This is a genomic window from Bifidobacterium pullorum DSM 20433 (assembly GCF_000771405.1).
In the GTDB taxonomy this organism is placed as follows: Bacteria; Actinomycetota; Actinomycetes; order Actinomycetales; family Bifidobacteriaceae; genus Bifidobacterium; species Bifidobacterium pullorum.
In genome coordinates this window covers 57672-115342 of sequence record NZ_JDUI01000008.1, presented here as the reverse complement: position 1 = coordinate 115342, position 57671 = coordinate 57672, and the positions used below count along the sequence as shown (strand labels likewise).

General features: G+C 64.3%; 40 protein-coding genes and 1 tRNA gene (2 of these 41 cut by a window edge). 31 read left to right on the top strand and 10 right to left on the bottom strand.

Going from position 1 to position 57671, the window contains the following annotated elements; all coding sequences use genetic code 11:
* The 9 genes from OU11_RS04965 to OU11_RS04925 all read left to right on the top strand — a co-directional run.
* Positions 1-40, top strand: the final stretch of a protein-coding gene (locus tag OU11_RS04965) for an SNF2-related protein (RefSeq protein WP_033514862.1). 3770 nt of this gene lie to the left of the window's left edge; only the last 40 of its 3810 coding nucleotides appear in the window; its start codon lies off the left edge, out of view; the stop codon is at positions 38-40.
* A 308-nt stretch (positions 41-348) separates the two neighbouring features.
* A complete protein-coding gene (locus OU11_RS04960) occupies positions 349-1491 on the top strand; it encodes a glycoside hydrolase family 172 protein (RefSeq protein ID WP_169743497.1) in 1143 nt (380 codons plus the stop codon).
* Positions 1492-2329: 838 nt separating this feature from the next.
* On the top strand, positions 2330-3913 hold the full coding sequence (locus OU11_RS04955; protein ID WP_081963461.1) for an extracellular solute-binding protein: 1584 nt from the start codon (positions 2330-2332) through the stop codon (positions 3911-3913).
* Between the two features lie 33 nt (positions 3914-3946).
* Positions 3947-4912, top strand: a complete 966-nt coding sequence (locus OU11_RS04950; RefSeq protein ID WP_033514856.1) for an ABC transporter permease — start codon at positions 3947-3949, stop codon at positions 4910-4912.
* A gap of 12 nt (positions 4913-4924) precedes the next feature.
* On the top strand, positions 4925-5881 hold the full coding sequence (locus OU11_RS04945) for a carbohydrate ABC transporter permease (RefSeq protein ID WP_033514854.1): 957 nt from the start codon (positions 4925-4927) through the stop codon (positions 5879-5881).
* Between the two features lie 130 nt (positions 5882-6011).
* The gene (locus tag OU11_RS04940; RefSeq protein WP_033514852.1) at positions 6012-6689 is read left to right on the top strand and encodes a YesL family protein; all 678 of its coding nucleotides are present in this window, start codon (positions 6012-6014) and stop codon (positions 6687-6689) included.
* An 80-nt stretch (positions 6690-6769) separates the two neighbouring features.
* Positions 6770-7936, top strand: a complete 1167-nt coding sequence (locus tag OU11_RS04935) for a substrate-binding domain-containing protein (RefSeq protein ID WP_081963460.1) — start codon at positions 6770-6772, stop codon at positions 7934-7936.
* 86 nt (positions 7937-8022) lie between these two features.
* Positions 8023-9849, top strand: a complete 1827-nt coding sequence (locus tag OU11_RS04930; RefSeq protein ID WP_033514850.1) for a GH32 C-terminal domain-containing protein — start codon at positions 8023-8025, stop codon at positions 9847-9849.
* A 327-nt stretch (positions 9850-10176) separates the two neighbouring features.
* Positions 10177-11097 (top strand): zinc ribbon domain-containing protein, encoded by a 921-nt coding sequence (locus tag OU11_RS04925; RefSeq protein WP_161782761.1) that lies wholly within the window; start codon positions 10177-10179, stop codon positions 11095-11097.
* 163 nt (positions 11098-11260) lie between these two features.
* Here the strand turns inward: OU11_RS04925 and OU11_RS04920 are convergent, their stop codons facing one another.
* A complete protein-coding gene (locus OU11_RS04920; RefSeq protein WP_033514847.1) occupies positions 11261-12304 on the bottom strand; it encodes a Gfo/Idh/MocA family protein in 1044 nt (347 codons plus the stop codon).
* Positions 12305-12544: 240 nt separating this feature from the next.
* On the opposite strand from OU11_RS04920, the gene OU11_RS04915 reads away from it, so the two are divergent.
* Together OU11_RS04915 and OU11_RS04910 are read left to right on the top strand one after the other, a co-directional pair.
* The gene (locus OU11_RS04915) at positions 12545-13024 is read left to right on the top strand and encodes a very short patch repair endonuclease (RefSeq protein ID WP_081963458.1); all 480 of its coding nucleotides are present in this window, start codon (positions 12545-12547) and stop codon (positions 13022-13024) included.
* 60 nt (positions 13025-13084) lie between these two features.
* Positions 13085-14056 (top strand): Ppx/GppA phosphatase family protein, encoded by a 972-nt coding sequence (locus OU11_RS04910; protein WP_033514845.1) that lies wholly within the window; start codon positions 13085-13087, stop codon positions 14054-14056.
* A 200-nt stretch (positions 14057-14256) separates the two neighbouring features.
* On the opposite strand, the gene OU11_RS04905 is transcribed toward OU11_RS04910, so the two are convergent.
* The 3 genes from OU11_RS04905 to OU11_RS04895 all read right to left on the bottom strand — a co-directional run bounded on the left by OU11_RS04905 (position 14257) and on the right by OU11_RS04895 (position 16770).
* Positions 14257-14332, bottom strand: a tRNA-Arg gene (locus OU11_RS04905).
* Positions 14333-14435: 103 nt separating this feature from the next.
* Complete coding sequence (locus tag OU11_RS04900) at positions 14436-15749, bottom strand: dicarboxylate/amino acid:cation symporter (RefSeq protein ID WP_033514843.1); 1314 nt, start codon at positions 15747-15749, stop codon at positions 14436-14438.
* Positions 15750-16104: 355 nt separating this feature from the next.
* The gene (locus tag OU11_RS04895) at positions 16105-16770 is read right to left on the bottom strand and encodes a 5-formyltetrahydrofolate cyclo-ligase (RefSeq protein WP_188599640.1); all 666 of its coding nucleotides are present in this window, start codon (positions 16768-16770) and stop codon (positions 16105-16107) included.
* A 165-nt stretch (positions 16771-16935) separates the two neighbouring features.
* Here OU11_RS04895 and OU11_RS04890 point away from each other — a divergent pair, with 165 nt between their 5' ends.
* From OU11_RS04890 to OU11_RS04885, 3 genes are all read left to right on the top strand, one after another.
* Positions 16936-17976, top strand: coding sequence for an endonuclease/exonuclease/phosphatase family protein (locus OU11_RS04890; protein ID WP_052122659.1), 1041 nt, complete (start codon positions 16936-16938; stop codon positions 17974-17976).
* 205 nt (positions 17977-18181) lie between these two features.
* The gene (locus OU11_RS09420; RefSeq protein ID WP_081963456.1) at positions 18182-18445 is read left to right on the top strand and encodes a hypothetical protein; all 264 of its coding nucleotides are present in this window, start codon (positions 18182-18184) and stop codon (positions 18443-18445) included.
* Positions 18442-18804 (top strand): hypothetical protein, encoded by a 363-nt coding sequence (locus OU11_RS04885; protein WP_033514841.1) that lies wholly within the window; start codon positions 18442-18444, stop codon positions 18802-18804. The genes OU11_RS09420 and OU11_RS04885 overlap by 4 nt, the downstream gene beginning before the upstream one ends.
* Before the next feature lie 167 nt (positions 18805-18971).
* On the opposite strand, the gene OU11_RS04880 is transcribed toward OU11_RS04885, so the two are convergent.
* Together OU11_RS04880 and xseA are read right to left on the bottom strand one after the other, a co-directional pair.
* Positions 18972-19286 carry an exodeoxyribonuclease VII small subunit gene (locus OU11_RS04880; RefSeq protein ID WP_033514999.1) on the bottom strand — a complete coding sequence of 105 codons (315 nt, stop codon included), beginning with the start codon at positions 19284-19286 and terminating at the stop codon, positions 18972-18974.
* 69 nt (positions 19287-19355) lie between these two features.
* Entirely contained in the window at positions 19356-20618 is a 1263-nt protein-coding gene (xseA, locus tag OU11_RS04875; protein ID WP_052122655.1) for an exodeoxyribonuclease VII large subunit, read from the bottom strand.
* A gap of 463 nt (positions 20619-21081) precedes the next feature.
* Between xseA and nrdD the strand changes: the two genes are divergently transcribed.
* From nrdD to OU11_RS04860, 3 genes are all read left to right on the top strand, one after another.
* The gene (nrdD, locus tag OU11_RS04870; RefSeq protein WP_033514839.1) at positions 21082-23466 is read left to right on the top strand and encodes an anaerobic ribonucleoside-triphosphate reductase; all 2385 of its coding nucleotides are present in this window, start codon (positions 21082-21084) and stop codon (positions 23464-23466) included.
* Between the two features lie 82 nt (positions 23467-23548).
* Positions 23549-24277, top strand: coding sequence for an anaerobic ribonucleoside-triphosphate reductase activating protein (nrdG, locus tag OU11_RS04865; RefSeq protein WP_081963454.1), 729 nt, complete (start codon positions 23549-23551; stop codon positions 24275-24277).
* Between the two features lie 88 nt (positions 24278-24365).
* Positions 24366-25190 carry a C39 family peptidase gene (locus OU11_RS04860; protein WP_081963453.1) on the top strand — a complete coding sequence of 275 codons (825 nt, stop codon included), beginning with the start codon at positions 24366-24368 and terminating at the stop codon, positions 25188-25190.
* 58 nt (positions 25191-25248) lie between these two features.
* Here OU11_RS04860 and OU11_RS04855 read toward each other — a convergent pair whose 3' ends face one another.
* Positions 25249-26121 carry a D-hexose-6-phosphate mutarotase gene (locus OU11_RS04855; RefSeq protein ID WP_033514835.1) on the bottom strand — a complete coding sequence of 291 codons (873 nt, stop codon included), beginning with the start codon at positions 26119-26121 and terminating at the stop codon, positions 25249-25251.
* Between the two features lie 194 nt (positions 26122-26315).
* Between OU11_RS04855 and OU11_RS04850 the strand changes: the two genes are divergently transcribed.
* The 5 genes from OU11_RS04850 (at position 26316) to OU11_RS04830 (ending at position 37404) form a co-directional block, all read left to right on the top strand.
* Positions 26316-31121, top strand: a complete 4806-nt coding sequence (locus OU11_RS04850) for an acyl-CoA dehydratase activase-related protein (protein ID WP_052122653.1) — start codon at positions 26316-26318, stop codon at positions 31119-31121.
* Between the two features lie 171 nt (positions 31122-31292).
* The gene (locus tag OU11_RS04845) at positions 31293-31919 is read left to right on the top strand and encodes a TetR/AcrR family transcriptional regulator (RefSeq protein WP_033514833.1); all 627 of its coding nucleotides are present in this window, start codon (positions 31293-31295) and stop codon (positions 31917-31919) included.
* Positions 31920-32247: 328 nt separating this feature from the next.
* On the top strand, positions 32248-33576 hold the full coding sequence (locus OU11_RS04840; RefSeq protein ID WP_033514990.1) for an MFS transporter: 1329 nt from the start codon (positions 32248-32250) through the stop codon (positions 33574-33576).
* A gap of 127 nt (positions 33577-33703) precedes the next feature.
* Positions 33704-35824, top strand: a complete 2121-nt coding sequence (locus tag OU11_RS04835; RefSeq protein WP_033514831.1) for a beta-galactosidase — start codon at positions 33704-33706, stop codon at positions 35822-35824.
* A gap of 398 nt (positions 35825-36222) precedes the next feature.
* The gene (locus tag OU11_RS04830) at positions 36223-37404 is read left to right on the top strand and encodes a glycoside hydrolase family 5 protein (RefSeq protein WP_152597084.1); all 1182 of its coding nucleotides are present in this window, start codon (positions 36223-36225) and stop codon (positions 37402-37404) included.
* Here the strand turns inward: OU11_RS04830 and OU11_RS04825 are convergent.
* Positions 37395-38069 carry a TetR/AcrR family transcriptional regulator gene (locus OU11_RS04825; RefSeq protein WP_051917013.1) on the bottom strand — a complete coding sequence of 225 codons (675 nt, stop codon included), beginning with the start codon at positions 38067-38069 and terminating at the stop codon, positions 37395-37397. The two genes, OU11_RS04830 and OU11_RS04825, sit on opposite strands and share 10 nt — an antisense overlap.
* Positions 38070-38143: 74 nt before the next feature.
* Between OU11_RS04825 and OU11_RS04820 the strand changes: the two genes are divergently transcribed.
* From OU11_RS04820 to OU11_RS04795, 6 genes are all read left to right on the top strand, one after another.
* A complete protein-coding gene (locus tag OU11_RS04820; RefSeq protein ID WP_033514825.1) occupies positions 38144-40477 on the top strand; it encodes a glycoside hydrolase family 3 N-terminal domain-containing protein in 2334 nt (777 codons plus the stop codon).
* Positions 40478-40492: 15 nt separating this feature from the next.
* Positions 40493-41557 carry an alpha/beta hydrolase gene (locus tag OU11_RS04815; RefSeq protein ID WP_223224077.1) on the top strand — a complete coding sequence of 355 codons (1065 nt, stop codon included), beginning with the start codon at positions 40493-40495 and terminating at the stop codon, positions 41555-41557.
* 282 nt (positions 41558-41839) lie between these two features.
* Positions 41840-42442, top strand: a complete 603-nt coding sequence (locus OU11_RS04810; protein ID WP_052122650.1) for a MarR family winged helix-turn-helix transcriptional regulator — start codon at positions 41840-41842, stop codon at positions 42440-42442.
* Positions 42439-44265, top strand: a complete 1827-nt coding sequence (locus OU11_RS04805; protein ID WP_033514823.1) for an ABC transporter ATP-binding protein — start codon at positions 42439-42441, stop codon at positions 44263-44265. Before OU11_RS04810 ends, OU11_RS04805 begins: the two co-directional genes overlap by 4 nt.
* A 59-nt stretch (positions 44266-44324) precedes the next feature.
* Entirely contained in the window at positions 44325-46343 is a 2019-nt protein-coding gene (locus OU11_RS04800; RefSeq protein WP_033514983.1) for an ABC transporter ATP-binding protein, read from the top strand.
* Between the two features lie 214 nt (positions 46344-46557).
* Positions 46558-47589, top strand: a complete 1032-nt coding sequence (locus OU11_RS04795) for a LacI family DNA-binding transcriptional regulator (protein ID WP_033514821.1) — start codon at positions 46558-46560, stop codon at positions 47587-47589.
* Between the two features lie 200 nt (positions 47590-47789).
* On the opposite strand, the gene OU11_RS04790 is transcribed toward OU11_RS04795, so the two are convergent.
* Together OU11_RS04790 and OU11_RS04785 are read right to left on the bottom strand one after the other, a co-directional pair.
* A complete protein-coding gene (locus OU11_RS04790; protein ID WP_081963451.1) occupies positions 47790-48815 on the bottom strand; it encodes a DUF559 domain-containing protein in 1026 nt (341 codons plus the stop codon).
* Between the two features lie 334 nt (positions 48816-49149).
* On the bottom strand, positions 49150-49737 hold the full coding sequence (locus tag OU11_RS04785) for a TetR/AcrR family transcriptional regulator (protein WP_033514819.1): 588 nt from the start codon (positions 49735-49737) through the stop codon (positions 49150-49152).
* Positions 49738-50097: 360 nt separating this feature from the next.
* On the opposite strand from OU11_RS04785, the gene OU11_RS04780 reads away from it, so the two are divergent.
* The 3 genes from OU11_RS04780 to OU11_RS04770 form a co-directional block, all read left to right on the top strand.
* Positions 50098-52338 carry an exo-alpha-(1->6)-L-arabinopyranosidase gene (locus tag OU11_RS04780; protein WP_033514817.1) on the top strand — a complete coding sequence of 747 codons (2241 nt, stop codon included), beginning with the start codon at positions 50098-50100 and terminating at the stop codon, positions 52336-52338.
* Positions 52339-52881: 543 nt separating this feature from the next.
* Positions 52882-56211 carry a mupirocin-resistant isoleucine--tRNA ligase gene (gene ileS / locus OU11_RS04775; protein ID WP_033514815.1) on the top strand — a complete coding sequence of 1110 codons (3330 nt, stop codon included), beginning with the start codon at positions 52882-52884 and terminating at the stop codon, positions 56209-56211.
* A 102-nt stretch (positions 56212-56313) separates the two neighbouring features.
* Positions 56314-57671 carry the 5' portion of an elongation factor G gene (locus OU11_RS04770; protein WP_033514813.1) on the top strand. It continues 916 nt past the right edge of the window, so 1358 of the gene's 2274 nt are visible here — the first part of the coding sequence; it begins with the start codon at positions 56314-56316; the stop codon falls past the right edge of the window.

The window sequence follows — 57671 nt, the reverse complement described above, 5'->3', positions numbered from 1 at the left end:
ACTGACCCGCGAGGACCTGCTCGCGCTGCTAGGCGGCTAGCGGCGACAGCGGAGCATGGGGCGCGGGCCGAAATCCAGGGGCGCGGGCCGAATCCGGGGCACTGCCCGGAATCCGGGAGCGGTGCCGTTGTCTGGGGATGCCGCTTCGCTTGGAAATCGAATGGTCGGGTGGGGCTACGGCGTCAGCCCTGCGCCTGGCGATTCATGCTGGTCGCCCCGCCTGTGGAATCGAATGGGCGGGTGAGGCGGGACGGGCGTGGCGTCGGACACATGCCTGTATGATGGTGTCAAACCGGTTCGATGCAAGTGTCGGAACGTTTGGGCAGGGTACAAGGAGGTCTTTGCGCCATGGATACGCCAATAGGAATGCCGCCGTTTGCTATGGGCATACCGTCGGGAGCGTTGGATATGTTGACGATGCCTTCAAGCGGGCGGAGCCGTTGCATCAACGCGGAGAACCCCACCGGGGGAAAGGGTCGTGCCGCCATGGCCGCCAGCGCGTTGGGGCCCTCGCGCAAAGGCAGCCCGTGCATCCAGACCATCGCCGCCGGACAATCCGTAACCCTGATGGATGTGGAGGGTCCGGGCGTGATCCGGCATATCTGGATGACCGTGACCGACCGCACCAGCCCCACCGGCCCGGACGTGCTGCGCAATCTGATTCTGGAGTGCTATTGGGATGGCGAGGACACCCCGTCGGTGGTCTGTCCCGTCGGCGACTTCTTCTGCTGCGGGCATGCACAGGCCTGCCGGGTCAATTCGATTCCGGTGATGGTCAATCCCAATCGCGGGTTCAACTGCTACTGGGCCATGCCGTTCCGTCATGCGCGCATCGTGCTGCGCAACGACCATAACGAGGACGTGCCGGCGTTCTTCTACCAGATCGACTACACGGCGTATGACGAGCTGCCGCAGGATATGATGCGCTTCCACGCGCAGTGGCGGCGCGAACGACTCACCGAACCCGGCCGCGACTATGTGGTGCTCGACGGTGTGCGCGGGCGCGGCGCGTATGTGGGCACGTATCTGGCGCTGACCGCGTTGGAAAGCCGCTGGTGGGGCGAGGGCGAGGTCAAGATGTACATCGATGGCGATGACGAATACCCCACCTGGTGCAGCACCGGCACCGAGGACTACTTCGGCGGGGCGTGGAGTTTCGCCGCGTTCGATGAGGCGGGGCATATGCGCGAGCAGACGTACACCGGGCCGTATATGGGGTTCCCGTTCTATTCGCAGCGTCTGGTGGGGCGAGAAAGCGACTATTGGGATGTGGCGACGCCGGTGATGCGCGGCCTGTACCGCTGGCATATCCCCGACCCGATCTATTTCGAGCATGATCTGCGGGTCGAGCTCCAGCAGATCGGAGTCGATGAGTCCGGGCTGTTCGAGCGCAGCGACGACGTGGCGAGTGTGGCCTACTGGTATCAGGGCGAGCCGCACGCGCCGTTCGCCGACACCATCCGCGACCGGGCATGGCGTCGCCCGCGTTGAGCGGTGGCTGTGACACCGGGAGCGTGCGGGGCTACAAGCCGAGGTGATGCGGCTTATGTGTGATCGGTGACTGTGATTGCGCCGTGGTACGGTACGGAAGCTTTTGGGCGGGGCTATCGGCGTTCTGTACCACGGAAGTGTGGTACAGAATCCGATTAAGCATGTTGGAATGGTTCCGTACCGTACCACGCCGAAATGTTGGCATCAAGGTTGTTGGGATTCTGCCGTTTTCTGATGCAGGGGCTGTTTGTGGTACGGTACGGAACCGTTGCGGCGGGATTATCGATGCTGCGTACCAAAGCAGCGTGGTACGGAATCCGATTAAGCATGTTGGAATGGTTTCGTGCCGTACTGTTATGCTGTGTCAGCGTATTGCATGGCGCTGCAGTGGCGTTCCGCGTTGCACTGCGGCGCCGCAGTCGTGCATGCACCTGGACCGAGGCTGATAAGCCAGTCGGTGCCATCTGGTGCTGTTCAGGCGGATACCGTCCAGCCGTATGTTGTTCGGCCAATGCTGTCTGGACGAGTGCTGTTGAGACGGGTGTCGTCCAGTTGTGCGGTCCAGCCGGGGCGTCGTTCGGGCGTTGTCATCTAGGCGGGGTGACATGTCAGTGACTGTAGCTTGGAATGCATTGAAACAATCGTTTGCCATGGATGCGACACACCGTCAGCAAACGATTGACGGCAAACGTTTGCCAACTTATACTGACAGACATCGGACGGCACAGGAGCCACGGTGCAACCTCATCCACAAGATATGCTTCCGTCGGTTCCTGTCGGCCCGATACGGTTCCATCAGTACGAAGGAGAGAACATGAGACACAGTGGTCTCCGCGGTATGAAAACCGCAGTGGCGGCGGCGGTTGCCGCGGCCATGACTATGCCTCTGACGGCCTGCGGGGGACAGGAACAAGCGACCGTCGACGAGAACGGCAAGCCGATTGTCCGCATCATGGTCCGTCGCAACGTGACCGACAATCCCATCGAGGATATGGGATATGACGACGAACTCGAAGCGGCGTGCGATTGCACCATCGAATGGTCGGAGGTCGACGACAATTCGTGGGGCCAGCAGAAGGCCCCGCGCATGGCCGCGGGGGAATTCCCCGACATCGGCCTGACGTTGTATGACTACACCGACATCAGCCGCTTCTACTCGGAGTTCCTGGATCTGGCCCCATATCTGGACCAGATGCCCAATGTCGAGAAGTATTTCGAGGACCGTCCAGTGGCGCTCAAAATGGCGCAGGACGGCGACAAAATCTACAATATCCCCTCCGACCGTGGCAAAGGATACCGCGTCTCGGCCACGCACATGTTCATCAACAAGACCTGGCTGGACAACCTCGGTCTTGAGGTGCCGACCACTTGGGATGAGTTGGAAGATGTGCTGGAGGCATTCAAAACCGAAGATCCGAACGGCAACGGCGAGGCCGATGAGGTGCCGATGAACATCCGCAGCCTAGGCTTCGGTCTGTGGAGCGCGCTCGTGCTGCTCAATTCCACGGGCATCGCCACCAGTTTCATGGGTGCATCGGCTTCCGGCCAGGGTTTCTATGTGGAGGATGGCGAAGTCAAGAGCTACTACACCTCCGAGAACCTGAAGGATGTCATGACCTTCCTGCACGAACTCGTGGAGAAAGGGCTGATCCCCAAGGATTCGCTGACTCGCGACGCCTCGCAATACGACGCGCAGACCATCGGCGATGGTGAGACCGCCACCACCGGCGTCTCGATCGGCTGGTCCACCAACAGCGAATACGGTCAGCTGGCCGATCAGTACATCACGCTGCCGCCGCTCAAACAGGATGCCTCGATGCCCGACAGCGAGGTCAAATGGGACTATTCGGCCGACGCCACCGAATTCGCCTACTCGGTCACCGTCTCGCCCGACGCCCCGAACCTTGACGCCGTGCTCAAGGTCATCGATGCGATGTACGGCGAACGGCTGTCCGTCGAAGGCTACTTCGGGTCCATCCCCGCCGTGGTCAGCGACGATGGCGACCACCAGTACACCATCAATCCGGATGTGGCGTACGCCGAGTACACCGACACCCGCGCCGTCGCGCTGCAGGACCGTTTCGGCGGGTACATCCCCGACGACGTGACGATGATCAACGATACGAACGCCGAATACGTGACCGCCAGCGATGAAGCCTGCAAGGAGGCGCTAGCCAACGTCGACCCGACCGGCGACGTCATCCCGATCTACGTGCGTCCGGACAGCTCCGACATGGAGACGCTGCAGAACAACAACACGTCGATCGGCAACTATGCGAACAACATGATTGCCCAGTGGTTCCAGAACGGCGGCATCGACGAGCAGTGGGACGAGTACGTCGCCAAGCTCAATACGCCCAGCCTGGGACTGCAGGACAACATTGATATCTGGCAGAAGTACTACGACGAGGCCGTCAAGTGACCGCGCCGGGTCAAGAGCGATAGGGAGACCAACATGAACACACGCCATTCCGCGACGGTCGCGGCCGTCGCCCCTTCCTCGGGCGTCGAGCCCCGCAAGCCGGGTCTGCTCGAACGTTTCACCGACCACTTCCAGCGCTACTGGCAGCTGTGGGTGCTTTCCGCCCCGGCTCTGGTTTTCGTGGCGATCTTCGCCTATGTGCCGATGTGGGGCATCCAGCTGGCATTCCGCAAGTTCGATTCGGCCAGAGGCCTGACCGGTGGCGAATGGGTCGGCCTGCACTACTTCGAACAGTTCTTCACTTCGCCGCTGTTTGGTGAGATCCTGTGGAACACGTTCCGCATCAGCCTGTGGACGCTGGTGACCGGCTTCATCTTCCCGATCATCCTGGCGCTGCTGATCAATCAGATCGGTTCGTCCAAGGTCAAGGGCTTCGTGCAGACCGTCACCTACATGCCCCACTTCATCTCCACGGTGGTCATCGTCTCGATGCTCAACATCTTCCTGGACCCGAACAACGGCTTCATCGGTAAGCTGTTCGGCGACGAAAGCCTGCTGGGCAGCACCACGGCCATCACCGCCGTCTACTGGATCTCCGAGGTCTGGCAGCATTGCGGCTGGAACTGCATCATCTATCTGGCAGCGCTGAGCTCGGTGGACCCTTCGCTGTATGAGGCGGCGAAGATCGACGGCGCCGGCCGCTTTCAGCTGATCCGCTACGTGGACTTCCCGGCGATCCTGCCCACGGCCGGTGTCTTGCTCATCCTGCAGATGGGTTCGGTGCTCAACGTCGGCTTCGACAAGATCTACCTGCTGCAGAATTCGCTGAACATGCCGGCCACCGAAGTCATCTCGACCTACACGTTCAAGATCGGTATCCAGAGTGCCCAGTTCTCGTACTCCACGGCCATCGGCCTGTTCAATACCATCGTCAACTTCGTCTTCCTGATCACGGCGAACGCGATCTCGAAGCGTGTGTCCAATTCGAGCATCTTCTAAGGAGCGTTTCCGATGAATGCATCAACTACCGCCAATGTCGCGCCGCTTGCGCCGCGCGCCTCGGGAGACGACATCCCCTGGAACAAGAAGCAGCGCCAGACCCGCACCGCCGGCGATTGGATCGTCGACATTATCATCTGGGCGCTGGTCGCCGTCGTCGTCATCGCCGTGCTGTACCCGCTGTGGTTCATCATCATCTCCTCGATCTCGGATCCGAACGCCGTGGCCGGCGGACGGGTGAGCTGGCTGCCGGTGGATGTGACCTTCGCCGGGTTCCAGCGCATCTTCGAGGAGTCGAGCATCTGGGTCGGCTACCGCAACACGCTGATCTACTCGATTGTGGGCACCGCGGTGAACATGATCGTCACGATTCCGGTCGCCTTCGCACTGTCCCGCGCCGAGTTCAAGCCCCGTCGCGTGATCCTGTTTCTGTTCACCGTCACGATGTTCTTCTCCGGCGGCCTGATTCCGAGCTACATGCTGTACCGTGACCTGGGCATCCTCAACACCTGGTGGGTGTTCATCCTGCCCGGTGCCGTGAGTGTGTACAACGTGATCGTGGCCCGCTCGTTCTTCGAGACCTCGATCCCAGAGGAACTGCATGATGCCGCCCAGATCGACGGCCTGAGCTACTTCGGCTACTTCTTCAAGATCGTGGTCCCGCTGAGCTCTGCGATTCTGGCGGTTATCGGCCTGTACTACTTCGTCGGCCACTGGAATGACTTCATGACCGGCTTGATCTACATCATCGATCAGGATAAGAAACCGTTGCAGAACGTGCTGCAGCAGTTGTTGCTGGTCAACCAGACCACGTCCACCGCGTCCGTCGGCGTTTCCGACGCGCAGCGTGCGGCCGACCAGATGAAGTTCGGCATCATCATCGTCTCCACCCTGCCCCTGTTGGTGCTCTACCCATTCCTGCAGAAGTACTTTAACAAGGGTGTCATGCTCGGCGCCGTCAAGGGCTGAGCGCCGCGGCGGGGAGTGCCGTATCCCCGCCGCAGCGGTCCCGCCGCCGTCCGTTCTACTTTGCCATGTGTCGGACGGCGGCCGGACCTCGTCATCGGGAATGCAACGTGGCATCGAAAGGTCATCCATCATGCTTGGTCGGTTTTCCATCGGATATGAGCGCGTATGCCGTGCCATCCTCATCGCGTTCACGATCAACATCGCCGCCGTGGCGCACACGCTGCTTGGGCTGATCTTCGCGGGACTGTTCCCCTCAATCGGCGCCATGTGCGGCTTGTGGCGCACATGGCTGCTGGAACCGTCTGATCGGGCTTGGAGTGTACGCGAGACCTGGATCCGGTTCCATCGCGAGTGGAAAGCTCAACTGAAATCCGCCAACCTGCTCGGCTGGCCGATGGCTGTGCTGTGGGGGCTGTTCCTCTACGACTATTGGATTGTCAACTGGCATGATGCGGGCATGGTCGGCTATGCCTGTGCGGGCATCCTGCTGATGGCGATTGTGGTTTACGGCCTGTTCTCCATGCTGGTGTGGGTTGTACGGGCGAATTTCGCCGAGACGAACCGCTGGTGCGTGCGCATGACATTGCAGATGCTGCTGGCCCGTCCGTTGTGCTCGCTGGCCTTGTTCGCCGCATTCGTATTGTCTGTGGCCATGTGGGTGCGCTGGCCGGGCATGCTGGTGGTGTTCGGGCTGTCGCTGCCGATGCTTGCCGGAACGGCGTGTGTGTACTGGTTCGGGCGATTGCCGGGTATGGACGTGCGCGAGAGCGAGTCCTACCGCCGACATCATGCCGTGACCGCACAGTGAAGCGTTGCGAACGGGAATGGCTTACAATGAGTGCCATACTGACGCGCCCCGCGTCGGTGCGGGAACGAAAGGGGCCGCTGATGGTCACGATGAAGGAAGTGGCCCAGGAGGCGGGCGTGTCCATCGCCACCGTATCCCGGGTGCTCAACGGCAAGGACCGTGGGCGCATCAAACCCGAAATCGCACGGGAGATCAAACGCATCGCCGAGGACCTCGGATACAAGCCCAATCTAGTCGCCCGTAATCTGAAAACCCGCAGCAGCCACATCCTCGGGTTCGTCAGCGACGAGATCGCCACCACGCCGTTCGCCGGACGCATCATGCTCGGCGCGCAGGATGCGGCGCGGGAACTCGGGTACATCCTGCTGACGGTCAACACCGGCAACGATGCGGACCTCGAACGCCGCCAGATCGGTGTCGTCAAACAATATGGCGCAGACGGCTTCCTGTATGCGATGATGTACCATCGCAAGGTCGAGGTCCCCGAGCAGCTCGACGGTTTGCCGGTGGTCATCGTGGACGCCGAGGACGAACACGGCGAACGTCCCTCGATCTGCCCGGACGAGTACGGCATCGGCTATACGGCCACCCGGCGTCTGCTGGATGCCGGATGCCGGCGCATCGCCTATTTCGGCGCGGATGTGCCGATCGTGGCGCAGGGCGAACGTCTGGCCGGCTACCGGGCCGCGTTGGAGCAGTCCGACGTCGGATTCGACGATCGGCTGGTGTTGGCCATCGACGAGCACGATCGCCACGGCGAGGTGCCCAGGCTGTTCGACGCGCTGCATCCCGATGGCGTGTTCTGCTTCAACGACGTGCGGGCGCATCTGGCCTACGAGCAGGCCGATCGGCTTGGTCTGGCGATCGGGCGGGACCTGTCCGTGGTCGGCGTGGACAACCAGCCGTTCATCGCCGGCATCCTGAATCCGGCGCTGACCTCGGTGGAACTGCCGCACTATGAGATGGGATACTGGAGCGTACGCAAGCTGGTCTCCCTGATCGAACGCACCGAGGGCGGCACTATGCCGGAACCGTCCGCCGTGGAAGGCGGTTCCTCGATGCTCGCCGACCTGAACCTCATGCTGCCGGCCGGCATCCGCGCGCCGCTGCCGCCGTTGACGGATGATCGGGCGCAGGTTGCGTGCGTGCTGGTGGAGAAGGATTCCGTGGCTCCGCGGGACTGGCTCCGCGGCTCTTCAAACAACCCATACAGACCTTCGTGTCGCCCTGTGGCGAGGGTATACTGATGTCAATACGGCAAACGATTGCTGTTAAACGGGGCATGGCATATCCGACGGCCGACGCCGTCGCCGACCAATGAAAGGACCCAAACATGAACGCAATATCGCAGTCGGCCGATTCCTGCACCTTCCCGGCCGACGGCTACACCCAGCTCGACCTGTTCGTCCAGCGCGCGGAGCAGGGCCATGCTCCCACCATCCGTCTGCATACGGATGGCGAATGCGTCGCCGAACGCGTCATGGACGCCGACCTGTACCGTCAGCGCTTCCAAATCGCCCTCGACCCGCAGGAACGGTACACGCTGGAAATCATCGATGCCACCGTGCCCTACCTCTATCTGGCCGGCGGCGATGATCTGCTCGACCGCGGCATCCGCGTGCTCGATGCCGCAACCGGCGAGGCCATGGCGGGTGACGGCGCCCCGGAGAACACCGATCCGACCCGCGCCGCCGTGCACTTCGAGCCGCCGGAGCGCTGGATGAACGACCCGAACGGCCTGTGCCGCTTCCAGGGCCGGTACCACCTGTACTACCAGTTCAACCCCTACGGCTGGGGCTGGGACAACATGCACTGGGGGCACGCCGCCAGCCGTGATCTCGTGCACTGGACCTATCTGCCGGTCATCCTCGAGCCGCAGCGCGAGCTGCACACCCGTCGGGGCATCGCCGGCGGCGCGTTCTCCGGCTCCGCCATCACCATCGACGCTGAAGGCCGCCCCTGCCCGGGCGATGACGCGGCCGCGATCCGCTTCTACCTGACCCGGCATTTCGAGGTTCCGGGCCAGCCGGACACGGTCGAGGAGTGCCAGACCACCTGCGTCAGCACGGACAGCCTGACCGCGGGGCCCGAAACCGTCGTCGTGCGGCGCGAGGGCGCGGACTTCGGCCGTGACTTCCGCGACTCCAAGATCGAGACCGGTTTCGGCGGCGCGCTGATGATCCTGGCCACCAACCTGCCCTCCGACCAGGTGCCGGCATCGGGCGAGACCGGCGTCAGCGATGCCAACGAAGGCGGATGGTTCACGCTCTCCCCGCATGGCGAGCCCGATGTCGACCAACCCGATCCGAACCGGATCCCGGCGATCGTGACCTTCCGCAACGACACCCCCGACCTGGCCGACGACGCCTGGACCTATGTCGGCCCGATGGTGGCCGATCGCGGCTATGCCGAAGGCCGCACCTACGAGTGTCCGGACGCGTTCCCGCTGGATGGCGTGGACGTGGCCATCGGCGCGATCATGCACATCCGCACCAAGGACGGCTGCTTCCAGCCGATCCGCTGGTACACGGGACGGCTGGACGATTCCATCCGTCTCAACGTGGAACATTCCGGTTGGTGCGACTTCGGCGACTGCTTCTATGCGGTGCAGTCCTTCCGCGACGACGACGGCCGCCGCATCGCCATCGGGTGGATCGCCGACCACAGCGGGGTGCGCCGGGAGGCGCCCGGCCGGGCCAACGGCGCGATGTCGCTGCCGCGCGAGCTGCATGTGCGTGACGGCCGACTGTTCAGCCGACCGGTCGATGAGGTCTACGACCTGCTGATCGGCGGCGAACTGCCTATGGGCGGGGAGGACGGGGCATGGCAGGTGCCGGACAACACCTACTACGCCGATATCCACCCTCATGGCGAATGCACCGCGGTGCTGATGGACACCGGCGAAGCGCGCTGGACGCTGGAGTGCCGCGACGGCGAGGTCCGGTGCTTCAGCCAGGGCGCGCCGAGCGATGATCTGGCCTGCGTGGCGCGCGTCGACACGGTGGAGCGTATCGAGGTGTTCTACGACCACGGCATCATCGAGGTGTTCGTCAACGACGGCGAGGCCGCCGGCGCGATGCTGGCCTACGACGAGCGCGGGAACGGCGGCTTCTCGATCGCCGGAAATGCCGATTGCGAGGTGCGTGCCCTGCGCCGCTGACCGACTGGTCGCGGCCTGCGCAACGGGCCGGCCCTTTTGCGGCACATTCACGGTGGCACTGCATCATATGGTCCAGTTCGGCCTGTCCGGCTGGACCTTTTGATGCAGTGCCTTCGTGTTGCTGTGACTTTTGGGCTGGTGTGGCTTGCTGTTCTGTCCCTTTTGATGTAGTGGCTTCGTGCCGATGCGTCTTGTGGTCCAGTTTGGTCTGCCCGGCTGGACCTTTTTGTGTGGTGCCTTCGCGTTCCTGCATCATTTGTGCGGCGGCGGCAGCCTATTCGTGCTGTAATGGTGATGTAGGCCCTCAGAGGAGAGATGGAGTACATGATGAGATACTGCACACAGTGTGGAACCCAATTGGCCGAAGGCGCGAAGTTCTGCATGTCCTGCGGCCAGCCGGTGCAGCAGCCCGAAGCCGCGCAACCCGCCGCACAGCCCGCCGTCCCGACGGACCCGCAGCCCGCGCCGCCGGCATCGAACGAAGCGCCTGCATCTGACGGCATGCCGTCATGGCAGCAGCCTCCCGCACCGCAGCAGGCCCCCGCATGGCAGGCGCAGCCGGCCCCGCAGGCCGGGTACGCTCCAGAAGGGGTCGCCTCTGCGCCGGCGGCGCCGTCGAAGAAGCGTTCCAAGGGCGTTGTGGCGCTCGCCGTCATCGCCGTCATCGCGGTGATCGCCGCCGCGGCGTTCGGCGTGTGGTGGTTCCTGCTGCGCGGCGACGATATGAATCCGGCCGGACGATACAGCATGTCAAATGGCAACCAGACGTTCGAATTGGTCATCGAGGACGATGGCGCGTTCAAACTCACCGATGCCGGCGGCAGCGGCGACTATCTGGCGGGCGTGATCGGCGAGGGCACGGCGGACGGCGACAATGTGCGCTATCCGTTGAGCGACATCAAGGCCTCGACCGACAACGGCGAGATGACGCTGGCGGATCTGATCGGCCAGGCCGATTCCAGCGGCATCGGATCGGCCATGGCCGACGCCATCGAAGTGGAGGTCACCGCGCCGAAGAACGCGGCCCACGGCAACATCGTCGGCACCTGGGGCCTGTCCGGTTCGCTGCTGACGTTCTCGGCGGAGATCCATATCACCGCCAACGCCGACGGCACGGTGGAGGCCGGTATGACGGCATTCGGCGAGGAACCGTCCAACGCCACCGGCACCTGGACGGACAACGGCGGTGGCCGCTACACCGTGACCTTCGACAACGGCTCGCCGCTGGAGGTCACGCTGCCGCAGTGAGCGGCTGACTGTGACACAAGTCGCGGCGGTCCAGCAGAAACATGCGTCGCCGCAATCTGCGAACGGACCGTGATGCGTGTGGACCGTGATGCATGTGGGGGCGGTCGGGAATCACCTACATTCCCGACCGCCCCCACGCGTATGTCGTGATTCGCCTAATCGGTCACTCGAACGGGTACGTCAGCCCCCACTTGGCGCGGATCAGGTCCATCAGCTCCATGATGCGCACCGTGTCGGCGTGCGGCATGGCCTCGCATTCGGTCAGCCCGTCGAGGATCGCGTTCGCCGCGTCGGCCACCTGGTACTCGTAGCCGGTCAGCTGCTCCGGCACATCGTGGTGAGCCACGAGCTCATGGTTGGCGTTGTAGACGTCGATGCCCTCCACATTGTTGATGTTCTGGCAGACGATATAGCCCTCGGTGCCCCAGATGTAGCCGCCGCGGTCGGAGGAGACGAGCATCGAGGCCTGGGCGGTGGCCATCGTGCCGTCCTCGTAGTGCAGGGTCATCGCATCATGGGCGTCCACGCTGGTCTCGAACGGCGTCATCGAGGTTTCGACGCGTTCGATCGGGCGCGGTCCCAGCACCATGTCGATGAAGTTCAGCGGATAGACGCCGACATCGAGCAGCGCGCCGCCGGCCAGCGCCGGATCGGTCATACGGGCCTTCTCGGTCACCGGATAGCATAGGTTCGCATCGACGACCTTCACCTCGCCGATCACGCCCGAGGCCACGATCTCATCGATCATGCGGCGCGAGGGCATGTAGCGTGTCCAGATCGCCTCGGTGCACAGCAATCCGGTCTCCTTCGCCACGGCCAGCAGCTCGCGGGCCTGCGCGGCGTTGGCGGTGAACGACTTCTCGACCAGCACGTTCTTGCCGGCCTTCAGGCACATGATTCCCTGTTCGGCATGCAGGCTGTGCGGGGTGGCGATGTAGACCAGATCCACTTCAGGGTCGGCCAGCAGCTCCTCATACGAGCCGTAGGAGACTGGGAAGCCGTACTGCGCGGCGAACGCCGCGGCGCGCTCGCCGTCGCGTGCGGCCACCGCGTACGGGGCCACCAGATCGGCGTAGCGGGGATCGGCCGCCATCTTCACCAGCGTGGTCGCCATCGCATGGGCGATGCGGCCCGCGCCGAGAATGGCCACGTTCACCTTGAGATGTTCGGCCTCCGCCTGTGCGCGCCTGCCGTTGAGTCTGCTCATGGTTCCTCCTTGAAGTCCTGAACGGAAGCCTGATGGGTCCGTCCGCATCCATGCTTGGTCTATCGTTTACTCATTGTACGTGGCAGGCGTCTTGTGCGTGGCAGGGCGTTGTGCCCGCGCTGGGCGAACGCGGGTCGGATCGGGGCATCGGATGGGTTCCGCGTTCCGCCGATCATCTCGGCGCGTGCGGACCGGGACGTGGCGGGCCGCGCCCCGCCGCCGATGCCATAATGGGGAGGTGTGAAGGCGAAACCGGAGAAGTACGAGCGGGGCACCCGCAGCTACACGATGTCGCATATCCGGGGCAAGGACACCTCGATCGAGATGATGGTGCGCCGGTATCTGTTCTCGCGCGGACTGCGGTTCCGCAAGAACGACAAGCGTTACCCGGGCCATCCGGACATCGTGTTGCCCAAATGGCATGCCGTGGTGTTCGTCAACGGCTGTTTCTGGCATATGCATGACGGCTGTGCCAAGCATTCGATGCCGAAAAGCAACGTGGAGTTCTGGTCCGCCAAGCTGCTGCGCAACCGCGAACGCGACCGTGCGCAGCAGGCCGAGCTGGAGGCGATGGGCTGGCGGGTGATCGTGGTGTGGGAGTGCGAGCTGGCCAAACCGGTGCGGCAGGAGAGGCTGGAACGGCTCTATGATCAGATCGTCGGCGGCGACGCGGCGTCGTCGGACTCGGCATGTCGCGATGAACGATCCGCGACATGCTGATTCCGGAATGTGATTCCGCCTCCCCGCCGACAACGTTTGCAACGTGTAACGTCATGTCACATGGTTAACCCTCAGATTCCGTCCACGCGCCTGGGCGTGCTGGACATCGGTTCCAATACCGTGCACATGATCATCGTCGACGCGGCCCCCGGCGCCCGCCCCGACCCCGAAGCCAGCGTGAAGAACACCGTCCGGCTGATGCAGTACCTCGAGGATGACGGCTCGATCAACAAGGCCGGCGTACAGGCCCTGCTCGACGCCGTGGACGCCGGCATGAAACTCGCCGAGGAGAGCAAGGTCAGCCAGATTCTGGCCATGGCCACCTCGGCCTTGCGCGAGGCCCCGAACGGCACCCGCATCCTGGGCCAGATCGAGGACCGCATCGGCCAGGGCGTGACCGTGCTGTCCGGCGTGGACGAGGCCCGCCTGACGTTCCTGGCCGCCCGCCGCTGGTACGGCTGGGATTCCGGCCGCCTGCTGCTGATGGATATCGGCGGCGGGTCGCTGGAGGTGGCGATGGGTTCCGACGAGGATCCGAACGTGGCCATCAGCGTGCCCGCCGGCGCCGGCCGTGTGACCAAGCAGTTCCTGCCGTCCGACGGCATCGCCACGCCGGATCAGCTGGAGGCCGCGCACAAGGCGGTGCGCAAGATCATCCAGCCGATCGTGGACGAATTCCCGAAGTCCAAGGTGCCGAACCATGCGGTCGGCACGTCGAAGACCTTCCGGTCGCTGGCCCGTCTGGCCGGCGCGGTGCTGCGGCAGTCCGGCCGCGTGGACAGCTGGATCATGACCCGCGAGCAGCTGGAGGACTGGGTGCCGCGTCTGGCGGCAATCAGCCCCGACCAGCGCGTGGCCCTGCCGGGCATCACGCCCGAGCGCACGCTGCAGATCGTCGGCGGCGGCATCGTGGCCGACGAGATCATGAAGGCGCTGGACGTGGACGAGATCGAGATCTGCCCGTGGGCGTTGCGCGAAGGCGCGATCCTGCGCTGGCTGGACCAGTTCGGCCGCACCCGCCGCGGTTTCTGACGTTCGGTTTTCAGCATCCGTCTTCCGGACGTCCGTCACACATGCGCTATGCGATGCGTTGCTGATCCGCAACGCATCGCATAGTACGGCGGATGGGAGCATCCGGCTGTCACGCAGCGGACGGGCCTGCAACCGGGAATGTCCGCCGTGGCCGCATCGACACGACAAAGGCCCCGGAATCCACGGATTCCGGGGCCTGTTGGTGCCCGAGACGCGATTCGAACGCGCGACACCCGCTTTAGGAGAGCGGTGCTCTATCCACTGAGCTACCCGGGCAGCACCAACCCAGTATACAAGCAGCCGGGTATTCCGCGTGCCGCCATGTGGTGTTGCGGCGGCACGGCGGCATGGCCCGGTGCCGTACCGGGTGGGGCCGCGGTCATGCGCTGCGGTATGCGGCGGTATCCAGCTGTCCCTCGCGCGCGGCCACGATGACCGCGGTGTTCGCGGCACCCGCCACGTTCAACGCCGTACGCCCCATATCCACGATCTGGGAGATCGGCTGCATGATCGCGATGATCGCAACCGGCAGTCCGGCGGCGGCGAGCAGCGAGGTGGCGGTGATCGTGGCCGTGCCCGGCACGCCGACCGTGCCGATGGAGACCAGCAACGTCAGCGCGACCAGCATCGCATACTGCCACGGCGCATACTCCAGGCCCTGCGCGTTGACGGCGAACACGGCCAGCAGCGTCGGCCAGACGCCGGCGCAGCCCGGCATGCCCAGGTTCGCCCCCAGAGTGGCCGCGAAGGAGGCCGTGTCCTCCGGCACACCCGCGTCGCGCAACGCGCGCACCGTCACCGGAATCGTGCCGATGGAACTCTCCGAGGTGAACGCCACCACGCCGACCGGCCAGAACATCCGGAAGAACGGTAGCGGGTTCATCCGGGTCGCGGCGGCCAGAATCAGCGGCTGGACCAGGAACATCTGCAATACGATCGCCAGATAGGCCACGGCGAGCACCAGCACCAGCGGCAGCAGCGCGGCGATGTCGCTGGACCCCACGGCGGCCGCGATCAGCGAGAGCGCCGCGTACGGCGTGAACTCGATCACGATCTGCGTGGCCTTGCCCATCACCTTGTCCCCGGCGTCCACGAACGCCTTGAACGGCCGGACCGATTCCCGTCCGTCGTCGGTGCGGGCCATGGCGTTATAGGCCACCGCCACCAGGATGGCGAACAGCACAACCGGCACTACCCGGTTCGACGCCCAATCCGCCATGAGATTCGACGGGAACAGGCCGACCAGCGTGTCGATGATGCCTGGTACCTCACGCGCCTGATAGTCCGTGGGCAACACCCCGCTGAATCCACGACCGACATGGAACATGGAGGCCAGTCCCAACGTGAGCAACGAGGCGGTGAGGGTGTTGAGCAGCAGGAAGGCGATGGTCCGCGCCGCCATGGAGCGCAGCCGCAACGATTCGCCGAGGTTGGTGAGGCTGGAGATGACGCTGAACAGCAGCAGCGGCACCACGATGGCGCCGATGACCTGCGACCAGACGGCGCCGAAGAGGGAGACGTACGCGGTGTGTCCCCGCGCGAATACGCCGATGAGGATGCCGGCGACGGTGGCGATGGCGACGCGCGTGCCGAACCCGGCCTTGTGCGTGCGCTTCAGCGCCCACAGGAGAACGAATATGGCGAGAGTGGCGGCGAACGCCGCCCAGTCGATGAATGGGGATGATGGAGACATGGTAAGGCCCTTGATGGTCGGGAAATGAAATCAGTGGAAGGACACGTCGATACGGGCGGACGCCTGCACGCCGAGCATACGGGTGGCGGTGCGGTGATGCGCCGTGATATGACATGGAGAAGCGGATCGGACGCCAGGACGCTGTCAGGACGCGGAATGCCGGCGGCATAGGGGAGAAATGCATTCCGAAGAGTGTGCCGTTCGTGTCATGCTGCCGTGGCATCGCCCGCAAACGGACGAGCATCATCCGGCACCCGTAGGTGCGGCGGTTAGCGGCGACAACAGAACATGAACATCATGCTGGACACGGTAGCAGGCGTGACGCGCATCCGCCGTGGGCATAGCGTTGGACGATTCAGGCCGAGATGATGGGTATGCGGATGTCGTGGGGGAGTGCAGGGACCGTCGGCACACGCTGCTCGGCGAAGGCGATGCCGATGATCACGGCGTCGGAAGAGGCGAACGGCAACGCCCGGTCGTAGTTGCCGCCGCCGTAGCCCAGCCGATTGCCGTCGTCGTCGAACGCCACCAGCGGTACCACGAACGCATCGATGTCGGGGATGTCCGCTGTGGGAAACGCCGCCATCCACGGCTCATCCGGACCGTGCGGGGAGATCGGCTTCGCGGCGAAACGGGAGACCGCCTCGTCGAGCCGCTGGGCCTCGACCTGCAGGAACCGCATCACGGCGGGCTCGCGACAACCTGGGCGCGATTGCGGCGGTCGCACCATGCAGGGCAGCGCCAGCCGCCATCCGCGCGCGACTATCCCTGCAATAAGCGGTCGCGTGTCGACCTCGCTGCCGAATGGCCAGAATGCGGCGACCAGTGGCGACGCGGCCATCTTGCCGTCGCCGTGGTCCGGCCGGCCGAGTCGCCCGTCGAGGTGATCTAGCGTCATTGCGGCGATGCGGGCGCTTTTCTCGGCGCGCAGTCGCGCGGTCAGGGCATCCCTGGCCGCCAGTGCCGCTCGCCGTATCGGGGTTTTCCTCATCTGCACGGCATCGCACGATACGTCGGTCACGGCGCTCATCATTGCCCTTCTTCGTTGAACGTATGACGAAATTAGTATATCCATGCCGAATGTCCGGCGTTCGTGGGGAAACCGGAATGATTCGCGGGGATGATGGCGGCGTGGGCGCCGCCCCGGTTACAGTCGATGGACGATTACCGTTCACGGGGAGGAACCATGGCATCCACCGCATCCGCACGACGCCCGAAGCCGAAGCGCCGCAGCCGGCACACCGTGTCGCGCATCCTGTCCGGCCTGCTCGCCCTGGTGGCGTTGCTCGGCGTGATCGCACGGTCGCTGCCCTCGGACCTGCAGTCGCTGCCGTATGTGCCGATCGTGGTGTCCGCGACCCCATGGTTCGCCGTCGCCGCGTTGATTGCGCTGCTGTTCGCGGTGATTTCGCGCCGTTGGGGCGTCGCGTTGCTGGCCGTGGCCTGCATCGGGTTGGAGGTGTGGTGGCAGTATCCGTTCTTCGCCGCGCAGACGCAGCTGCCGTCCGAGACCGTCGCCGCGGTGACGGCGGGGCAGGCGGCCACCGACGACCGGTATGCCCGCGTGATGACGTTCAACGTGTACAAGGGCCAGGCCGATCCGCAGGCGATCGTGGAAGCGGTGCGCGAGGAGCGGATCGAGGTGCTGGCCTTGCAGGAGACGACCGACGAGTTCGTGTCCGCGTTGAATGATGCGGACATCGGTGCCTATCTGCCGTACGCGCAGGTCTCCTCGTCCGACGGGGTGTACGGCAACGGTTTGTGGTCGGCGACGCCGCTGGCCGACCCCGCCGATGACGATGTGAATTCAAGCGCCTCGTTCATGCCCGGCGGCACCGTGACATTGGGCGATGTGCCCGTCCGGTTCGTGTCCGTGCACACGACGGCGCCGGTGCCCGGGTATTGGGACCTGTGGCGGCGCTCGCTCGACGAATTGGCGATGATGCGGGCCGACACCGGTACGAAGTACATCTTCATGGGCGATTTCAACGCGACGACCGACCACACCCCGTTCCGCAATTTCCTGGGTGACCGGTTCCGCGACGCGGTCCAGCAGTCCGGCCATGGATTCGCGTTCACGTGGCCGACCGACCGTGAGTGGCTGCCGCGCTTCGCCGGCATCGACCATATCGTGGTCGACCGGGGCATGACCACCGGCCAGTGTGAGGTCGTGGAGATCGCCGGCTCCGATCACGCCGCCCTGCTGGCCACCGTGGCCGTCTCCTGATCGCTCCCGGACTGTCCGTAGGCGACGTGTGATCGTCGCATGAAAATGACGCGATGTGGATAACCGGGAACCGTTCGACCACCGTGCCGTTGTGGCGTGGACAGGCTTCGTTCGGACCGTATATGGTGAATGCACGAACACGAAAGGGGGAAGCGTGTGTTCATCGGAAAAGTATTACAATAGTCATACAACACATGATACGCCAATGATTGAGATTCATCCGCATGCATTGCGGGCTCATGGGATCACGCGTCGGCAAATCGAAACGGCATTCGTCACGCGTATCGGACCGGCACGGATTCGGGACCGAGACAGTGACCGCGATCCAGCTCGATGGGCGGTGATTGGTTTCGATCCATCGATGCGCCCAATCGAATTGGTGTATGTGGAGACGGCGGATCCTTGGCCGTTGGTGATTCACGCGAATTATCTGACGCCTGGGTTCTATAAGGAATGGAGTGGGGCATGAGCGAGTATTTGGCGAAGGATGGGACGCCGATTACCGACGATATGGTCGATGCTTGGGCGCGACAGGCGGAGGGGGGATTCGCCGACGCCGAATTGTCTCGGGAACCGGATCCGTTCGTTGTCAGACGAGGGGATATGAGGGCACACACCGTTCGCGTACCGGAAGCATTATGGGCTCTTGTCGAGCAGGCCGCATCCGAACGGCATATTACGGTGAGTGAATTTACCAGGCAGGCGTTGAGTCGGAGCCTGTCGGCGATGGCTATGACGCGTGAGCAAAAGATCGACTTATACGCGACAACCCATGGCCTGACACGTGAGGCGGCGATTGAGCGTCTGATCGATAAGGCTTTGCAATAGCATGGTGGCCCGTTTCCGCTGGTGGAAACGGGCCGCAGCGATTGTGAGTGGCCGCTAAGGCCGCGAAGGGGACTCAGTCCAGATTGGACTGGGCTGAGCCGTGTGGCGGGCAGTCCGGTGGACTGCCCGTAGGCGAAGTGAGTGGCCGCCAAGGCCGCGAAGGGGACTCAGTCCAGATTGGACTGAGTCCCAGCGGTTTCCGCCGAGGTGGCCTGCTCGGCCTGGGCGGCGTCGAGCTTGGCGCGCACTTCGTTGAGCAGGGTCTGGGCCCGCTGGGCGAGCGCTTCGCCGATCTCCCACTGGCGCATCGACTGGTCTAGGTTCAGGCCGCCGGCCTCCAGCGCCTGCACGGCCTGGATGAGCTTGTCGCGCGCCTCCTCATACGGCATCTGCGCGATGGCTTCGCGCTCGGCGTCGGTCAGCGAGGATGCGACGGCCGGTGCGGTGGTGGTCTTGGTATCGGTTGCGTCGGTGGTGGTCATGTCGGTCATCGGTGGTTCCTTTCCTGTACGAATGATGTGGATATGTGGATGGGCGCGGTTCGGGCGGGATCACAACTGCGTGCCTGTGGCTTCGGCCGTGACGGTGCCGCGCTTCAACGTGATGGTCAGCGCATCGCCGGGGGCGGCGTGCTCGGCGTCGTCGAGTACGTGCCCGTCGGCGGTCTGGACGATCGCGTAGCCGCGGTTCAGCGTGGATTGCGGGCTCAGCGCCGTCAACGCCGCATGCTGTTTCTCGATGGTCATCGTCGCGTCGTCGACGATGCGGGTCAGGCCATGCCTCATGCGCGTCACGGCGTCGTCGACGAACCGCTGGTGCGGCTCCAGCATCGTCTGGGGGCGGGTCAGGCTCGGACGGTTCGCATACCCTTCGATCAGGCGAATCTCGTTGTCCACGCGCGATCCGATGCGCATCCGCATCTGACCGATCGCACCGGCGATGAGCTGCCACTGCTCACGCACGTCCGGTACGACGCGCTTGGCCGCATCGGTGGGGGTGGAGGCGCGCAGGTCGGCGGCCAGGTCGATCAGCGTCCAATCATCCTCATGTCCCACGGCGGAGACGATCGGGGTGATGCAGGCGGCCGTCGCGCGGACCACGCCCTCGTCGGAGAATCCGATGAGATCCTCGAAGCTGCCGCCGCCGCGGGCCACGATGATCACGTCGACCTCCGGGTCGGCGTCGAGCTGACGGATCGCGGCGATGACGTCCGCCGGGCATTGAGCGCCCTGCACATGCGCGTGCACCACCTTGAACCGCACCGCGGGCCAGCGCAGGTTGACGTTCGTGATCACGTCGCCTTCGGCGCGCGCCTGTGGGGCGCACACCAGTCCGATGCATGCGGGGAACTCCGGCAGCGGCACCTTGTTCTCGGCGTCGAACAGTCCCTCGCCCTTGAGCCGTTTGCGCAGCTCGTCGATCTGGGCCTTGAGGTCGCCGGCGCCGATGCGGCGGATGTCGTCGGCCACGAAGCTCAGTCGCGTGGCCTTGACCCACACGTCGGCCTTGCCGTGCACCACCACGCGGTCGCCCTGACGGAAATCGCGGGCCTTGGCCACGAACCGGCTGAAGCCCATCACCGACAGCGAGACCTCCTCGAAGTTGTCCCGCAGGGTGATGTACCCGGATGTGGACCGGCGCATGTTGATCTCGACGATCTGCCCTTCGATCCAGGCCTCCGGCCACTTGGCGACGGCGTTGTGGTATTTCTGGCTCAGCACGCTGACCGGCCAGGGATTCTCCGGGGTCGTGTCCCGCGCCAGGCGCGGCAGTTGGTCCAAGGGGCGCGGGCCTGTGGACGTCCCCATATCCATGGGCCCCGATGCCGTTGGACCGTATCCGTAGTCAACAGTCATGCCCTCAAGATTCCCCCACGGAACGGACAAGCGGGACGGTGCGTGACCCGGGAGCCGCGACACGCTGACCGCCCTCCGGCGAGTCCTGCCGCCGACACTCCGCTCAGGGGCGGGATTCCGGCGCGGAGCAGGGGTGTACCCCGAAATGTTACCTAAATAACACAATTGTGATTTTGGCGGTATTCCGCCATTCATCACTATATCTAGTGTCGGCGCGGCGTGGCGCTACTAGATATCGGGGTGGGGTTGTCGTAGAGTCTAGTAAGCCAAGAAGTTACACGAGTGTAATTCCCCTGTCATCCGGCAGGGGAATTACACTCGGTGAGGCCTAAGACGAAGCAATGAACATGCGGCGATGTGATGGCGTGATGCATCCATCGCCGCGGTGCCGGGAGAGCCGGCGATGAAGGAGTGAGCGACCATGGAGAGCCAGGTGCTGGAGGCGACGCAGACCGCCACCTCGTCCGTGCTGGTGGAGAAGCGTGACGGCCGTATCGTGGATTTCGACGCGGCCAACATCATCAACGCCATCAAGGCCGCCTTCTCCGACCTCGGCAAGCAGGTGGGCCCGCAGCAGGAGGACCTGATCCGTGGCATCGCCGACCAGATCGAGGGGGAGATCAAGCTGCGCTACGCAGGCCCCGCCAAGATCGAGGACATCCAGAACCTCGTCGAGCACGGGCTGATCGAGAACCACCTGTATGACGTGGCCCGCGCCTACACCAGCTACCGTCTGGACCGCGACATCGAGCGCGCCAAGGCCACCGACGTCAACGAGGCCGTCTCCCGCTTCATCAACCAGGATCCGAGCCTGATCCATGAGAACGCGAACAAGGACTCCAACGTCTACGCCACCCAGCGCGACCTGCTGGCCGGTGCCGTGTCCAAGGCCGCCGCGTTCACCATGCTGCCGCCGGCGGTGTCGAACGCGCACATGAAGGGCGACATCCACTTCCATGACGCCGACTATTCGCCGTTCACCGCGCAGTCCAACTGCTCGCTGCCGAACTTCTGGGATATGCTCGCCAACGGCTTCACGCTGGGCAACGCCCCGATGGCCAGCCCCAAGTCCATCGCCATCGCCGCCACCCAGATTACCCAGATCATGAAGGACGTGGCCTCCAGCCAGTACGGCGGCCAGACCGCCAACCGCGCCGACGAGCATCTGGCCACCTACGCCAAGAAGGACTACGAGAAGTTCCTGGACGAGGCCCGCGAGACCATCCCCGACGGCATGCCGGTGGAATTCGCCCGCGCCCAGGTGGAGCGCGCCAAGGCCAACGAGCCGAAGAAGCTGCATTTCGGCAGCCGTGAACCGCTGCCAATGGATACCCCGTTCCATGACGACGTCGACGAACTGGAGCAGGAGCGTGAGATCCTGGCCAAGATCCGCACCCGCAAGGCCATCTACGACGCCATGCAGACCATGGAGTACCAGATCAACTCCAACCGCGTCTCCAACGGCCAGACCCCGTTCGTGACCATCGGCTTCGGTCTGGGCACCGACTGGTTCTCCCGCGAGATCCAGCGCGCCATCCTGCTCAACCGCATCCGCGGCCTGGGCAAGGAGCACCATACGGCCATCTTCCCGAAGCTCGTGTTCACGATCAAGCACGGTGTGAACGCCGACCCGGGGGACCCAAACTACGACCTGAAGCAGCTGGCGCTCGAATCCGCCACCAAGCGCATGTACCCGGATGTGGTGTTCTACGAGAACATCGTCAAGATCACCGGCAGCTTCAAGGCGCCGATGGGCTGCCGTTCCTTCCTGCAGGCCTGGGCCGATCCCGAGACCGGCGAGGATGTGGAGGACGGCCGCATGAACCTGGGTGTGGTCACGGTCAACGTGCCGCGCATCGCCATCGAATCCCACGGCGACAAGGACCGTTTCTGGAAGCTGTTCAATGAGCGCATGGAGATCGCGCATCAGGCCCTGCAGTTCCGCATCATGCGCTGCAAGCAGGCCACGCCGGTCAACGCGCCCACCCTGTTCCGCTACGGCGCCTTCGGCCGTCTCGGTGCGAACGACAACGTGGACACGCTGTTCAAGAACGAGCGCGCCACCGTGTCGCTGGGCTACATCGGCCTGGCCGAGACCACGGCCGTGTTCTACGGTAAGAACTGGATCCGCGACCACGGCTGGGATCCGGAAGGCAAGGAGTTCGCGCTGTCCATCGTCAAGCGCATGAACGAGCTGTGCAAGCAGTGGAGCGCCGTTGAGGGCTACCACTACTCGGTGTATTCCACGCCGGCTGAATCGCTGACCGACCGCTTCAACCGCATGGACAAGGAGAAGTACGGCGTGATCGAAGGCGTGACCGACCACGACTTCTACACCAACTCCTTCCACTACCCGGTGTGGCTGCAGCCCACCCCGATGGAGAAGCTCACCTTCGAGAAGGACTTCCCGTACTACGCCTCCGGCGGCTTCATCAACTACTGCGAGTACCCGTGCCTGCAGGACAATCCGAAGGCGCTCGAGGCCGTGTGGGATTACGCCTACAACATCGGCATCGGCTATCTGGGCACCAACACCCCGATCGACCACTGCTTCGTGTGCGGGTTCCAGGGCGACTTCGAGCCCACCGACGCGGGCTTCAAGTGCCCGGAGTGCGGCAATTCCGACCCGGACAAGTGCAACGTGACCAAGCGCACCTGCGGTTACCTGGGCAATCCGGTGCAGCGCCCGATGGTGCATGGCCGTCATGAGGAGATCTCGCACCGCGTCAAGCACATGAGCGGCGAAACCGGTCGCGTCACACTCGCCGACGGCGAGACCCGCGAGTGGTTCGAGGAGACCAAGTAGTCCGACCACCCCCCCTCCGAGGGGACTCACCATCGCCAGACGTCGCCTCCCTCGCCAGAGGGAGGTCGTCGTATAAGGAGGCATGATGTCCGAATTCCGCAGGGTGGGCGAGCCCACCCGTCACGATTTCGCGGCGGGGGAGAGCGGACGCGGCCCCTCCGTGCCGTCCGGCGGTCTGTCCAACGATCCGAAGGCGGGCCAGTGGGACGGCCGGCGCATGTCCAGGCGCATGATCGCGGACTACAAGACCTTCATCGTCACCGACGGCGAAGGCGTGCGCAACTCCCTGTACGTCTCCGGCTGCCCGTTCCACTGCGTCGACTGCTTCAACGCCTCGATCTGGGACTTCCAGGCCGGCCACGAATACACGCAGGCGTTGGAGGACAAAATCATCGAGGACCTCAAGCCCGACTACGTGCAGGGCATCACGTTCCTGGGCGGTGAGCCCCTGCTGGCCACCCCGGTGCTCATCCCGCTGTCGCGCCGCATCCGCGAGGAGTTCGGCCATGGCAAGGACATCTGGTCGTGGACCGGCTACACCTGGGAGGAGCTCATGCGCCTCGGCGAGACGCCGGACAAACGCGAGCTGCTGGAGCTGATCGACGTGCTCGTGGACGGCCGCTTCATCACCACGCTGAAGGATTCGCTGCTGCAGTTCCGCGGCAGCTCCAACCAGCGCATCCTGGACGTGCCCAAGTCCCTGGCCTCCGGCGAACCCGTCATCTGGGCCAAGCTGCACGACCAGGAGCGCGACATCCCCGAGATCTACCTCAAGGACCGCGAGGCCGGCGAAGGCCAGCAAGCCTCGTGACCGTTGCCTCGCCGGACATTCCAGGCCCCGGAACCATTGCCGGTACTATAGTGCCGGAACGAATGACGGCCAGTGAACGGAGATCGGCATGAGGCGTAGGGCGGTGATGCGCGCGGTCGCGGCATGCCTGACCGGCCTGCTGCTGCTCGCATTCGCCGTCGCCCCGATTCGGATGGGCGAGAGGGAGGATGCCGTGGATGATTCCGTCGGCGTCATCGAATTGGGCGACGGGTACCGCGCCAGCAGCCGCTGGTCCTGGCATCGGCCGCAGTTCAAGACGAAGATGCCGGAACGGATGGAGCTGGACGTCCCCCTGATCGCGCAGAATCCCGAACTGCCGAACGGCTGCGAGGCGACCTCGCTCACAATGCTGCTGCAGTATCTGGGATTCGACGCCGACAAGATGGACATCGCCTACGACCACATGCCGCGAGGTGACGTGATATGGCGCGACGGCCAAGCGGTGGCCCCCGACCCCGAGACCACGTACATCGGCAATCCCGGCGACCGCAGCGGATACTACATCCTGGTGCCGGGCCTGATCGACACGGCCGAATCCTACCTGAAGGACCAGGAGTCCACGTTGCGGGCGGCGGACGTCAGCGGCATCGACGAGGAGGGGCTGGTCGAACTGGTGGCGCGGCGCGTGCCGGTGGTGGTCTGGGTCACCAAATCATATGAGGACGTGGCATACGATGACGACGAGTGGTCGACGGTCCTGGACTCCGAGACGTTCCACCCCTACCACAACCTGCATTGCGTGCTCATCGTCGGGTATGACGAGGACTCTTTCCTCATCAACGACCCGTTGGAGGACAAGGCGCAGCGGGTGCCCCGCGACACGTTCATGCACGGGTTCTCCGAATTGGGCGAACGCGCGATGATCGTGTCATCCGCCCCCGTCATCGACTGAGGGCGGACGACTGCGCCATGAATCAGGGCGATCGTCCCTGTACGCGGGATGCCCGCGCTCAGCGGACGGCGAGCGTCTGCGAGAGCGTGTGCGTTTCCCCCGGCGCGAGCACGATGCTCCGGTCGAGGCGCGCCACCGCCTCCACGCAGACGAATCCGCGCCATTCCCCGGTGGACAGGTCGCCCATCGCATCGCCGGCCGCCTGCCCCGGATTCCAAACCACCGTCTGCGGGGCGCCGCCGTTGACGACCTCGATCATGCGTCCCAGCGTCGGATCGTCGATGGTGATGGGAGCGTCGGATGCGGCGTCGCGCAGATACGTCCGATCGACCATGCCGGAGAACGTGATCGGTTCGCCGGTCGCCGGGCAGCGGGGGACGTCGGCCCGGGTGTTGTCCAGATAGTCGCAGGCCTCCAGTCCGGTCACGGCGATGCGCTCCACGTCGCCCACATGCAGATACGTGTGCAGCGCGGCCTCATAGGTGAGCGGTTCGTCACCGTCGTTGGACACCGTCAGCGCCATGGCGATACGCTCGCCGACCTCGATGTCGTAGGTTGCGTGGAATCGGGGATGGTCGCCCGAATGCAGCTGCGCCAGCAGGGCATCGTCGAAATCGGCGGAATCCAGCGTATAACGGATATGGCTGTCGGTCGCGGCGGTCTCGTCATACGTCCAGAACGAGACGCGGCCGAACCCGTGCTTCGGCTTCTTGGACACGGGGCGTCCATCATCCCAACCGGTGTTGAACCAGGGGAAGATGATCGGCACACCACCGCGGATGGCGGTGCCCTCACGCAGCTGGATGGCGGCGGGACGCCATATGACGGGGGATTGGCCCACGGGCGCCCATGTCAGTACGTGGGCGCCGTAGTCACTGATGGAGGCGGAGGAATCGGCGTTGATCACATCGCGAAGAAGAAAAGTACCCATGGCCTTAAGTATATGGCCGTGGGGGCAATGAGTGGGGCATTCCGGGGCGATGTGACCGAATACGCTCGCCGAACGACAATATGGGCGGTCCGGGCCCCATTTGGACTGGTCCCCGACTATATTACAGTATGAGCAACCGGGCGCATGCGATGTCCTGACCGGCACCGCCCCGGCACCGAGTCGAAGAGGTATACATGGTGGATACAGCGAATACCGTGGTCGAGAACCGTGATATGAAGCCGTTGCGCGTGGGTCTCGACATCGGTTCGACCACGGTGAAGGCCGTGGTGCTCGACCAGGCCGATGCGCTTGACGCCACGCTGTTCTCCGACTACCGCCGCCACCACGCCAACGTGCGCGCCACCGTGGCGGGCCTGCTGAAGGACATCCACACCAGGCTTGTGGAGGAGGGACGCGGCGATGAACCGATCCGTCTCGCCATCACCGGTTCCGGCGGCCTGGCGCTCGCCGACAACCTGCATGTGCCGTTCATCCAGGAGGTCATCGCCGAGACCGAGGCGATCGACGCCGAATACCCGCAGGCCGACGTCATCATCGAACTCGGCGGCGAGGACGCCAAGATCACCTATCTGAAGCCGACTCCGGAACAGCGTATGAACGGCTCCTGCGCGGGCGGCACCGGCGCGTTCATCGACCAGATGTCCACGCTGCTCGACACCGACGCCGAAGGCCTCAACGAGATGGCCAAGCACTACACCACGCTGTATCCGATCGCCTCGCGGTGCGGCGTGTTCGCCAAAACCGACCTGCAGCCGCTGATCAACGACGGTGCAGCCAAGCCGGACCTGGCGGCCTCGATCTTCACCGCCGTCGCCACCCAGACCATCGCCGGTCTGGCCTCCGGCCGTCCGATCCATGGCACCGTCATCTTCCTGGGCGGCCCGCTGTTCTTCATGTCCGAGCTGCGCGAGGCCTTCCACCGCGCGCTCGAAGGCAAGGTCGACGAATTCATCGTGCCGACCGACGCCCACCTGTATGTGGCGTTCGGCGCCGCGCTGCTGGCCGGGCAGCCGGAGAAGCTCGACACCGACGAGCACTACGAGGCCCGCACCTGCACCGACATCCTGTCCAGGCTGGACGAATTAGAGCATCTGCCGGTCAACACCCCGACGATGCCCCCGCTGTTCCCGACCGAAGCCGACCGCGAGGCCTTCAATGAACGCCATCATCGCGAGCATGTGCACATCGGCACGCTCGAAGGGGCCTCCGGCCCGCACTTCCTCGGCATCGACGCCGGCTCGACCACCATCAAGGCCACGCTCGTCAACGACGACCGTGAAATCGTCTGGTCCAGCTACGCCACGAACGACGGCAGCCCGCTGACCGCCGCCATCGACATCGTCAAGCGCATCCAGGCGCAGCTGCCCGAAGGCGCGTGGATCGCGCGGTCCTGCGCCACCGGTTACGGCGAGGGTCTGATCACCACCGGTCTGCATCTGGACGAGGGCGTGGTCGAGACGATGGCGCACTACCGCGGCGCCGAAATGGTCAGCCCGGGCGTCACCGCCGTCATCGACATCGGCGGTCAGGACATGAAATATCTGGCCATCACCGACGGCGTCATCGACTCGATCGCCGTCAACGAGGCCTGCTCCTCCGGCTGCGGCTCGTTCCTGCAGACCTTCGCGCAGTCGATGGGCCTGACCATCGAACAGTTCACGCAGGCCGCGCTCAACTCCACGCATCCGGTCGACCTCGGCTCGCGATGCACCGTGTTCATGAACTCCTCGGTCAAGCAGGCGCAGAAGGAGGGCGCCTCGATCGAGGACATCGCCGCAGGCCTGTGCTACTCGGTCGTGCGCAACGCGTTGTACAAGGTCATCAAGCTGCGCGATTCGGGGGAGCTCGGCGACACGGTGGTCGTGCAGGGCGGCACGTTCCTCAACGACGCCGTGCTGCGCGCGTTCGAGCTGCTCACCGAACGCGAGGTGACCCGTCCGAACATCGCGGGCCTGATGGGCGCGTACGGCGCGGCCCTGACCGCCCGCATGCACTACGAGGACGGCGCGCAGTCCACGATCTTGAAGGGCGAGGAGCTCGACAACCTGACGATGACCAGCACGCGCGACGTGTGCAAGCTGTGCCAGAACCACTGCAAGCTGACGATCACCACGTTCGCCGACGGCTCGCGCTACGTGACCGGCAACCGGTGCGAGCGCGGCGGCGACGCCAAGAAGCAGCGTTCCGACCGGCCGAACCTGTACGACTACAAGTACAAGCGGTGCTTCGCCTACCGCAGGCTCACCGACAAGAAGGCCACCCGCGGCGAGATCGGCATCCCGCGCGTGCTCAACATGTACGAGAACTATCCGTTCTGGTTCACGTTGCTGACCTCGCTCGGCTTCAAGGTCGTGATCTCCGGACGCTCCAGCCACGAGCTGTTCGAAACCGGCATCGAATCGATCGCCTCCGAGAACATCTGCTATCCGGCCAAGCTCGTGCACGGCCACATCAAGTGGCTGCTGGACAAGGGCGTCAAGACCATCTTCTACCCGTGCGTCAGCTTCGAGGAGAACCTGGTCGAGAATACCGACAACCACTACAACTGCCCGGTGGTGGCCAACTATCCGGTGGTCATCGGGGCGAACATGCCCGAACTGCGCGCCGAAGGCGTCCGCTACATGCGCCCGTACGTCAACCTGGCCAACCATGAGCTGATGGTCGAGCGTATCGTCGAGGAGTTCGCCTGGGCGAACGTGACCCGCGAGGAGGCCGAGGAGGCCGTCAAGGCCGCCTACGCGGAGGACAAGGTCTTCAAGTACGACGTGCAGCAGGAGGGCCTGCGCGCCCTGGCGTACATGAAGGAGCACGACTGCCGCGGCATCGTGCTCGCCGGACGCCCGTACCACATTGATCCCGAGATCAACCACGGCATCCCCGAGACGATCTGCTCGCTGGGCATGGTGGTGCTCTCCGAGGACTCGATCTGCGAACTGCAACCGGGCGAGAAACTGCACCTGAGCGACTACCTGTCCGAAGGCGAGGAGGATCCGCGCAAGCGCAACGCCAACGGCTTCCGCCATGTGGAAGACCGCAAGGTCACCAAGATGCCGCTGCGCGTGACCAACCAGTGGGCCTACCATTCGCGCCTGTACGCGGCGGCGAACTTCGTGGCCTCCTATCCGGGGCTGGAGCTCGTGCAGCTCAACTCCTTCGGCTGCGGCCTGGACGCGATCACCACCGATCAGGTGGCCGAGATCCTGGCCGACAAGGCCGACGTGTACACCATGCTCAAAATCGACGAGGTCTCGAACCTGGGCGCGGCCAAGATCCGCCTGCGCTCGCTCAAGGCCGCGGTCGAGGAGCGCGAATCCAACGCCGCCCGTGCCGCGGCCGCCGAGGATGAGGGCGTGAAGAGTGAGCGGTCCGCGGCATCCGACGACGAGCTGAAGGCAGCGCAGGACGCGGTCGAATCCGCCAAGGCGCAGCTGGCCGCCGCCGAAGCGGCGCTGGCCGCGGCGCAGCAGCCGAAGGCCGGCGAATTCCGCAAGACCGGATCCGAGGCGCCGACCCCGGGCCGGCAGGTCATGCTCGATGCCGTGATGCGCGACAACCCCAAGCTCACCCAGGCGGTCAAGGACGCCGCGCGGCAGGCCGCCGCCGGGCAAGGCAAGAAGGGTGCGCACAATTCGGCCACGCTGACCCGGTACGCCAACAAGATCCCGTTCGGCAAGTCCATGAAGAAGGATTACACAATCGTGGCCCCGCAGATGAGCCCGATCCACTTCTCCCTGGTCGAATCGGTGATCCGCTCCGCCGGCTACAAGTTCGACATCCTCGAGCACGCCAGCCGCGAGGACGTGGAGGTCGGCCTCAAATACGTGAACAACGACGCCTGCTATCCGGCCATCATGGTCATCGGACAGCTCATCGACGCCATCCTGGAAGGCAAGTACGATCCGGACAAGGTGGCGCTCGCCATCACCCAGACCGGCGGCATGTGCCGTGCGACCAACTATTTCGGTCTGATCCGCAAGGCGCTGGTCGACGCCGGCTACCCGCAGATCCCGGTCATCGCCATCTCCACGCAGGGACTGGAGGACAACCCCGGTTTCCAGCCGACCCCGCAGCTCATCCACCGTGCGCTCAAGGCGCTGATCATCGGCGACCTGCTGATGAAGTGCCTGTACCGCGTGCGCCCGTATGAGGTGGAACCGGGCAGCGCGAACGCGTTGTACCGGCAGTGGGACACGATCGTGCGCGAGACGATCGAGCACCACGGTCGGTCCAAGACCGCGGCCAAGGTGCTGGGCAAGGGCTTCCTGCCGTATCCGGCGCTGGTCAAGGAGATCGTGAAATCCTTTGACGCGCTGCCGCTCAAGGACGTGCCGCGCAAGGTGCGCGTCGGCGTGGTCGGCGAGATCCTCGTCAAGTACCATCCGGACGCGAACAACCATGTGGTCGACGTCATCGAATCGCAGGACTGCGAGGCCGTGGTGCCGGGCATCATGGAGTTCATGACCACCAAGCCGTACATCTCGGAATGGAACGAGCACTATCTGGGCAAGGGCGGCAATCCGGTGACCTACGGCATCATGCGGTGGGGGCTCGACCGGTACCTGAACCCGGTGCGTGCGGCCATTGATCTGGCGCATGGCAAGTTCCAGCAGGATGAGCCGATGCCCGAGCTGGTCAAGAAGGCCGCGTCCGTCACCTCGGTCGGCGTGCAGGCCGGCGAGGGCTGGCTGCTGACCGCCGAGATCCTGGAATTGATCGAGCAGGGCTGCCCAAACGTGATCTGCGCGCAGCCGTTCGCCTGCCTGCCCAACCATGTGACCGGCCGTGGCATGTTCGGCAAGATCCGCCGCCTGTATCCGCAGGCCAACATCGTGTCGATCGACTATGACCCGGGTGCCAGCGAGGCGAACCAGCTCAACCGCATCAAGCTGATGATCTCCGCCGCCAAGAAGGCGCACGCGGCCGGTCTGGACGCCCCGGTCAAGGGCGCCCGCTCCGACGACATGGACACTGCCGACTGATCCCTCGCGGGTCCTTCCATGGCTCCCTTTTACGGACTCTGACACATCGTGACCGTGAACCATTCCGGTAAACCCGCGGAATTCCGCGGTTGTCGCAGAAACTGTGACAGTTGGGATGTGTCAGAGTCCGAAAGGGACGTCTTATTGACCCGGTGCGCTAGACTGGGCGGCATGGTGAAGCAGAAGAGGGTACGCAAGACGCCTGAGGAGCGGATGGGGGAGATTACCCGCGCGGCGGCGAAGCTGATCAGCGAACGGGGTTTCAACGGCATCTCGTTGAAGGATGTGGCCGATGAGGTCGGTATGAGTCAGCCTGGTCTGCTGCACTATATCGGCAACAAGGACGGGTTGCTGCAGCTGCTGATCACTGATGTGTACGATGCCTCCGGCACGCCGGACGACTTCCTGGCTTCGGGGTTGCCGGGCAGCGATCCCGAAGCCCCGCTGTTCCCCGCGTATCTGCGGTTTCTGGTGCGCCACAACGCCGCCCGCCGCATGATGGTGCAGCTGTATATGGTGCTGGAGGCCGAGGCGTTCAACCCCGAGCATCCGCTGTATGACTATTTCCGCAACCGACCGCTGTCGGTCTGGGACTACTACAGCCGGTTCCCGTGGAAGCTGCCGCCCGAGGTCGGGTCGTGGGAGGAGTCCATGGGCCCGGTGGTGCGCCAGTGCATCGAGGCGATGGACGGCATCCAGCTGCGATGGCTGCGCGAACCGCCGATCGACATGTATGACGAGTGGCTGGTCTTCGAGCGGATGATCTTCCCCTCGCCGGTCTGGGACCGGTATCGCTGAGCGGGGTTCGCACTACTTCGGGGTTCGGGATTCGCGATGGCGGAATTCCGCCCCTCCCGATTTGAAACTTGAGGTAGTGCGAAGACCGTTTCTTATCTAACTTTATCTAACATATCTAAACATTTTAACTAAAAACATGGCTTCAATGGTTATAAACCGTTGAAATATCAACATTTAACGCCGTCTAACACATATTTGATAGTCGCTTGACAACCCTTGTGTCATGCGCATATACTCGTATCTACCGAATGGTTGGTAGATATGTTCGACGAGGCTGTCCGCCGACCGGAAGGTGCAACAAGTCAATGTAGACAGAGGAAGGTCAATGATGAGTGAGGCTGTTGCTATGAGCAAGGAGGAGCGGCTGGCGGCGCATGAGGCCGCGGTCGATGCCGCCTCGAAGGATCCGTCGCTTTCCCCGGAGACGGGTCGTCCGGTGCCGAAGTCGGTTCTGACGCGGTTCGGTATCGGTTTCTTCATATTCGGTTTCCTGTGGTGCATCGGTTTGCAGGTCGTGAACTCGGTGTTGCTGCCGGAGCATTACAAGTCGATCGAGGGGATCGAGCCGGAGGCGCTGCTGGGCATCGTGAACGCGTGGACCGCGGTGGCGTCGTTGGTGTCGAACCTGATGTTCGGTAATTTCTCGGATCGTTCGCGCTCGCGGTTCGGCCGTCGTACCCCGTGGATCGTGTTCGGCGCGGTTTTGGGCGGCGTCACGCTGTTCCTGACCGGTATGACGACGAACCCGATCCTGCTGACGGTGCTGTACTGCCTGTGCATGTTCGGCCTGAACGCGATGATCGCCCCGTGCGTGGCGATCCTGTCCGACCGCGTGCCTTCGGGCATCCGCGGCACGATGCCGGCGTTCTATGGCGCCGGTTCGACGGTCGGTGCCCCGATCGGCGTGATGCTGGGTGCGGTGTTCATCACGAACATGGTGCCGGGCTTCGCCGTGGCCGGCGTGTTCATGTTCCTCGGCGGCGTGGTGGCCGTGCTGATCTTCCCGAAGGAGGAGCCGGCCGACTACCTGCCCAAGGCCGACAGCGGTGTCAAGGACATCGTCATGAGCTTCCGTCCGCCGCGCTTCTCGACGGCGCATGACTTCTACAAGGCGTTCGCGGGCCGTGTGTGCATGCTGCTGAGCTATCAGATGATCACCGCCTACCAGCTGTACATCGTCCAGAACTACGTGGGCCAGTCCACCGAGGATTCCGCGGTCACGATTTCGGTGATGTCGACGATCACGATGGTGGTGGGCCTGGTCGGCTCCGTGGCCGCCGGTCCGTTCTCGGATCTGATCGGTCGTCGTAAGGTGCCGGTTGTGGTGGCGTCGGTGTGCTTCGCGATCGGCATTGCGATGCCGTGGATCATGCCGACGGCGATGGGCATGTACCTATATGCGGCGATTGCGGGTCTGGGCTACGGCGTGTACACGTCGGTGGATCAGGCGTTGCTGGTGGATGTGCTGCCGAACAAGGAGGAGGCCGGCAAGGATCTGGGCATCCTGAACCTGGCGACCACGCTGGGTCAGATGCTGGGCCCGGTGATCATGAGCTCGGTGGTGCTGGCCTTGGGTTATGTGTTCGCGTTCCCGATCGCGATCTGCTTCGCCTTGGTCGGCTGCGTGTTCATCATGCTCATCAAGAACGTCAAGTAAACCAAGCCTCCCCTCGCTGGGAGGCTCCCGACATCCGCGGCCCCCATGTATGGCGGGCCGCGGCGGGATCGGATATCTCGGATATTATCGTCAACGGACACGGCATCATATTTCAAAGGAGAACATCATGGCGCGAACCCATACCGACCGCATCCTGTTCGGGGCGGCGTACTATGACGAATACATGCCCAAGGACCTCGACCGCGTGGATGAGGACATGCGGATGATGAAGGAGGCCGGCATCAACCTGATCCGCATCGCTGAATCCACCTGGAGCACCGAGGAACCCCAGCCGGGCGTCTTCGACTTCACGCATATCGACCGCGCCCTCGATGCGGCCCAGCGCGCCGGCATCGACGTGATCGTCGGCACGCCGACCTACGCGGTGCCCACCTGGATGGTGAAGATGCATCCCGAGGTCCTGGCCGTCACCCCGGCCGGCCCGGGCAAGTACGGCGCCCGCCAGATCATGGACATCGTCAACCCGACGTACCGGTTCTACGCGGAGCGCATCATCCGCAGACTCATCGCGCACGTGGCCGACCATCCGGCCGTCATCGGCTATCAGGTCGACAACGAGACCAAGTACTACGACTCGGTCTCCCCGGACATGCAGGCCCTGTTCGTCAAGTACCTGCGCGAGAGGTTCAACGACGACCTAGACGAGCTCAACGCCCGCTTCGGCCTGGACTACTGGTCCAACCGCGTCAACGCCTGGGAGGACTTCCCGGACGTGACCGGCACGATCAACCAGTCGCTGCTCGGCGAGTTCGACCGCTTCCGCCGCGCGCAGGTGGCCGAATTCCTCAAGTGGCAGGCCGACATCGTGCGCGAGTACGCCAAGCCCGACCAGTTCATCACCCACAACTTCGACTTCGAGTGGCGCGGCTACTCCTTCGGCGTGCAGCCGGCCGTCGACCATTTCAAGGCGGCGCAGGGCGTGGACATCACCGGCGTGGACATCTACCACCCGACCGAGGACGACCTGACCGGCAAGGAGATCGCCTTCGGCGGCGACATGACCCGCTCCACCAAGGACGGCGCGAACTACCTGGTGCTCGAGACCGAGGCGCAGGGCCAGCACGGCTGGCTGCCGTTCCCCGGCCAGCTGCGCCTGCAGGCATACAGCCACTTGGCCTCCGGCGCCGACTGCATCGAATACTGGCACTGGCACTCGATCCACAACTCCTTCGAAACCTACTGGAAGGGGCTGTTGAGTCACGACCTCGAACCGAACCCGACCTACCGCGAGGCCGGCGTGTTCGGCAACGAGATCGCCGACCCGAAGGTGGGGGAGCGTCTGGTCCACCTGAAGAAGCGCAACAAGGTGGCCATCATGGTCTCCAACGAGTCGCTGTCCGCGCTCGACTGGTTCCTCATCGAGGCGGGCTTCCCGTTCGGCGGGAGCCTGAAGTACAACGACGTGGTCCGCAATGTGTACGACGCGTTGTTCGAGCTCAACGTCGAATGCGATTTCGTGCCGGTCGACGCCCCCGCCGAGCGCCTGGCCAAGTACGAGATGATCGTGGCCCCGGCGCTGTACGCCACCCCGCAGGAGACCACCGACAACCTGCGCGAGTTCGTCGCCAACGGCGGCCATCTGGTGGCCACGATGCGCTCGTTCGTCACCGACGACGAGGTGACCGTCTGGCACGACCGCGCCCCGCACAACCTGACCGACGTGTTCGGCATGAGCTACAACCAGTTCACCCGTCCGAAGAACGTGCCGGTCGTCTTCTCCGGCGCGCTGGAGGGCACGCCCGACACCGAGGCGCTCTCGCTGATCGAGCTGCTCAAGGCCGACGAGGGCACCGAGGTGCTCGCCTCCTACGGCCACTACGCATGGAAGGATTACGCGGCCATCACCCGTCACGCCTTTGGCAAAGGCACCGCGGAATGGATCGGCACGCTGCTGGCCCTCGATGCGATCCGCGCCGTCATGCGCGAGGCCGTGGCCGCCGCCGGCATCGAGTACGCGGGCATGCCGCTCGCCGGCATCATCACGGTGCGCCAGGGCTTCAACGAGGCCGGCGAGACCGTGACCTACCTGCTCAACTACTCGGCCGAACCGGCCACGTTCGCCAGCCCGGTCTCCGGCGAGGTCGTCGTGGCCCCGGTCACGATCGCCACCGACGGCACCGTCGATCCGACCGTCACCTTCGCCGGTGCCCCGAAGGCCGGCGACAAGGTCGAGGCCGGCGCCGACCTGACCGTCGGCCCGTGGAACCTGGCCGTCGTCGTCGGTTAATTCGGCCAGTTCCCGGACTCTGATCTATCGTGACCGTGATCTATTGCCGAAAACCCCGGAATTCCAAGGTTCTCAGAATAAGTTAACGGTGGAAATAGATCAGAGTCCGTACCCCCTGGTCGTACACTGCGGACTCTGATCTATCGTGACCGTGATCCATTCCCGAAACCCCTGGAATTCCGCGGTTTTGAAAGATGGATTACGATTGCGATAGATCACGGTCACAGGGGGTGTTCCCGGACTCTGACACATCGTGACTGTGAACCATTCCCGAAAACCCCGGAATTCCGCGGTTGTCCGGGAGAGAGAAAGGGCCGAATGTGTCAGAGTCCGTATATGTACCGGGTAAGGGGGTTGGTGAGATCGAGGCCGCTCCGAAGCGGCGCCGGTGTGCGATGATGGGAGGGAATGTCGCACGGGATGGAGGTGATGGGGTGTCGCTGGGCTTCGACGAATCGATCCGCGGGGTGAATCTGGGCAACTGGCTGGTGCTGGAACGCTGGATGACGCCCGGGCTGTTCCGCGTCAGCGGCGAGGCCGACGAGATCTGGATGCACCGGACCATGCCGCCGGACGAACTCGACCGTCTCCTGCGCCGTCACCGCGAAACCTACGTCACGCTCGATGACTTTCGCGCCATCGCCGCGCACGGCTGCAACCTGGTGCGCATCCCGGTGCCGTACTTCATCTTCGGCGACGTGCCGGGGCACCCCGGCTGCGTCGAGTTCCTCGACCGCGCGTTCGACTGGGCCAACGCCACCGGGTTGAAGGTCCTCGTCGACCTGCACACCGTGCCCGGTTCGCAGAACGGGTACGACAACGGCGGCCTGACCGGCGTATGCCGGTGGCATCGCAGCCCGAAGGCCGTCGGATTCGCGCTGGATGTGCTGACCCGTCTGGCTGCGCGGTATCGCGACAATCCGGCGTTGTTCGGCATCGAGGTGCTCAATGAGCCGGTCAGCTGGCTGGTCTACCGCACCGCGTCCTCGATCGGCGCCGCCCGTGACGCGGCGGAGGCACACGGCAGCGGGCATGTGCCGATGCGCTTCCTCAAGGCGTTCTACCGGGAGTCGTACCGTCGACTGCGCGGCGTGCTGCGGCCGGAAACCGTCATCATGTTCCACGATGGCTTCCGGCTGGGTGTGTGGGGCGACTGGTTCGAGCGCGAGGGGATGCGCAACGTGATGCTGGACACGCATATCTATTTGGTCGGACTCGACGCGTTCTGTCCGGTGCATACGATGTGGGCGTACCGCGCGTATGTCCGATGGAACGAGCGGCGGATCCGCCGTGCGGCGCGGCATACGCCGGTGGTTGTGGGGGAGTGGAGCCTGGCGAACGCGATGGCGGGGCGTGCGGCGGGCCGCGCCGAACCGTCGGAACGGCAATCGACCGAGGGTCGGATCTATCGCGAAGTCGCCGCGATGCAGCGGCGGGCGTGGGGCGTCAGCGCCGGGCGCATCTTCTGGAGCTACCAATTGCGCCGGCTGCGCGACGGTTCCGGCCCGCGCCCCGGCCGTGAACCATGGTCCTTGTCCGATACGTGGCGCAACGGCTGGCTGAACGTGGTTCAGCGGTAGTCATCCCAGATCGGGGAGGGGAAGAGCAGTGGCTCGAACTCCGCCCATTCCTCGACCAGGTCGATCGGCGGATCGCGCAGCCATCGAATCTGGATGCCGTCCATCACTTCCATCGCCTTGCGTACGGTCGGGCGCATGTGTTTCCATCCGCCGATCTGGGGCGGGATGCGCCACGGGTATTGCGAATGGGTGAGCCAGATACCGTCCCGTCGGTTGCGGAACTCGTCGTAGAGCGGGTGGCCGGGGTTGAAGGATTCCGCCTCCAGCATGGTGAACAACTGAACCATCATGCGGCGTGTGGCATTGTGTCGGACCAGAAACCTCAGATACGCGGGGTACCGCAGGTCGTCGGGAGTGGAGCCGGGCAGTCCGGAACGCAGGAAGTCGTCGGGGGTGGCTGAGGCATTGTAGACCTCGCGGTACAGCATCGACATCATGCCATCCTTGCTGCCCACGTGGCGCAGTACGCCCTGTTTGGAGATGCCGACGGCGTCGGCCACGTCCTGCACGGAGACGCCGTTGTATCCGCGTTCTCCGATGAGTCGGACGGCTGCCTCGATGATTTCGCCGCGACGTTCTTCGGGGGTTTTCCGTAGTCGTTTGGCGCGCGATGGCTCGGTTTGTCCGACGGCGGGCGGTGCCTGTTCCGGGGATGTCGATGTCATAGTCCGTAGTATAATGGCATCACTAATTACCAAACGGTAACTAACTGCGTATTCGATGGAGAAAGGCGATAGCCATGGCCAATGAAGCCACCATGCCCTACAAGAACCCCGACCTGCCCGTTGCGGAGCGCATCGCGGACCTGCTCGGCCGCATGACCCTGGAGGAGAAGGTCGGCCAGATGATGCAGCTGGACGCCCGCAGCGCCGATCTCGATGAGCTCATCGTGAACCGGCATGTCGGGTCGGTCCTGCATACCAGGCCCGAGGACCTGCCCCGTGTGGTGGAGGCCGTGGACACCAAAACCCGCCTGAACATCCCCGTGCTGATTGGCGACGACTGCATCCACGGCTACTCGTTCTGGCCGGGTGCCACCATCTTCCCCGAACAGCTCGGCATGGCGGTCAGCTGGGATCCCGAGAAGGTTCAGGCCGCCGGCCGCGCCACCGCCGAGGAGGTCGCCGCCACCGGCGTGCACTGGACGTTCTCCCCGGTGCTGTGCATCGCCCGCGACACCCGCTGGGGCCGCGTCGGCGAGACCTTCGGCGAGGACCCGACGCTGATCGGCGAGATGGCCTCCGCCATCGTCAAGGGCTACCAGGGCGGCGCCAAGGCCGGGGAGCCGCTGCCCAAGGACGCGATCCTGGCCTGCGCCAAGCATTTCGCCGGATACTCCGAAACGCAGGGCGGCCGCGACGCCTCCGAGGCCGACCTCTCGCACCGCAAGCTCGAATCCTGGTTCCTGCCGCCGTTCGAACGCGTGGCCAAGGAAGGTTGCGGCACATTCATGCTCGGCTACGAGTCCATCGAGGGCGTGCCGGTCACGTTCAACCACTGGCTGCTCAGCGAGAAGCTGCGCGGCGAGTGGAACTACCAGGGCACGCTGATCACCGACTGGGACAACGTCGGCCGCTCCGTCTGGGAGCAGCATGTCAAGCCGGACTATACGCACGCGGCCGCCGACGCGGTCAAGGCCGGCAACGACCTGGTCATGACCACGCCGCAGTTCTACGAGGGCGCGATCGAGGCCGTGCGCACCGGCATGCTCGACGAGTCGCTGATCGACGAGGCCGTCTCCCGCATCCTGGCGCTCAAGTTCCGCCTCGGCCTGTTCGAGGATCCGCGCCTGCCCGACGCGGAGCGCATCAAGGCCGTCATCGGTTCCGGGGAACACCAGCGGCTCAACCTGGAAATCGCCCGCGAATCCGTGGCGCTGCTGAAGAACAACGGCGCGCTGCCGTTCGAGCCGGCCAAAACCGACAGCCCCAAGCGCATCGCCGTCGTCGGTCCGCTCGCCGACGACGCGCAGATGCAACTGGGCGACTGGGCCGGCAACTCCGGCCAGGTCAACTGGATGCCCGACGGTCATCCGCGCGAGATGATCGACACCGTGCTCGACGGCTTCAAGGCGCTCGTACCGCAGGATTGGGAGGTCTCCTACTCCCGCGGCGCGAACATCGTCGATCTCATCCCCGACCCGGAGGGCGAGACCTTCCCCGACGGCCAGCCCCGGCCGAAGGTCGGCGTCTCCGCCGCCCTTGACCAGGCCCTGCTCGACGAGGCGGTCGAGAACGCGCGGCGTTCCGACCTCATCGTGGCCGTGGTCGGCGACGTCATCCAGATGATCGGCGAGACCTGTTCCACCGCCACGCTGGAGCTGTTGGGCGGGCAGAACGCGCTGATCGACGCGCTCGCCGCCGTCGCCAAGGAAACCGGCAAGCCGTTCGTCGTCGTGCTGATGAGCTCCAAGCCGATGGTGTTGCCGGCTTCCGTGGTCGGCACCAACGGCGTGGTCGTGGACATGACCCCGGCCGAGGGCGTCTCCGCGTTGCTGTGGGCGCCGAGCCCGGGCATGAAGGGCGGCCGTGCCATCGCCGAGATCATCCTTGGGCAGACCGAGCCGAGCGGCCGACTGCCGATCACCTTCCCGCGCCACGCGGGGCAGCTTCCGGTGTACTACAACCAGATCCGCGGCCAGCACGGCAACCGGTACGCCGACCTCACGCAGGATCCGGCGTTCGCGTTCGGCGAGGGCCTGTCCTACACCACCTTCGCATACGGTGATGTCGTCATCGACGGCGCGGACACCCCGTTCGCCGTCGGCGACACCGTGCACGCCTCGGTCACGCTGACCAACACCGGCGATCGGCCGGGCACGGAGGTCGTGCAGGCCTACATCGGCGATCTGGTGACCTCCTACAGCTGGACCGACCGCGAGCTCAAGGCGTTCCGTCGCGTCGAGCTGCAGCCGGGGGAGAGCGTGACCGTCGAGTTCGACATCCCGGTGGCCGACTGCACGATCGTTGACCCGCAGGCGCGGCGCATCGTGGAACCCGGCGAGTTCGAGCTGCTGATCGGCCATTCCAGCCGTCGCGAGGACCTCAAGCGCGCCACGTTCACCGTGGCCTGAGTGAAAGGAGTATCGGTGGCGATACGACGAGACCTGACCAAGTATGACGAGCAATCGCTGAAGGACGGCGAACGCTGGAGCGAAATCGATGGCGATCTGGACGGGGTCGATCCGTCCGTGGCCGCCGCGATCCTGACTTCGCGCTGCCAAACCGTGTACTACGACCATCCGCGCATCGAACGCTGGCATGATCCCGAAGGCGTCGATGCGATCGAGGACATCCCCTACCTGCCGGACGGCGGGTATGACACCGCTGCCGGGCAGGTGCGCGGGCATCTGCTGGACATCTACCTGCCGCATGAGGCGGCCGTGCGCATGAGCAAAGTCACCCCGGTGTATGTGGATATCCATGGTGGCGGGTTCTGCTACGGATACAAGGAGCTCAACCGCAACTTCAACACGCATCTGGCGGCGCAGGGCTTCGCCGTGGTGTCGCTGAATTACCGACCGGCCCCGCAGACCGATCTGAAAGGGCAGCTGGCCGACATCCAGGCGGCGCTGTGTTGGCTGAAGGCGCATCTGGATGATTATCCGGTCGATCCGAACGCGGTGTTCGTCACCGGCGATTCGGCCGGCGGTGCGCTGGCTTTGCTGACGTTGGCGATCGAGAACAGTGAGCGGGCCGCCGCGGCATTCGGCATCGAGCGGGCATCCGGCATCGGGCTTCGCGGCGGTGCGCTGGTGTGCGGTGTATACAGCCTGGCCTCGCCGGACAAGACGGCCGGCCGCGGCATCGGGTGCGGAACGCGGGAGCGCGAAAGCCTCCAAGCCACGCTTGGTGCGGGCTTCTTCGCCGGGCTGGAGGCCGCCGATCCGGACTTCCTGACCGCCGAGGACATCGTGGCGGACGTGGATCTGCCGCCGCTGTTCCTGCTGACCAGTTCCGACGATTTCCTCGAGGGCGATACGCTGGCGCTCGCCACGGCGCTGGCTCGCAAGGGCGCCGACTTCGAACTGCATGACTGGAAGCCCGCGCATCATGACAGCCTGGGGCATGTGTTCCCGGTATGCATGACCTGGCGCGAGGAAAGCCAACGGACGCTGGCCGACATCCGGCGCTTCAGCTATGAGCGGTGCTGAACGGGTGGGGTGATTCGCGGTTTTGCCTTCGCGGCACGGTGAACCGCCCCGATATTTGACGTAACCACGGCATCCGCGGAACGCCATCCAATGGTCGTTCCGCGGATGCCGCGTATTTGCGCGGTTCGTGTTCGCGGATCGGGATGGGGCGGGGCGTGCTCCGGCGGGGTCGGATGGCACGACACGCCGAATGTTGTATATGCAACAGTTGTATATGCTACGTATTATGCTGACCGTTCGGTTATGAAAACGTGCTGAAAGGAAGGGGGTGCCGCTCAGACGATGGAATCCCTGAAGCAGTGGGCCGATCCGGAACTGGCCGCGGTGCTGGAACGCACCCGGCCGAGCATCGAGATCCGTTCGTTGCACAACATGGTCAACCGGTACCTTGCGGTCACGATGCCGCAGGAGGCGCGCATCGCCACCGGCGGCAACACGCACATCATCGTGTACCTCGCCCGGCATGACGGACAGGACATCTTCCAGTACGACATCGAGCAGCGGTTCTCGATCACCCGGTCGACGGCCTCTCGCGTGCTGAGCCTCATGGAGAAGAAAGGGCTGATCGAACGCCAATCGGTCGCCTACGACGCCCGGTTGCGCAAGATCGTGCTGACCGACAAGGCCAGGGCGATCGCCGAGGCGCTGCGGGACAACGCCGCACGCATGGAACAGGTCCTGCTGGACGGTTTGGACACCCACGATGTGGTCCGTCTGCTTGGACTGCTCGACCATATGAAACGCAATCTTGCGGCCACCGGCAAGGTCGGATGGGAATGCGCCAGACCCGGGGAGCCCGGGGATCCGCAGTCCACCGGCGGCGCCGAGACCGCGCACACCGCACCGACAACCACGACACACCAGGAAGGAACGGAAACGATATGACAGCCACCACCGCAGCCGTCGACGAGACGTCGCAGCCGGCCGTGGACCAGTCGCAGGAACGTCCGAAGCATATCCTCCGGACGCTGGGCAAAAGCCTGCGCGAATACAAGACATCCAGCCTGCTGGCCCCCGCGTTCGTGCTGGTCGAAGGCATCCTCGAGATCGCCATCCCGACCGTCATGGCCACGCTGATCGACGAGGGCATCACCGGCGGCAACATGCCGGCCATCCTCAAATTCGGCCTGATCCTGCTGTTGTGCGCGCTCGTCTCGCTGGCATGCGGGTTCCTGGCCGGCAAGTACGCGGCCATCGCCGCCGCCGGCTTCGCCAAGAACCTGCGCCACGACCTGTTCGAACAGGTGCAGGGCTTCAGCTTCACGAACATCGACCGGTTCTCCACCGGTTCGATCATCACCAGGCTCACCACCGACGTGACCAACCTGCAGAACGCCTACATGATGATCGTGCGCACCGCCGTGCGCGCCCCCGTCATGATGATCGTCTCCTGGATCTTTGCGTTCCGCATCAGCAAGGAGATCTCGCTGGTGTTCCTCGTGATCATCCCGATCCTGGCCGTGGTGCTCATCGGTCTGGCCGCCTACGTGCACCCGATCTTCGAGCGCGTGTTCCACACCTACGACGAGCTGAACAACATCGTGGATGAGAACCTGCAGGGCATCCGCGTGGTCAAGTCCTTCAACCGCGAGGAGCATGAGGACATCAAGTTCGGCAACATCTCCGAGACGATCTACAACAACTTCGTCCGTGCCGAGAAGATCCTGAGCTTCAACGCCCCGGCCATGAACCTGTGCGTCTACACGGCCCTCATCGTCATCTCCTGGGTCGGCGCGCAGCAGATCGTGGCCTCCGGCAACGATCCGGCGCTCGGTCTGACCACCGGCGACATGACCGCGTTGGTCACCTACGCGCTGCAGATCCTCATGAGCATGATGATGATCTCCATGATCTTCGTCATGGTCATCATCTCGCGCGCCTCGGCCGAACGCATCTGCCAGGTGCTCAACGAGATCAGCACCGTGCGCGACCATGAGAACCCGGTCACGGAGGTCAAGGACGGCTCGATCGAATTCGACCACGTGACCTTCCGCTACTCCGACAGCTCCGAGAAGCCCGTGCTCGACGACATCGACCTGAAGATCGAATCCGGCATGACCGTCGGCATCGTTGGCGGCACCGGTTCCGCCAAGTCCAGCCTCGTGCAGCTCGTGCCGCGCCTGTACGACGTCTCCAAGGGGTCGCTCAAGGTCGGCGGCGTCGACGTGCGTGACTACGATCTGGTCACCCTGCGCGACCAGGTGGCCATGGTGCTGCAGAAGAACGTCCTGTTCTCCGGCACCATCGCCGAGAACCTGCGTTGGGGCAACCCGGACGCCACCGACGAGGAGATCCGCCACGCCTGCCAGCTTGCGCAGGCCGACGGCTTCATCCAGGAGTTCCCGAAGAAGTACGACACGTACATCGAACAGGGCGGCACCAACGTCTCCGGCGGTCAGCGCCAGCGTCTGTGCATCGCCCGCGCCCTGCTGAAGAAGCCGAAGATCCTGATCCTGGACGACTCCACCAGCGCCGTCGACACCAAGACCGACAAGCTGATCCGCGAGGCCTTCCACCACGAGATCCCGGACACCACCAAGATCATCATCGCCCAGCGCGTGGCGTCGGTCGAGGAATCCGACCTGATCCTGGTGATGAACGCAGGCCGCATCATCGCCAGGGGCACGCATGAGGAACTGCTCCAGACCTGCGACGAATACCGTGAGATCTACGAGTCGCAGACCCAGAACAAGGCGGGTGAGGAGTGATGACCCAGACCGCTTCCACCGCAACCGAAAAGAACGCAAGCAAGAAGGACGTGCAACGCATGGCTGAAGAGAAATTCAGCGATCGTAGCCCGCTGCTCAAGCGCACCAAGGCGGCGCCGGGCACCATCAAGCGCCTGTTCGGCTACATCTTCAAATTCAAGATCCAGGTCGCCATCGTGGTGGTCTGCATCCTGGTGTCGGCGGCCGCACAGGCCGGATCCGCGCTGTTCCTGCAGTCGCTGATCGACGACTACATCCTGCCGATCGTCGGCCTCGACAACCCCGACTGGGCCCCGCTGATCCAGGTGCTGACCACCATGGCCTGCCTGTATGCGGTCGGCACCTTCTGCGCCTGGCTCACCCAATGGCTCCTGGTCAACGTGGAGCAGGGCGTGCTCAAGGAGATCCGCGACGAGATGTTCGCCCATCAGCAGCTGCTGCCGATCAAGTACTTCGACACGCACGAGCACGGCGACATCATGAGCCGCTACACCAACGACACCGATACGCTGCGCCAGGCGATCAGCCAGTCGTTCCCGCAGATGTTCCAGTCCTCGATCTCCGCACTCGCCGCACTGGTCTCCATGCTGTGGCTGTCCGTGCCGGTCACGCTGTTCGTGCTCGCGTTCTCCGTGCTGCTGTTCGGCGTCGTGCGCGTGATCGTCGGGCGTTCCGGCCGCTTCTTCCTCAAGCAGCAGCAGTCCCTCGGCGAGGTCAACGCCTTCGTGGAGGAGTCGGTCAACGGACAGAAGGTCATCAAGGTCTTCAACCACGAGCCGGCCACCGCCGCCACGTTCGACGCCAAGAACGAGGAACTGTTCCATGCCAGCGCCCAGGCCAACATCTACGGCAACATCACGATGCCGGTGGTCAACAACATGGGCTATCTGCTGTACATCCTGCTGGCCGTGGTCGGCGGCGCGATGGCGCTGGCCGGCGTGGGCAACTTCGGCCTGTCCGGCACGGGCGACCTGACCGTCGGCGCGCTGATCTCGCTGCTGACCCTCGCCCGGTCGTTCACCAACCCGATCGGCCAGGTCTCCCAGCAGTTCAACATGGTGATGATGGCCCTGGCCGGCGCCTCCCGCATCTTCGCGCTGATGGACGAGCCGCCGGAGACCGATCAGGGCACCGTGCGCCTGGTCAACGTGGAGCTCGCCTCCGATGGCCGTACGATGACCGAGACCCTGCGTCCGACCCATCACTGGGCCTGGAAGCGCGAGGCCAGCGATGACGGCACCCGCTCGCTGAATTACGCCAAGACCCTGAAGGGCCGCGCGTATGAGATTGCGATGGACGCCCGCGAGAGCGCCATCACCTCGCCCGACGGCAGACTCACGCTGCTGCGCGGCGACGTGCGCTTCACCAACGTGACTTTCGGCTACAACCCGGACAAGCCGGTCCTGCACGACATCACCTGGTTCGCCGAGCCGGGCCAGAAGGTCGCGCTCGTCGGCGCCACCGGCGCGGGCAAGACCACGGTGACCAACCTGATCAACCGTTTCTATGACATCCAGGAAGGCCAGATCCTCTATGACGGCATCAACGTCAAGAGCATCCGCAAGCAGGATCTGCGCCGGTCCCTCGGCATCGTGCTGCAGGATGTGAACCTGTTCACCGGCACCGTGATGGACAACATCCGCTACGGCAACCCGGACGCCACGTGCGAGGAGTGCATCAAGGCCGCCGAACTGGTGAACGCCGACAGCTTTATCCGCATGCTGCCGCAGGGCTATGACACGGTGCTCAAGGGCGACGGCTCCGGCCTGTCGCAGGGCCAGCGCCAGCTCATCTCCATCGCCCGCGCCGCCGTGGCGAACCCGCCGTGCCTGATCCTCGACGAGGCGACCTCCTCGATCGACACCCGCACCGAGGCCGTCGTGCAGGCCGGCATGGACGCGCTGATGGAAGGCCGCACGGTCTTCGTCATCGCCCACCGCCTGTCCACCATCCGCAACTCCGACGTGATCATGGTCCTCGACCATGGCCGCATCATCGAACGCGGCACGCACGAGGAGCTGCTGGAGAAGAAGGGCGAGTACTACCAGCTGTACACCGGCGCCATCGAACTCGAGTAGTTCGGTGTATCCCGCTGCCCCGTGCAGGCGGGTCATGCAGCCCTGATCGGCGTCCGCCGGAACCACGTGCCTTATGGTTCCGACGGACGCCGTCGCATATGTGTGCGGCGTCGCGGCATCGGTATGTGCGCGTAGGGTAAAACGGTTGGAGAATGGTGCGACGCGTACGGGGACGTACGGTACTCTAGGTACCAGAAATGAGGAAGGGGAACCGATGGCTTTCGTGACGATCCGTGACGTGGCCCGGAAGGCCGGGGTCTCGATCACCGCCGTCTCGCAGATTCTGCACGGCAAGGGGCGTTTCTCCGACGAAACCAAGGAGCTGGTGCGCAAAACCGTGGACGAGTTGGGCTACGTTCCGGATTCACGTGCGCAAGGTATCCGCCTTTCCGAATCCAAAACGGTGGGGTTGCTGGTGCCGGACATCAGGAACCCGTTCTTCGCCGATCTGGTGTCCTCGATGGAGGAACAGCTATATGAGAGGGGTTACAGCACGCTGATCGGCACGTCGGCCGAGAACGTGGAACGGCAGGATGCGTTCATCACCACGCTGCTCGGCCAGCGCATCGACGGGGCGATCGTGGTGCCGGAGGGCGCCGATTCCCCGGGCATTCGCACAATCATCGACCGGGAATTGCCCCTGGTGTTCGTGGACCGCCGCGTGGAGGGCGTCGATACGGTGCCGTTCGTGGTCTCCGACCCGTATCCGGGCATCGAAAGCGCCGTCGAGACGCTGCGCCAGTTGGGGCATCGGCGCGTGGGATTCGTGGGGCACCCGTCGTTGAGGTCATTCAGCGTGAACGAGCGCGAGACCGCGTTCCGTGCCATCGCCGGCAAACTGCTGGGCGAGGAGGGGACGGTGGTCGTGGAATGCGACAACTCGTTCCGCTCCCGCAAGGACGTGCTGACGGAGCTGCTGTCGGCGGGGGTGAGCGCGATCCTGTTCGCCTATTCACCGGACGCGATCGCCGTCATCGGGCTGCTGCACGACCGCAATATGGATCTGGGCACCGACATGTCGGTGATCTCGTTCGATGACATCGATGCGTTCCGGCTGATGAGCCCGCAGGTGGCCATCATCTCGCAGCAGACCGCGGATATGGGGCGTCAGGGCGTGGAGATGTTGCTGTCCCGAATCGGCGCGAAACGCAAGCGGCGCGCCGAGAACCGTCGCATCCCGACCGTGTTCGTGCAACGCGGTTCGGTGGGGGTGGTTCCGCAAACTTTTCATGGCTTTCCCGCGTAATCCCCCGCTGGGGATTCCGCCGTCACCCTTGCTTTTCCGACACGCCCGGCCTGTGCGGACTGTGATGCATCGTGACCGTGATGCATTGCAAAAAACGTTGAAATACCAAGGTTTTTAACTTGTGTCACAGTCACAGAAGTGTCAGAGTCCGCAGAGGCCGGGCGTGTCGGGTGGGATTGGGTTCCGAATTCGGGACATGGCTAGATGAGACGGGAGCCGTGTTTTTTGCGGGCTCGGCACTTCCTCTGCCGGAGCCTGTCCTCGGCGAGCAATTGGTCGTTGAGCAGTGCGGTGTACGGCTCCAACGGTACGCCGGGGAGCTCCACGCCCAAAGCCCGTGCAACGTTCTCCGCGAATGCTTTCGTATGCTGTTCATCCGAGAAGGTATCCGCAAAGACCACGATGACGGTGTATCCCATCGCCCGGAGCGCTTCTCGTTTTCGTTCATCCCAACGGTGCTGCTTCTTGTCCAGACGATGGGCGTCGCCGTCGTACTCGATGATGACACGGGCTTCGGGGTAGGCCATGTCGACGTGTACGGTTCGTCCAAGTGTGGCTACAGTGATGGGATATCCGGTTTCGGGGCGTTCCAGGCCGTACCTCAGCAAAGCCATCACGCATCTCATCTCCATTGATGAATCCAGTGGGGCACCTAGGAATTGCATCGCGTCGTTGCATTTGCGTTTGCCGATGAATCGATCGTCTAAATTCAGGTAATCTTGGAAGTCCTGTTTCCCGATGGGGCTGCTCCGCGCCCCTGCCCTGCAGATGGCGTCGGCCAGCACGATGACTTCAACTTGGCTAAGGAATTTGGCGATGATGGCCCATGTGGTTATGGGATCGGTAAACCAGATTCGACTGTCGCCGACGGAAATCGACTGCATTTTTCCGGTTGAATGCGTCCAAACCATGAAATGGGCGGAGCTGACATGCGAGCGTTTGCTGTCCGCGCTGGCGAGGATGTGGAATTCCTCCTGAGGCAGGTTTCCCCACGGCAGCTCCACGGCGTTGAGTTTCAGTGCCGTTATGCCTGTGAATACCAGGTTGCGGGGCTTGTATAGTTTCGCTGAGAAGCTCAGACATTGTTGTGCGGTGTTCTGACGCGTGTCGGCTAAGGATTGGCGCAGGTAGTTGCGTGGAGTCCCGGATTCCGCTGCGTCCGGAAGCGTGTGGAGACTTTCAGACAGCTCCGTCTCTGAACCGTATGGTGTGCTCGTTCTTTGCATATGGATGACGGTAGGGCGGAATCATAGGCGATGCCAGTGCCGTTCGGGAAATGGTGGATATGTGTATAACTTCATCCACATCGGTCACGACGTGAGCGCTCCAATGCCGCTCTGTCTTTTGCATCGACACGCCCGGCCTATACGGACTCTGACACATCGTGACTCTGATGCATCGCAAGAATCGTTGAAATATCAACGATTGTAAACTTGGGTCACGGTCACAAAGTGTCACGGTCCGCAGAAGCCGGGCGCGTCGGCGACGGCGTGAGCTTCAACGGCATCGCCGCGCGCCACGTCACGGTCCGTGCGGGCCGGGCGTGTCGGCGGGGCGGGGTCAGTCGATCGGGCCCCAGATCGTTTCGGGGAACAATATCGGCTCAATCTCGCGCCACATCGCCATCAGGTCGCGGCCGGGCTGGCGCAGCCATTTGATCTGGATGCCGTCCATCGCCATCATCGCCGCGTTGAGCGTGGCGTGGACGTCCACGCCTTCGGGAATCCGCCAGCAGGGGTTGTCCGCCAGATGCTCCAGCAGCCGCTCCCTGTCCTGGAAGTACTGGCGCGCCGGGTGGTCCGGGTTGAGGGTTTCGGTGTTGAGCATCGTGAACAGCCGGACCAGATGCGGGCGCTCGGCGTTCTGGGCCACGATGTCGCGCAGGTATCCGGGCAACGACACCGTTCCGACGGGCTGGTCGTTGCCGTCCGCGCCGAGCTTGGCCATGGCGTCGGCGTCGTACACGTCGCGCATGACCAGGGTCAGCAGGTTGTCCTTGCTGCCGACGTAGTGCAGCAGTCCTGCCTTGGTCAGGCCCACCGCGTCGGCGAGCGACTGCAGCGACGTGGCGTAGTATCCGGACCGTCCGAACAGTTCAGCCGCGGTGCGTTCGATCTGGCTCAACCGTTCCGGGTCGCGGTGTGGCATGGCATCTCCTTCGTCGTGTCGGTCGGCGGTGTGGCGGATGTCGCACGACGGGACGATGTCGATGCGATGTAGGGGTTGCGCATCGCCGGGTGCCGCGTATATGGGTGCGGTCGCGTGTCGCGTCGGGGTGCGGCGCGGCGTCGATTCGACCGTGCCGCGTCGTCAATGTCTACCGACCGAATGGTTCGATATCGGTGACATTACCATGCGGCGGCTGTGGTTGCGAGCGGTGTGGTCTGATGGTACACTGATACCTACCGACCGGTAGGTAATTCGAGCGAAGAGTCGCCGCCGGCCGCGGTAATCGAAGAGGATGCTGCACACGACGATATGTCGGACCGAACCAGAAGGAGCGAACCCATGAGCGACTATCCCTCCGTAAACGACCTGACCCTTGAGGAGAAGGCCGCGCTGACCAGCGGCACCAACCCGTGGAGCCTGGGCAGCGTGTCGGCCAAGGGCCTGCCGAACTACACCATCACCGACGGTCCGCACGGCCTGCGCAAGGCCCGGAACACCGAATCGATGGATGTGGAGGAGAACGTACCCGCCACCTGCTTCCCGCCGGCGGCCGGCATGGCCTGCTCGTGGAACCCGGAACTCGTCGAACGCGTCGGCGAGGCGATGGGTGAGGAATGCATCCAGGAACAGGTGGCCGTCATCCTCGGGCCGGGCGTCAACATCAAGCGCAACCCGCTCGGCGGCCGCTGCTTCGAATACTGGAGCGAGGACCCGTATCTGGCGGGCCACACCGCCGTCGGCATCGTCAAGGGCGTGCAGTCCAAGGGCGTGGGCACCTCGCTGAAGCACTTCGCCGCCAACAACCAGGAGACCGACCGTCTGCGCATCAGCGCCACGATCTCCCCGCGCGCCCTGCGCGAGATCTATCTGCCGGCCTTCGAGTACATCGTCAAAACCGCCCAACCGTGGACCGTCATGTGCTCATATAACAAGATCAACGGCGTGTTCTCCTCGCAGAACCGCTGGCTGCTCACCGACGTGCTGCGCGGCGAATGGGGCTTCAAGGGCATCGTCATGTCCGACTGGGGCGCGGTCAGCGACCGTGTGGCCGCACTCAACGCCGGTCTGAACCTGGAGATGCCGCCGAGCAACACCGACAACCAGATCGTGGCCGCCGCCAAGGACGGGCGCATCCCCGCCACCCAGCTGGACGAGATGGCCCAGGGCATGATCGACCTGGTCGCCAAGGCCCGCCCCGCCATGAGCCAGGACGGCTACCGGTACGACGTGGACGCCCACAACGAGGTCGCCCGCCAGGCCGCCGTCGAATCGATGGTGCTGCTCAAGAACGAGGACGCCATCCTCCCGGTCGCCAAGAACGCCAAGATCGCCGTCATCGGCGAATTCGCCCGCACCCCGCGCTACCAGGGCGCCGGCTCATCGCTCATCAACCCGACCAAACTCACCAGCTTCCTCGACGCGCTCGAGGAACGCGGAATCGCAGCCGACTTCGCCCCCGGCTTCACACTGGACGACGAGGCGCAGGATCCGGCGTTGACCGAGCAGGCCGTGACGGCCGCCAAGAACGCCGACGTCGTACTGCTGTTCCTCGGCCTGCCCGCCGCCTACGAGTCCGAAGGCTTCGACCGCACCACGCTGGACATCCCCGCCAAGCAGGTCGAGGTGCTTGATGCCGTGGCCGCCGCGAACCCGAACGTGGCGGTCGTGCTGTCGAACGGTTCCGTGGTCTCGCTGCCGTGGCAGGGCCGCGCCAAGGCGATCCTGGAGACCTGGCTGCTGGGCCAGGCCGGCGGTGCGGCGCTCGCCGACGTGGTCTTCGGTGACGAAACCCCGTCCGGCAAACTCGCGCAGACCATCATCGACAACGTCGAGGATGATCCGTCCGCCATGAACTGGCCGGGCGAGGAAGGCCACGTGGATTACGGCGAGGGCGTGTTCGTCGGATACCGGTACTACGACACGTTCCGCAAGCCGGTCACCTATCCGTTCGGCTACGGCCTGTCCTACGCCACGTTCGACGTGCATGACGTGACCGTGTCCAAGACCGGTCCGCGCGCCGCCGAAGTGACCGTGACCGTGACCAACACCGCCGATGTGGCCGGTGCCGAAACCGTGCAGGTCTACGTGGCCCCGCCGAAGGCCAAGGTCGCCCGGCCGGTGCACGAGCTCAAGGGATTCGCCAAGGTTGCGCTCGAACCCGGCGAGTCGAAGAGCGTCACCGTCGTGCTGGACGATCGCGCCTTCGCCTACTGGTCGGAGCGGTTCGACGACTGGCGCGTGGAAGGCGGCACCTACACGGTCGAGGTCGGCGTGTCCTCGCGCGACATCGTCTCGCGGCTCGACATCGAGATCGACGATGACGGCAAGGTCATGAATCTCGACGAATGGTCGACCTTCGGCGAATGGCTCGACGATCCGATCGGCGCGCCGATTCTGCAGCACGTGCTCGACGACATGGCCAAGGAGGCCGGCCACCCGGTCATCCCGGACAGTGCGCTGATGGTCATGTTCCTGCGCAGCATGCCGCTCAACTCGCTCGGCGTGATCCTGGGCGAAACCGGGCGCCAGCTGGCCCGCAACCTGGCTGAGTCCTACCGCAAGGTCACCGCTCGGCGCTGAACTTCGGACTCTGATGCATCGTGACCGTGATGCATCGTGACTTTGATACATCGTGACTTTGATACATCGTGACCGTGATCTCAGTTGCGAATCGTTGAAATTCCAACGATTCTCGCAAAGGATCACGGTCACGATGTGTCAGAGTCCGGAGAGTTCGGGAGTGTTGGGCGGAATGAGGGTGATACGGCGGCGGGGCCGTCCCCACCTCGGTGCTACAATGGGCGACGTTCACGGCGATAATCCGTTATCAGCGGGGAGCCATCGGAAGAACGGCGGCGGGCCCACACCGGCCCGAAGCCCAGTAGAACCGACGGGACCGGCCCGACACAGCCGGACACAAGCGGTCGCATCGTGGTCGCGCGGGATGGGTCCCGCGGCATCCGACATGCGGCAAGCGAGGTGGTACCGCGGTGGTGATCGCGGATACCGGTGACTTGGCCGGGTGGGGCATCAATCCCAAACCGGACAGCAGTCCCGGACCCAATCGCCGTCGTCCTCGTGGCAGAAGAAGTAACGGAACAGACCTGCACGAGGAGAGACACGGTGAGCGAGACCACCCATTCCCATGTGTATCCCAAGGCGGCAGCCGGCGAGCAGAGCGCGAACGTCGCGCCGAACCCGAGCTTCCCGCAGCTGGAGACCGATGTCCTTAACTATTGGGACGAAGACGACACCTTCCAGAAGTCCATCGACCGCAACCCCTCCGGCGACCACAGCCAGAACGAGTTCGTGTTCTTCGACGGCCCGCCGTTCGCCAACGGCCTGCCGCACTACGGCCACCTGCTCACCGGCTACGCCAAGGACGTGATCCCGCGCTACCAGACCATGAAGGGCCGCAAGGTCAACCGCGTGTTCGGCTGGGACACGCACGGCCTGCCCGCCGAGCTTGAGGCGCAGAAGGAACTGGGCATCGAATCGGTGGACCAGATCGAGCAGATGGGCATCGCCAAGTTCAACGACGCCTGCCGCGCCTCCGTGCTCAAGTACACGAACGAATGGCAGGACTACGTGCACCGTCAGGCCCGCTGGGTCGACTTCGAGCACGGGTACAAGACCCTGAACATCCCGTACATGGAATCGGTGATGTGGGCGTTCAAGCAGCTGTATGACAAGGGCCTGGCCTATCAGGGCTACCGCGTGCTGCCGTACTGTCCGAAGGACCAGACGCCGCTGAGCGCGCACGAGCTGCGCATGGATGCCGACGTGTACCAGGACCGTCAGGACACCACCGTGTCCGTGGCCGTCAAGCTGAAGGACGAGGACGACGCCTACGCCGTGTTCTGGACCACCACGCCGTGGACCGTGCCCACGAACTTCGCGATCGTGGTCGGCGCGGACATCGACTATGTGGAGGTCAAGCCGGTCGAAGGCAAGTTCGCCGGCAAGAAGTTCTACTTCGCCAAGGCCCTGCTCGGCTCCTACGCCAAGGAACTCGGCGAGGACTACGAGGTGGTGCGCGAACTCAAGGGCGCCGACATGGTCGGCTGGCGCTACTGGCCGGTCTTCCCGTACTTCGCGGGCGAGGACGCGCTCGCCGAGGGCGGCACCCCGGGCCCCAACGCCTACCAGATCTTCACCGCCGACTACGTGGACACCACCGAAGGCACCGGCCTGGTGCATCAGGCCCCCTACGGCGAGGACGATATGAACACGCTCAACGCCCACGGCATCACGTCCGTGGACGTGCTCGACGCGGGCTGCAAGTTCACGTCGCTGTGCCCCGAATACGAGGGCATGTTCGTGTTCGACGCCAACCTGCCGATCCTGCGCAACCTGCGTGCCGGTGATGGCCCGCTGGCCGCCGTGCCGGAGGAGCACCGCGCCATCCTGTTCCAGGAGAAGAGCTACGTGCACTCCTACCCGCACTGCTGGCGCTGCGCGACCCCGCTGATCTACAAGCCGGTCTCCAGCTGGTTCGTGTCCGTCACCAAGATCAAGGACCGTCTGCTTGAACTCAACCAGCAGATCAACTGGATCCCGGACAACGTCAAGGACGGCCAGTTCGGCAAGTGGCTGGCCAACGCCCGCGACTGGTCGATCTCCCGCAACCGTTTCTGGGGCTCTCCGATCCCGGTGTGGGTCTCCGACGACCCGAAGTACCCGCGCGTGGATGTCTACGGCTCGCTCGAGGAGCTCAAGGCCGACTTCGGCGACTACCCGCGCGACGACAAGGGCGAGGTCAACCTGCACCGCCCGTGGATCGACAACCTGACCCGCCCGAACCCGGACGACCCGACCGGCAAGTCCACGATGCACCGCATCACCGACGTGCTCGACTGCTGGTTCGAATCCGGTTCGATGCCTTTCGCGCAGTTCCACTATCCGTTCGAGAACAAGGAGTTCTTCGAGCAGCACTTCCCGTGCGACTACATCGTGGAGTACATCGGCCAGACCCGCGGCTGGTTCTACACGCTGCACATCATGGCCACCGCGCTGTTCGACAAGCCGGCGTACAAGAACGTGATCTGCCACGGCATCGTGCTCGGCTCCGACGGGCAGAAGATGTCGAAGCACCTGCGCAACTACCCGGATGTCAACGGCGTGTTCGACCAGTACGGCTCCGACGCGATGCGCTGGTTCCTCATGTCCTCGCCGATCCTGCGCGGCGGCAACCTGATCGTGACCGCCGACGGCATCCGCGACACGGTGCGCCAGGTCATGCTGCCGGTGTGGAGCTCGTACTACTTCTTCACGCTGTATGCGAACGCCGCGAACGGCGGCGCCGGCTATGACGCGCGACTGCTGCGCGCCGACGAGGTGGCCGCGCTCCCGGAGATGGACCGCTACCTGCTGGCCCGCACCCGCCGCCTGGTGGAGTCCGCGACCAAGTCGCTCGACGAGTTCGCGATCTCCGACGCCTGCGACGCGGTGACCGACTACATCGACCTGCTGACCAACTGGTACATCCGCAACACCCGCGACCGGTTCTGGAACGAGGACGAGAACGCGTTCAACACGCTGTACACCGCGTTGGAGACGTTCATGCGCGTGCTTGCCCCGCTCGCCCCGATGGAGGCCGACGCCGTGTGGCGCGGCCTGACCGGCGGCGAGTCCGTGCACCTGGCCGACTGGCCGGCGCTGACGGACGCCGCGACCGGTGAGGCGACCGAACTGGGCCTCGTGCTGGCCGACGATCCGGCGCTGGTCGAGGCGATGGAGAAGGTGCGCGAGGTGGTGTCCGCCGCGCTCTCGCTGCGCAAGGCGGAGCAGATTCGCGTGCGCCAGCCGCTGGCCCGCATGACCGTGGTCACCGAGAACCCGGACGCGGTGCGCACCTACGAGGACATCCTGAAGTCCGAGCTCAATATCAAGACCGTGGAGCTGTGCACGCTGGACGAGGCTTCCGAGCATGGCTTGCGCATCATCAACGAGCTGCGCGTCAACGCCCGCGTGGCCGGCAAGCGTCTGCGCAAGGACGTCCAGTTCGCCATCAAGGCATCCAAGTCCGGTGCCTGGCATGTGGACGCCGCCGGCGTGCCGGTGGTGGAGACCCCGTCCGGCGAGATTGCGCTGGAGGAGGGCGAGTACGAGCTGATCAACCGTGTGGAGGAGGCGAACCCGTCCGACACCGACAGCATCGTGTCCGCGGCGCTGCCGACCGGCGGCTTCGTGATCCTCGACACCACGCTGGACGACGACCTGATCGCCGAAGGCTACGCCCGCGACGCGATCCGCTCCGTGCAGGACGCCCGCAAGGAGGCCGGACTCGACATCGCCGACCGCATCGTGCTCAAGCTTACGGTGCCGGCCGCCGACGCCCCGAAGGCCGAACAGTTCCGCGACCTGATCGCCGGTGAGACCCTGGCCACCACGCTCGAGATCACGGCCAGCGACACCGCCGCCGACCTCGGCATCGAGGTTGCCAAGGCCTGAACCACAGGCCGGCTACCGAACGCAAAACAACAACACGGAAAGTCCCCGAACCAATCGGGGACTTTCCCCATATGTCGGTGACGAGGGATCGGAGCGGATGTCATGACGCATATTGTGGCGGGAATCCTGGCGCATGTGGATGCCGGCAAGACCACGCTGTCCGAAGCATTGCTCTACCGTTCCGGAGGCATTCGCAAACTTGGGCGGGTGGACCACGGCGACGCCTTCCTCGACACCGAATCGCTGGAGAAACAACGCGGCATCACCATCCATGCCCACCAGGCATCCGTGCGCTGCGGCAATCTGGACCTCACGCTGCTCGACACCCCCGGCCACGTGGACTTCGCCGCCGAAACCGAACGGGTGCTGCGCGTACTCGACTACGCGATTCTCGTGGTTTCAGGCACCGACGGCGTGCAAGGCCACACCGAAACCCTGTGGCGACTGCTCGCCCGATATCAGGTGCCCACCTTCATCTTCGTCAACAAGATGGATGCCGCCGGCGCGGACAAATCCGCGGCGCTCGCCGATTTGCGCCGTCGCCTGTCCGACGCCGTCTATGAACTGCCGATGGTTGCTCCGGATTCCGGTATCTCCGGCTCCGTGCCGCTCATCGAAGCTGCCCAATGGCGGCAGGCGGAGGATGCCGAGAACGTCGCCACACTCGACGAATCGGCGATGGACGAGTACCTGGAAACCGGCGGCATCACCTTGGCGCGGCTGCGGACCATGATCGCCGAACGCAAGCTGTTCCCGGTGTTCTTCGGCTCCGCCCTGAAAGTCGACGGCGTCGACGAATTCATGGCCGGATTGGAGGCCTACGTGCGCGAACCGCAATGGCCCGCGGAATTCGGCGCGCGCATCTACAAGATCTCCCATGACGCCCAACACAATCGCTTGACTTGGCTCAAGGTCACCGGCGGCGCTCTCAAGGCTAAGGCCCTGCTCGCTGACGCTGACGGCACGTGGCAGGAGAAGGCCGACCAGGTCCGCGTCTACAACGGCGCCAAATTCGACATCGCCACCGACATTCCCGCCGGAAGCGTCTGTGCAGTTACCGGTCTGACCCGCACCTTCCCCGGTGAGGGACTCGGCATCGAACCCGACGCGGAATCGCCCACCATCCAACCGGTACTCACCTACACGGTGCTGCCGCCCGACACCGATCTGGATGCGCTCGCCGAACGTGCCGCTGCGGCGCGCACGGCAGTGTCGACGTCGACGGAGCAGGGCGAGGAATCGGACGACGAGCAATCGAAGAACGTTGAATCCGAAGCGGATTCCGCCGCACCGCCGATGCCGAGCTTCGACGATCTGACCCTGCACAAGGTCATCACCGCGCTGCGTGAACTGGAGGATGAGGATCCGCTGTTGCACGTGGTCTGGCAGGAGCGGCTGCGCGAGGTGCACGTGCAGCTGATGGGTGCCGTGCAGCTGGAAATCATCCAACAGGAACTGCA

Bases quoted from the DNA above. Each gene is read 5' to 3' on its own strand.
- OU11_RS04960 (WP_169743497.1), top strand. From the start codon at position 349: ATGGATACGCCAATAGGAATGCCGCCGTTTGCTATGGGCATACCGTCG.
- OU11_RS04955 (WP_081963461.1), top strand. From the start codon at position 2,330: ATGAAAACCGCAGTGGCGGCGGCGGTTGCCGCGGCCATGACTATGCCT.
- OU11_RS04950 (WP_033514856.1), top strand. From the start codon at position 3,947: ATGAACACACGCCATTCCGCGACGGTCGCGGCCGTCGCCCCTTCCTCG.
- OU11_RS04945 (WP_033514854.1), top strand. From the start codon at position 4,925: ATGAATGCATCAACTACCGCCAATGTCGCGCCGCTTGCGCCGCGCGCC.
- OU11_RS04940 (WP_033514852.1), top strand. From the start codon at position 6,012: ATGCTTGGTCGGTTTTCCATCGGATATGAGCGCGTATGCCGTGCCATC.
- OU11_RS04935 (WP_081963460.1), top strand. From the start codon at position 6,770: ATGGTCACGATGAAGGAAGTGGCCCAGGAGGCGGGCGTGTCCATCGCC.
- OU11_RS04930 (WP_033514850.1), top strand. From the start codon at position 8,023: ATGAACGCAATATCGCAGTCGGCCGATTCCTGCACCTTCCCGGCCGAC.
- OU11_RS04925 (WP_161782761.1), top strand. From the start codon at position 10,177: ATGAGATACTGCACACAGTGTGGAACCCAATTGGCCGAAGGCGCGAAG.
- OU11_RS04920 (WP_033514847.1), bottom strand. From the start codon at position 12,304: ATGAGCAGACTCAACGGCAGGCGCGCACAGGCGGAGGCCGAACATCTC.
- OU11_RS04910 (WP_033514845.1), top strand. From the start codon at position 13,085: ATGGTTAACCCTCAGATTCCGTCCACGCGCCTGGGCGTGCTGGACATC.
- OU11_RS04900 (WP_033514843.1), bottom strand. From the start codon at position 15,749: ATGTCTCCATCATCCCCATTCATCGACTGGGCGGCGTTCGCCGCCACT.
- OU11_RS04890 (WP_052122659.1), top strand. From the start codon at position 16,936: ATGGCATCCACCGCATCCGCACGACGCCCGAAGCCGAAGCGCCGCAGC.
- OU11_RS09420 (WP_081963456.1), top strand. From the start codon at position 18,182: ATGATTGAGATTCATCCGCATGCATTGCGGGCTCATGGGATCACGCGT.
- OU11_RS04885 (WP_033514841.1), top strand. From the start codon at position 18,442: ATGAGCGAGTATTTGGCGAAGGATGGGACGCCGATTACCGACGATATG.
- OU11_RS04880 (WP_033514999.1), bottom strand. From the start codon at position 19,286: ATGACCACCACCGACGCAACCGATACCAAGACCACCACCGCACCGGCC.
- xseA (WP_052122655.1), bottom strand. From the start codon at position 20,618: ATGGATATGGGGACGTCCACAGGCCCGCGCCCCTTGGACCAACTGCCG.
- nrdD (WP_033514839.1), top strand. From the start codon at position 21,082: ATGGAGAGCCAGGTGCTGGAGGCGACGCAGACCGCCACCTCGTCCGTG.
- nrdG (WP_081963454.1), top strand. From the start codon at position 23,549: ATGATGTCCGAATTCCGCAGGGTGGGCGAGCCCACCCGTCACGATTTC.
- OU11_RS04860 (WP_081963453.1), top strand. From the start codon at position 24,366: ATGAGGCGTAGGGCGGTGATGCGCGCGGTCGCGGCATGCCTGACCGGC.
- OU11_RS04855 (WP_033514835.1), bottom strand. From the start codon at position 26,121: ATGGGTACTTTTCTTCTTCGCGATGTGATCAACGCCGATTCCTCCGCC.
- OU11_RS04850 (WP_052122653.1), top strand. From the start codon at position 26,316: ATGGTGGATACAGCGAATACCGTGGTCGAGAACCGTGATATGAAGCCG.
- OU11_RS04845 (WP_033514833.1), top strand. From the start codon at position 31,293: ATGGTGAAGCAGAAGAGGGTACGCAAGACGCCTGAGGAGCGGATGGGG.
- OU11_RS04840 (WP_033514990.1), top strand. From the start codon at position 32,248: ATGAGTGAGGCTGTTGCTATGAGCAAGGAGGAGCGGCTGGCGGCGCAT.
- OU11_RS04835 (WP_033514831.1), top strand. From the start codon at position 33,704: ATGGCGCGAACCCATACCGACCGCATCCTGTTCGGGGCGGCGTACTAT.
- OU11_RS04830 (WP_152597084.1), top strand. From the start codon at position 36,223: ATGGGAGGGAATGTCGCACGGGATGGAGGTGATGGGGTGTCGCTGGGC.
- OU11_RS04825 (WP_051917013.1), bottom strand. From the start codon at position 38,069: ATGACATCGACATCCCCGGAACAGGCACCGCCCGCCGTCGGACAAACC.
- OU11_RS04820 (WP_033514825.1), top strand. From the start codon at position 38,144: ATGGCCAATGAAGCCACCATGCCCTACAAGAACCCCGACCTGCCCGTT.
- OU11_RS04810 (WP_052122650.1), top strand. From the start codon at position 41,840: ATGGAATCCCTGAAGCAGTGGGCCGATCCGGAACTGGCCGCGGTGCTG.
- OU11_RS04805 (WP_033514823.1), top strand. From the start codon at position 42,439: ATGACAGCCACCACCGCAGCCGTCGACGAGACGTCGCAGCCGGCCGTG.
- OU11_RS04800 (WP_033514983.1), top strand. From the start codon at position 44,325: ATGGCTGAAGAGAAATTCAGCGATCGTAGCCCGCTGCTCAAGCGCACC.
- OU11_RS04795 (WP_033514821.1), top strand. From the start codon at position 46,558: ATGGCTTTCGTGACGATCCGTGACGTGGCCCGGAAGGCCGGGGTCTCG.
- OU11_RS04790 (WP_081963451.1), bottom strand. From the start codon at position 48,815: ATGCAAAGAACGAGCACACCATACGGTTCAGAGACGGAGCTGTCTGAA.
- OU11_RS04785 (WP_033514819.1), bottom strand. From the start codon at position 49,737: ATGCCACACCGCGACCCGGAACGGTTGAGCCAGATCGAACGCACCGCG.
- OU11_RS04780 (WP_033514817.1), top strand. From the start codon at position 50,098: ATGAGCGACTATCCCTCCGTAAACGACCTGACCCTTGAGGAGAAGGCC.